Origin of the sequence: Paenibacillus silvae, assembly GCF_014639235.1 — a bacterium.
In the GTDB taxonomy this organism is placed as follows: Bacteria; Bacillota; Bacilli; order Paenibacillales; family Paenibacillaceae; genus Paenibacillus; species Paenibacillus silvae.
Window position 1 is genome coordinate 1 of sequence record NZ_BMFU01000001.1, and the last position, 57,671, is coordinate 57,671.

A 57,671-nucleotide genomic window follows, 5' to 3' on the forward strand; every position below is an offset into this window, starting at 1 on the left:
TTTTTGACGACGCGGCAGGATTCACTTCATGTTACAGCCTGGCTTGTTGCTCGCCCTGTCTCTGACAGGTACTTTCGTCGATACGCTTTTACGTACAGATTTCGTCATACGCAAGTATCCTAGCTACGCAGGGGCTTGGCCCCTCCTGCGACCGGACTTTCACCGGCTAGAAGATGCGTGCTTAGCTGGGCACGCCAAAACTAAAAAAAGCCCCAGTTTAAGCAACTGGGGCTTTGTACAACACTTCCTATTCACTTCATCTGTTTTAATTGACGCAATGTAACACTCTTCAAGACTTCAGAAGAAGCACTAAGCATCAAATTAGCAATCCAGCGCTCCTTTGTTGTTTTACTTAAAAGCTGTTTAAGATACCGCTCCTTTGCCGACATCACATCATCCCCAGTTGCTTCAGGGATACAAATCCTTCAACACCAACGATAATATGATCCAGTACATTGATATCAACAATTTCACCAGCATCGAATAACCGTTTAGTGACCTTGATATCTTCTTGACTCGGAGTTGGATCACCTGAAGGATGGTTATGCACACAGATAATAGAAGCAGCATTCTTTAAAATTGCTCTTCTAAATAATTCTCTAGGGTGCACTATAGCTCCATTCAATGTCCCAATCCCTATCGTTTCCTTGGAAATAACACGATTCTTAACATTCAGCATGATTGCAACAAAATGCTCATTAGGAAGGGATGACATCTCAGCAGCTACTAGCTGATACACATCTTCAGGCCTTCTAATCTCACTAGGAACATCTTCTTGCAATACTCGTTCAATCAGTTTTAATAACTTTTCAGCGTGTTCACGTCTTCGACGAGGCAAAGAAGCCAATTGAGTTTCATTTACCGAGAAGTTTTTCATTATTCCCCTTTCCGTTTATCCCGACCCCGCAATGGCGGTGTCGGAATTAAACACCGCCATTTAGTGCCGGGCGAAAGGCTATTTTGAATTAGTTTGTCGTGTCACAACTACACTTTGCGAGAAGCAAAACGTTTAGTCTCTTTTAGCGTACCGTACCCGGACAAGGAGATGTCTTCCCAACCAAGCTTTTTCAGCGCGGTTGAAGACAAACTCAGGTAATCCCATGCATTTTTTCCTTCCGCTGTGATCGCCACCGCAAGTTCACGCAATCCATCAGGTTTAAAAGACCAGCTTCTGGTATTACTGTACTCCCAAATTTTATCCGCAACTTGAAGCGCTCCATGTTCATCGACATAAGTCTTCAAACGTTCTTTCATCTGTTTCAATGCAGCCTCGGTTCGTTCGATTTCTAACGCGATCTGGATGGCTTCCTCTATTGTTAATTTTTCATGTATTGTATTTTTCATATATAACACTCCTCAAGTTTTTGTTCTTTTTGTAATGCAGAAGACGAATATTTTCCAAGGGTATAATTCGTCATTTTACGCACCTATAACTTTTTATAGATGTAGCCGTTGGTGGAAAGGTGAATTCCACAGGTTGTTATTGCAATCCCATTACAGCCCGTGTCGAAGTTCCGAACAACTTCAAACCCTTTACTTTCCAAATATCTTCTGGCTTCTGTCCCGTTGAGATCAGCAAAACATTGATATTTATGATCTACAATGAATTCACCTGACTCAGCAGCATTAATGATTTCGTCTTTCGTCATCTCTTTCATCCCTCCAAAATACATTTTATTTTCTCAACGCTTTATACATTCCAAAACAAACGGGCAATGTTTACAGTGACTCCCCGGTGTAGGCTGAAAAAGCGAAGAAGCCATATCCGGGAATGATTCCAAACATGACTTCTTCATTTCAATTTGCTCCGCAAGCTGAATAGCCCATTCTCTAGCTTCGTTTCCATCAGATTCGTTGTAAATAAACGATTCTGCTTTCCGAAACCTAAGAAAAAACAATGTGCCTTTGACTTGACGAAGACCTCTCATTTTCATAATGGGCCCAAGCGTACAAAGCAAGCTGCCTTGTATCATGGACTCGGTAAGGTTTCCAATTCGACTTCCAATCCCAGAAATGAACATCTTGAAGCAAATCAATATACCCCTGGAGCTGGATTCCTGATGAAGAGTCCAACGGAAGGTTAAAATGAATTTCCGTCCGACCCTTTACATCAGGAGCTTGCTGAAGCAACTTTAAAACTTCTTCATAAGTCACTTCGGGATGAAAATCCGCTTCAATTATAGCTGCCAGGATCGCTTCATTTTCAGACATACCATTGATTTTTAGCTCAATCGCCTTATGCACTGCTTTGCCGAGAGCGAGCGGTTTTGTAACCGGCTCTGGCCTACCCAAGATATACTTCATATAGAAGCGAAATGGGCAAGTTTCATATAGGGATAGTCGTGAGTATGAGAAGATCATGAAATTCCCAATGTTGTTTGGCATAGCTTTTTAGCAGCATCCAACTTTTTAGCTCCAACATCACTTTGAACAGCAATATCTTGCTTTAAATGGTGCTTAGCAATGAGTAAGAAAGCAATGACGGCCTGATCATATGGATATCCGCTTGTTCTGCAAAACTGAAAATATTGATCATTCTCATCTGGCTCATCCCATAGACGTAGTACCCGTGGGAATACAAAGTCCTCATACCTTTCTGCATCCACACCATTAAATAGCAAATTGTCATCATTTATAACTGGACCTCCTTTCCCTCCTGATCCAGCAAGCCGCACTCCTTCTTCTGTAAGTACAGGTAACAGACGTTTAAAATCAGTTAGAATTTTAAAATACACATCGAGTTCGATCTCCCTTACTCGATACCAGTAATGTGTATATCCCATGTTCATTCACTCCTCTTCAAATGAGTGTTTGTCGTTTTTAGAATGGTAAATCATCGTCAGATATTCCCCATGCATCGCCTGCCGTATTCGTTCCACGACCGTTTCCATTATTTCGATTCTGTTGATTTCCTGTCCCCAGTCTTGAATCGTTTGAATTAGAACCACCAGACTGAGGAGTGAGGAATCTAACGTTGTCGGCAATGATTTCAGTTACGTATACACGTTTACCTTCATTATTTTCATAGTTTCGTACTTGAATTCGACCTTCGACTGCAGCCATATGCCCTTTTTTCAAATGGTTTGCACAAGCCTCAGCAAGTTGTCTCCAAGTAACAATAGGAATGAAATCCGCTTCTCGTTCGCCACCTTGGCTTGTAAAAGGTCTATCTACTGCCAAAGTAAATTGTGTCACGGCTACTCCTGCGGGTGTATATCGTAACTCAGGATCACGAGTCAGACGACCAATCAAAATTACACGATTCAGCATTTTTATCCTCCGTCCCTGCCTGCCTTTTTAGGTTCAGGACTTACAGGTTTCGTTTTAAACTGGTCCACAAATCGCTCAGCAACCTCTGTCCACTTCGGACGTGAAGCACAAGAGTAGATTTGCAGTACACTTTCAAGGAGAGGCGACTCAATCTCTCGCTCTCGTTGTCTGATTTTTTCAATGTAGTTCTGATACGTACAGGTTTTGATCCCCACAATTAATTGAAAATAGGCATCTCGCTGCTCCTTCATCAGAAACTCTTTCCATGAGTCCCAAAACAAATCAAGGGAACGCATATAATATGAGAAATCTCGTTCCCTCATCTGCTTCCAGTATGGTTCTCTTACGCCTGTATGTTCTCTCAGTAACCTTCGTTGATTTTGGCTGAGGCGTTCGGCAGGATGAACAATTCTCCGTTTTCGGAATCGTTGCTTTACGTTCTCCTCCGGGATATTTTCCAAAAGAGAAATAAAGCGAAAAACACCACCACTCTCTTTACAAAACCAACATTTGAACACTTGGTCTTTGCTATTGAGAGAAAGATAGTATCTTCGCTTTTTCCCTGGCTTTGAATCCTCATGACAGAAAGGACACTTACACGCCACTTCTTCCCTTGATCTGGAGTGTGGATTGATCTGCAGACCATGTTGTTCAGCAATGGCCACAATATCAGGAAGCATGATCAATCACAGCTCGTATCCTTTCCTCCGGGCTAGGTGGAAGCTGAATCTGCTCCCAATCCGGGGCAAGAACAATTTTGCGTGTAACGGTATGAATCGTTTTATCTGGTTCCCACCATTGCCAACGGCGATATAGCTCGGCCGCCATCTGAACATGTTTACATTCCTTTTGTCCATAGTGACAAGCAGGGCAATCGTGAGTGATGATAAGATCATTGAAATGAGGTTCAGCTTTGACCAAATAAACACCATTGTTCCGACTAGAAGGGAATGCACAGATGAGTGCGTTCCCGTCTGTAAATGTAGCGTTCACTTTCGTCATGCCGCTTCACCTACAATCGCAATTGATTTCACCATCTTGAATCCATTGTTCATTTCAAATTCAATTTTGAATTGTGAATTATTTGATAGTGCATTAATTTGTTCAATCGTCTCTGGCGTATTGGCAAGCACCACAGATTCTTCGCCCGTTGCAACATTAACCAATCTTAATTTTGCGAAGGTAACGCCTCCTGGAGAAATTCCTGTTCCCATATCCAGCATTCTATACAAGTCTCCTGAACTTGGCGTAGCAGGCTTGGTCGAAGTCGCATTCTTCTGTCCTTTTTTCTCTGAAGAACCAGATTGCTTACTTGAATTGCTGCCCGAAGAAGGTTTGCCTTTATTGGGCTGAGTGGATTGAACCGGTTCCCCTACTTCAATTCGCTCCGCATCTTCAACGGTTTCAATCTCGCTTTCATCCATCATGCCGAGACCCGATAGAGATAACGTTACTCTTCGTTTTGCCTTCGTTTCGGCCTTCATGATGGCGTTGGCAAGTTCATCTGCGGTTAATGGAAGAATTCGTCCTGTAGGTACTTTTCGATTCCTCATCTCGTCCCATAACTTCTCTTCTTTGGTCAGCGACACAGCACCAATGGATTCATCGGTCCGGCCATCTTGCGTTGTTCCGCGAGCGGTCACACAGTAAACGTCACCCACCTTTTCACGGCTTGTGATCGTAATACTGATATTTTGTATTTTACGAAGCTGATCAGTAGCATCACGCTTGGCATACAGTACAAGCTTCCCGTCCAGTTTCAAATAATCGAATGGTTTTGTCAGGGGATTCAGTCCTACACTCTCACAAACCTTGGTGTAATACACAAACCGCTCTTCTGGTTTGAGTGAAGATAAATCACCTTGAATTACGACCTTTTCCATAATCGACAAATCCATAACTTCAGCCATCGTTGCTCAGCTCCTTATTTTAATTTGGGATCTACAAACGTCTTTTGAACAATCTTATCCAAATTGCTCCAGATCGCTGTTACCTCATGTTTTAACGATTCAGGTGCTTCCGCGATCACATCATCCAAGAGCGAAAGTGCTTCCTCCAAAGTGGCTTGAACATTTAACGCAACATTAGTATCAGGTTTCAACATAAGATTCATCGTCCTTTCAAAGGTTTTATAAAATGCAAAAAACCGAGCTTCACATGAAATGACTCATGCAAAAATCGGTTTTTAAATCAACATTATTCTATTTTGAACTAACCCAGCATTGAGGTTGCAGCTTGCTCATCAATAATCGGCTGCACTCCAATAATTTTCAAGGCTTTAAAGATTTTAGACAATGAATCAGGCTGTATGTCACATCCGAAATTCGAATGTACAAGTCCAGCTTGAATCACTTTAATGTCTTCTAGTGGAACATCTGCAAGATCTGCGAGTTGTTGCTGCGTGTAACCCATTTCCAGTTGTCTTGCTAGTATCATCTGTCCGACAGCAACTTCAGGACCATCCAGATACGCTGCTGCCCCTGGAAGTTCTCTAACCTCAGCTTTTAGCTGTTCAAAATCCTTTTTTAAATGACTGTATTTATTCATCCATTTCATCCCCTTGTGAAAAAATGTGTTTCTCTGGAGATTTCATAAACGCAATATACTGTTCTTCTGACTTTTTTATGAATTGTTCAAATTCTTCAGAGTAGGTTCTGGTTTTTAGCGTAGCTTGAGTAAACACCAGCATTTGAACATCTTCTAACGAATATTCAAAACATATCGCTCGAAACGCTCCAGCACCTCTCCAGTTCACACGAAACTCAAGTAGTGGTGGATGATCTCTTAGCTCTTTGATGACTCGGATACTGTATAACGAGTTACCTTCAAGGGGAGTTGTAAAAAATTCAGTCATGGAATGAATCATTCCCCTTTTTTCCACAAACTCAAGGGCCTGAAAAATAAGCTCAACCAGTTGAGTGAAAAGTGGATCAGCCTTTGCTCTTTGAATCAATTCCTGCAAGCAAAGCTTAACCTGAGCCTTCCCTTCTTCATCCTTCAAAAACCAAATGACTGTCTCCATTATACCATCCTCTCAATTTTAATTAAAACGCAAAAAAGCCGATCTCCGCACGGACGAATCCATGCAAAAATCGGCTTTTAAAACTCAGTAACATTGCTTTTCCAAGAGCCTTTCGGTACTCTTCATTCCTTGTCTCCAGCAAAAGGGAGCTGAGGAACTTCATTGGCCTTTGCCTTTTGTCCTACATTTTTCCTCTCTTCGTAGCTGTCTTCAGCACGAAGGTGTAGGTCGAGGTAATCTACTAAACTTGTTCTTTCGATACAAGTTACCCTGCTGTTATCAACTCTGAGAAGTGCAGAATCTTAGCGTAGGGTATGACCCTTGTCTCCAGCAAAGTGGGAGTTTAGGAATAGAAAAATTAACAATTTCATTCTAGCACATGTATAGGAGTAGTACAAGCAGTCGGCTATTTTAAGATCGCTGCCATTCCCCTGCTCGCTGACGCATAAATTTATAATCCTCTCTTAAATCCTGATCCAGCAACAGATGGGCTGCTGTCAGTACATGATTGTATGGGAACACGTTCTCAAGATTGTCCGAAAGGACAATGATAGGTTGAGAGCAATGTCGCAACTCTCTTTCAAGCGCAGCAACATCCTCTGTTCCTCGCAGTACAAGTACGTATCGTATGTGCTCTCCCATTTGCACCTTCCCAGTAAAAGGCCATGCTGCAGGAAGTATTTGAAAACCCTTTTGTTTTTCTTGTAACGCACAACAAAATTGAAAAAATACTAGTTTAGACAATACCGATTCAATGCTCCATTGCCGCCAGCTATTCACAGGCTGATCCATTTTAAAAAGATCAACACCACGTGGACCGAGTGTAAAAATGGGAATGGTGTTCTTATTCTTTTTCAACCGATGTTGAACGAGCTTTTGTTCAGCCAACATTCGCCGGATCTGATGCCGTTTCCAGTGAAACAGACGTGCCAGTTGCACGCTGCCAATACAACCAATATGTCCAATGGCTTGCAAGCCCAATCCCTCTGTTGGTAGCCTGACAGGAGCATAGCCTGCAACTATGGGTTCCTCTAGAACAGTGGGTACAAATGTCCAATTAAAAGACAGAGAAAAAGGAGAACGAGCCAAAGCCCGATCCCCTGCCATGTTATCCATGTGGTTTCCTCCTCTTATCGCTTCCGCGTAATTCTCGCCATGATTTGTTGTTTATTCAGATCCACTCTAATGACTTTAATAAACACCTTATCTCCACGTTTGACTTTATCAAAAGGCATATGACGTACTAATGCATCTACACCCCGTTCCAAATTAACAAAAACTCCGTACTCCACAACGCCGGAGACGGTTCCAATGTACTCTCCACGAGTGTTGTAACGCTTGCTGCAATCCGGCCACGGACTCTTATCCAATGCCTTTTTACTGATTACCACTTTCTTCAGTTCTTTGTCCAACTCGACTACCTTGACCTTAAAATGATCACCAATTTGAACTACGTCTCGCAAATCATCGGTCCATCCATGGGCAAACTCTTGAACCGGCATTTCGACTTCAATACCACCAATATCTACTGTCATGGCTTTCGTATGAACAGCACGTACCACGGCCGTTATTGCCGCCCCTAGTTCGAGCCATTTCCACGTCATCCCTTCCATTTGCTCAATCGCTGCTTGACGGGAAGCGATAAATGTATCTCCGTCCCGATCATATGTTACGATTTTGAAAGCGACTGGCTCACCAAGCAAACGCCGAAAAGCATGAGCATCCGTTGTACCCGAAAATTCTTGCGGAATGAATCCTCGGACATCACCGACTTGAACTACGCCGCATAACTTGTTCAATTTCACTTCCACACCAACCATGTCTGCTTGTAAAATCAAGTCATTTTGTTTCGCACTATAAATCTGCGCCCATCCTTCGTCATAACTGTTTCGCTCCAGTTTCTCTTCGTTGTAGCCTTCAATCAATACTCTCTTCAACTCTTCACTCATGTGTATAACCTCCATAGCATTCATTTTGGCAATATAAATAACCTCACTGACATTCAGTGAGGGTGCTACTCAAACGGATCAAGATCATCTTCATGTTCATGCATTGATTCATCCTGAGAAGAACCGCCTTCTGGCTTCGCTTCTTCTAGATGTGGATTAGGAGGGTCGGGGATCATTTCGTCAGCCAAGTCCGCAGGAACAAACTTCAGTTTCGAAGAAATGTTGTCTTCCACCCCAGACTGCTCTGGATTTGAATCTGAAACTTTAGGCTTGCGTTTAAAATCAAATTTAAACGCCCACAACTTCTTTCGTACCTCCCATTCCCGGCGTTCCTTCCAATCACGGGGAACAAATGACCCTTTTCCAATCTTCGGCGGCAACGGTGTTCCATCATCCAGTAGCTTTGCTACGTAATGAAATTTGGGTAAGCCATCCATCATCTGTGTGTAAAAAATCCGATCTTCCTCTTTTTCCGTATCTCTATAATTTTCAGGTAGCAAATTCGGTAGTAATATCTGCTGTTTAAACGTGCTTTGTCTGCTGATAATCTGCTTTTTACCAAACTCACGGCTAAATTCGAGTGCATCCTGATAAGCAAGGCCACCAAAAGCAATTTTGTTTCGGCAGCTTGTTAAGATGGACTGTTTCATCGCTTTGGCATTGATTTTGCCCGCTTCAACCTCCAGTTGGCCCAAGGACTGCGTGGCAAATATTCCGGCTGTCCGATATTCTGCTGCAATGGATAAGAATAACTCCACATCTGGATTAATGTACCTGGAGTATTCATCCACAATCATCACATGGGGCACGCGGGTGCGCTCGGTTCCCGGTCTGCGAAACGTCCCGCTCTGCAAGTGCATGACCACAAACTGCCCAAAGGCATCACCCGCTTTACGTAATTTCCCCATCGCTGTATTTACAGCCAGCACACCGCCCATTTCAAAATGTCTGTCCATATCAAAATCAGATTGTCCCATAAGGATCGGCTCCAAATGACGATTAGATGTCAGGTTCTCCAACTGTGCACGAAGGCCAATGACAAATTGTTGGTACTTTTCCTTCTGTGCTCCAAGCAGCTCCGATTGAAAAAATTGGACCAGATCGGATTCACCTTCTTTGAAGCGCAGCTCTTGCACCTTGTCTTCCAGAATACGTTGATCCCGCATCGTTCGAAGAACATCCCCCAGGTTTACATCGTCTAGGTATAAGCGTTTCAACAATTTCGTGATGTTACGACCAGCCAATTCTTGAACTGTGGCAAAAAAGGCTTCCTGCTTGCCAAACATAGATTTCAGCACCGTTACCGTTGCTTCAGCTACATCATCCTCGTCCCCCTTCATGACAGGGAAACGAGCGCTGTGATCAGATGTAGGATCAACGTGTACGCAAGACATGTCCATTTCACCGCACATCTCATTGACCATCTCTGCGACATCACCCTTTGGCTCAACAACAGATAGTCCTAAGGGGATGCCCTTCTTTTTCATCAGGAGCAGTTGATAAATCATCGGCTTGAGAAGAGTCGCTGTTTTCCCGCAGCGAGTCGGACCTACAGCCAGCATATGGGTGAACATATCACTCCCACCCCATTTGATCATTCAATCACCTCAATCCTTCATTGGAATTTCTTCGCCTAGATTTAATACAATCTCCTCGTTTTGAACAAACAGACGTTTAAATTTGAGATAGTAATCTTTGGCTGTCGGACGGACATGAACGAGTTGCTGTTTACTGACGTTCCCCCTTCGATTTAACAAACTCTGTGCGAGTCTATAATTGCTGAATGTGAGGAAAGTTGCGATAAACATCGTACCGATCAAAGCTGTATGAACCATCCCGCTCATTGAAAATGGAAAATCCTTTGAAGCAAGAACATATTCTCCAAGCTGTAGGCTCAGACCATTCCCCGTCCACAATAATCCTCCAAAGAAATACATGAGCTTGTTATTTCGTTCTAGCATCCAGCCATAGATGTACATAACAAAGTTGATAGAAGCCGGAAAATACATCCACAATGCTAACCACTCCGGCGTGCGCCAATACAAATAAGCCCACCCACTGAGGGTAAGCAAGAACCATATGAAGCGAATCATAGTTTAAAACTCCTTTTAAATGCTTCTTATCTAAACCCAGAATTACGTTATAGCATCACGCCCTTCAAAAGAACTTTCCAAGACCATCTTCGGAACGCCTATAACATCCACATAGGTCACACTCAATAGTTCGTCTCTATACCGCTGCACCTCATCTTCATAGCAAAAAAGAAGGACTCTTCGCCCCTCCCTCTGATATGCATCTACGTTGTAATTTCGTAAACAGCGTTTCAAAATCATGATGTCGCCTGTGATCATTTCAACAACATATGGTGTTAGCAGCCCATCTTCTCTTCGCATTCCATATAGGAATCCGTGCTTATTACTGCCTTCTTTAACTCTGGTCAGCGTGCCGTAAGAAGACAACAGCTCTTGCAAGTTTGAAAACGCGTTTGTTGATAAAATATAATGCCGTGTTATCTCAATCCCCTTGCTATCAAACGGGAGCATGTACAACGGAATGCCTCCAGTTACTAATGCCTGCTCATAACAGAGTGCTTCAAAAGCTCGTTTAACGGATGGACTCTTGTAATATACGAGATATCCGCTAATGTACTTCTTTGCCTTGATTTCCATCAGAATTTTTTGCAATGTCGTTTCCTTGGCATCTGCATTCAGGATGAAAATCATATAATCCCCATGCTCATTACTGAAACCACCGACTGTTAGATTACCTCGGTTCAGTTTGTATTTTCGTTTGATCACACGCGAGTCCATATAAACCACTTCCGGTAGGCGTATATGAAGTTCATTTGCATCAATGATGTACTGCCGCTGCTGAGCCGTAAGTTCCAAATCCCGCGCACGGTACTTAGTCTCTTCTACGACTCCCTTCTTCCGAAGCAATTCCAGTCCGCGTGCTGTCAAACGATAGTACGCAGTTCGAACTCGCTTTCCCCCTTGTCCATTTCCTCCATGAATTTCGGATGTAACCAGTCCTTCCCCTCGTAACACATAAAGTCTCTTACTCCCATAGCGTTCGTTTCCCTCAAAGTACGACTGCAAAATCTGCTGTTTTGTCATCTCCCTCACTTTGTACAATTCGTACAATATATCTACATCCCGCTTTGTCCACTCACGCTGCCTCGGCATGTGACAACCTCCTTTCTGCTGGAAATTACTTTTGGGGTATTGGCTCTGTTTAGCAAGGCTTGGTTTGGATTCAGACTGCGTGCTGTGGGACGGTCATTCCGAGTCTACCTTTCAACTGCGTTGTGCGGTAGCCTCTCCATGACTTTTCCCATTTTGGCCCGGCTTTAGATCAAGAAAAACTCAATAACAGCAAGGTTTCTTTCCTTGTTCAACAACTTCTTTTTCGGGTGGTTTTACTCCACCTCGTCTATCGGGTTGTATACCACCTAATTTTCAGGGTTGTTTCTCATCTTATCCCTCACATATTCAACCAAATTCATTGCGTTCTCGCGGCTTGTTATGAACAGTTCAATATGATTCCGTTTCTGAGGATCGAGATAACCCGAATCCATTATTTCTATGAATTCCCATCTATCATCTTCGATAATTTGTGCAGCTCGTATTGCATTAATCAGATGTCTTCGATTGCGATTATCCAAGTCTCTGATTTGTAAATTACTAAAGAAATGACATACATAAATAAATGCCTGGTCAAATTTCAATAAACTTCGTCCCTCAAGAGCTTCTATCATTGCTCCCTGGTAGTAAGCCCTAATTTTGTCTTCATACGGCTTGTTTTTCATGTAGAGTGGCAGTGTTCCCTCATAGTAAAATTGATAGACTAAATTCCCTTCGATACTCAACTCCTGAAAATGACATGGAGGATATATCACTGGATCGACATTGTTCCCTTCCCGATCAGGCAATAAATGACGACGCTGTGATAGTTCCCATCCCAATGCATGAGACATCATCACCGCTTGGCGGTACAAATCTTCTATGGTTTCAATGTTTAGGTACTGTCTGTACATCTCATCAACCGAAGACTTTACATTCTCGTCTGGAATATGACGCATCTGCTTCACTCCATTCTCCTTCATACTTTTTATGTGCATCACTTGTTTATGGACATTTATAAACTTCCATTTGTAAACACCCTGTATCTGCCGCACATGTCTTTTGTTGAAGCGTATCACTTCAAATTGTCTAAAAAACTGAACGGGTCCTTTGGAGTATCCGTGTCAGGGGCTGAGGAAGGAGCTTCATCCGACAGCAAAGCTTCCAAGTCAACTTGTTCTTTCTTCCCTTGTGACTTAAATCCAGCCAAAGCTACCGCAATCTCATCTGTCTGCTGGCTACGCTCTTGTGCCTTTCGTTCCAGCTCTGCCAGCTCCTCTGTCAGCTCCGTTACGCTGTTCGGGAAATTAAGTCCGGCAAATACGGTATAGATCGTCACCTGACCTGGCTTATCCCCGACATAGGTTGCTACAGGATTCTCGTTCAGAATCGGTGTACATTCATGAAGGAAGGATTGAATTTGTTCCACAAAAGAGTGCGTAAACAGTTTCTTTGCTGCTGAACTATCAGCTACGATACTCACTGCGCTGCTAGTCGCTCCTTGCAGATCATACCCGGTCGAGAGTTCTCCATGAAGCACACTCTGCTTTAACACATCCATATAAGTCACAGGAGATGCCAAATCAACCGATTGGGCAGATAATGTACATTTCCCGATATGCAAACACCCTCCTGTCTTGAGCATGTTCAACCACTCTGAGGCATCGAAGTGGTAGCTGCCATATGGCTTGTAGCTGGCAGTCACCGTATTCAGATCATGAAGCAATCTAGCCACATGGCGATTACTAGACTTCATGAAATCCTCCACACTTTGATTCTTATTCAAACCAGTTTGAAATAGCTTTTCATTATCCACGACGACAATAGCTCCAAGTCCCTGCATTGCTCTTTTAATGACTTGCAGACGTTGCAACGCATTGTCTAATACTTTCCGGCCCTCATTTCTGCGTGGCAAGGTAAGTAGCAAGCCAAATCGTCCAGCAAAACCAGTTGTGTGCAATAATCGAATCGCTTCAATAATTGCTCCTGTTCCTGTTCCACCACCGAGGCCACAAGAGATAAAAATATAGTCACGATCACTAAAGTAGCTCTGCACCGTCTCCGATATGACGACTTTGTGAGTGTTAAAGGCTTCTTGTCCGAGCTGAATATCTCGACCTACACCACGCTCATATCCCAGCAAAATCATCTTCTTGGTGTTCGGATAATCTGGCAGCTTCAGGAGATCCATCTCATTACTATTAACGAGTAAAGCCGTATACGGACGTTGTGCATTTTTAGCAGATAGTTTAATACCTGCACAGGCATGTGCAATGGATGTCCCTCCCATTCCCAGTCCCCAGAATCCATACTTCAAGCTAATGTTCATTGTTTAACTTCCTTCCCCTTTAAATTTCGCTCATGCCTGTAATTCAGCACTTCTTGTCCAAGTAGCGACAGTGTATATCGCTTAGATTTTGCTACTTCAGCGACATGAACGAGTGCTGCCCCTTCCAACATAGCCGCTGCTTCATCCAGTAGATGCCGTGATCGAATAGGTAGCTCCTCCTCTTCTGGATGAACCTTTCTATACAGCTCATTGGTAACGTCACGCAATTGCTCTTTTTGGACGGGGCGATCTGCCATTTTTAGAGCTGCAAGCATCCACATCATATTTTCATTCACAATGGTTGCTTTTAAGAGCTCTTCTAAAATAGCTTCTCTAGTCATTAAGGCCATTAATTTTCCCTCCCCTCACTTCTTTGTATAAAAAAAAGCCCTCATCAATTTGATGAGAGCTTGATTCATTTCTATCTAAGTAGTCCTGATTGATTAAAAACATCGCACATCTATCACTTTATTATTTTTATCAACTCCAAGCTGAACCGTTTGACTCAAAGTACATAAGAATCTAAAAGCTATTCTATCCTTTAATGTGTCGTTAAAGGACCAATCATTAACTTGAACAGCAAAACTATCACCATTTACCAAATGTGTTTTCTGTAGAAATACAGAAAAATCCAGTAGGTTTTCGTCCATATTGAGCCGGTTTATCTTTTGTAAGTCAACTGTATACCAATCAAGATTAAACATCTCTTTGGGGAGATCGCTATTGTTATACTTATCTCCAAACATATCATACGCTACTGGATTTACGTTGTTGTTCGCAATTAGTATATTTATCATGTTTACAGTGCTTTCTTTAATAGACATTAAATTCACTTCAGTAATTTCATTGGAATATTTTACGATTCTCACATCACTAAAATGCGGAACAATTTGTCCCACTACAGTTTCATAGCATTCGGTATCATGTATCGGAATCTGAAGGAATGCATTTTTCCCCATTGACAGAGATTTCAAACAGTAGTATTGCGAAATATATGAAATTTCATCTAATGTACTTGTAGAATGAACGCGATCAATTGATAACTCTTCATTATCCCTCAACTCCACAAAGGTATGCTTTTGAATATCCTTAGTACACCAGTTCACTACATGTCCTCCTTTAACAAGATCTAGCGATAGTGCCTAAAGAGGCACTATCGCTACAAAACTAACTAATATCTACATAACCTGTTGCAAATACTTGTGTGATTGTCGCCCATCCATCATGAGTCAGGATTCTTCCCGACAAGTAAGGTCTATATGAACCAGGTGCAAAATACGTATTCACTTCTTGACCATTAAATGATTTCACACCGCCTAACTGATACGTAGTTCTGTGTGTTCCCCCACCAATGGTTTCATGACCGGGAAAAGTAATAGATATATCTGCGTATGACATATAACCGCTGAATGCTCTTACAGAATAGTCGCATTTTACATCCCTTTGTCTATCATTACTGCAGGTTACAACCACTGTCCCAAATGAAGAACTCATTGGAGATATAATACTATCCGAAGTCTTGCTACTGTGATTGGATGCTTCCAATTCTCTATCAAGTACAATCTCATACTCGGCATAACTATAATTTTCTGTAGGAACTACAATAGGTACTGTACTTTTAGTTTCTGTGACTGTGATGTGCTTATAACTTGAATCAGCAAAAGAAGATGCAGGTAGTACAGTGACTACAAACATTAATAGAACAATACTCAAAAAACTAAGTTTTTTTAACATCATCCAATCTCCTTTGAATTCATTGACGAGGCCCCATCTATGTTATATATTACCATCCGATATAATCTCATGATCGCTATTTTGTACAGAGTTTTGTAAAATTTTGAAATCAACAGTAGTTATAGCACATTTATAAATTGACTTTGAAGTGATATATGAGCAGAAATGCTGTCAGGAAGAATGGGGCCAGCGGTATCTGTCTCTTATTATCTCTACTAATTAGCAGCCCAATTATAGCAAATAACCCGGCTATGCCTAACAATAAGCAAAGGAAAATTAGGCTCTCATGCCACCCCAAAGCGGCCCCGACAACGGCCAGCAACTTGATATCCCCGCCGCCAAAGGAACCCGGTCGAATTAATGCACAGATATATAAGATGCCTGCTCCTGCAATCACACCCAGCAAGTAATGAAAATAAGGTTGATCAGCATACCCTATCCGTATTACAAGGAAGTAGCAAAATCCGCTAAAAACCAATCTATCAGGAATTATCCGGCTCTTTATATCGGTATACGTTGCCCATATCAAAATCACGAATAGCGGTAAGTCAATCCACAACAGTTCCAATGCTTCTCTCCTTCCTCTTCGTTAAAATTGTTTCTACTTTATGCATAAAAAAAGCAGCCTCCTAAGAGACTGCTCATAAATGATTATGATATAATTGGAAATGCAACAGAATGGCATAAGGGCGGTCGGCTAGTCTCCCTGAAGGGAGGTGATGCCTGTGGAGATGAAAGATGTATTGACGTTAATGATTAGTTTTGCGGGGTTTACAGTAACCCTGATTGGACTGATCGTAACCATCGTCATTGCATTGAATAATCAAAACAAAAAGAAATAGACCGCCCCTGGTAAGGTAAGTCTATACCTACTTACAGCCACCGCCCTTAGAAGCGGCTGTTGCAAGGGACGGGTGCAACCGTCCCTTTCTTATATTCTTATTATACAAACGAAAAATCATACATGCAATATTATTTTAGTGTTATAGCCCCCTGTAAAAACTTTAGACTGCTTGTATCAATACCACGCTGATGTATCCCGTTTGGTTTGCCAATCATCGTACATACTACCGAATATCGTGATCTTCTTCGTGAAGCATGAAGAAAGATCATGCTGCCCTGCGTGCATCGCAACGATTTTGAATGTATATTTTCCATCAGGAGCTTTCACATCTGTATAGAATTTACGCTCATAGATATCAAGGAACTTCGATTTAAAACGCTCCCTCGGCAGTTCCCATGTTGCTGTTTTATCATTTCCACTGGTTTTCACCAGACCGATACTTGTCACATACTTCCCTCGGCTATCCCAAATATATGCTCTCACTTCTGTTGGGCCCTTGAGTTCTCCACCAATCGGCTTTGCGGTTCCTTCCAAACCTTTGGGCACTTTCCTTTCCCAGTCCGTGGTATACGTTGTTTGAACTTTGATTTCAACACCATAGCCGGCACGAGTAACCTCATTAGGATTCAGCTTTTTCTCCTTTGCCCAAGGGATGATCTCCCAGCTTCCCCGACTCTCCCGATCTTCATCCTTCGGATTTTTAGGGTCTGTAGCAATTCCTTGCTTCGTATCCAATTCTGCCTTAACAGTCAATTTCTCGTTATACGTCACCTTCCGATTCTCCCAAATCGGATCGCTGTAATCGACATAACTTTCGCTACTTGTTCTTGTATTTCCCTTTGAGTCCGTCCAGCTCACGGTTCGTGTCTTGGTTGGATATCCCGTAATAAGCGGGTACGTAACGTCCCAACTTGCTGTAGGCTTGGTCGTATCACAATAAGCATCGCCACCATTCTTACTCACTGAGCAACCTGTTATTGCAACATTGTTTGTACGGTCTTTATCAGGTTTCTCTTTATCGGGGTCAACCACAACAGTTAAACTGTGTATTCCAACATCTCCTGTCCATTTAAAACCACCTACAGTAATCGGTGTATTGGCTGGCATGGTCTTACGTGTCTCATAAATCGTCTTCTGGCCATCTTCAATAAATCGAATCAAGACATTGGAAACGTCCGTACCTCCAACATTTTTCACCTTAGCCGTTACGGTGGAAGATTGTCCTAATGTTAGTGCAGACGGGCTGGCGGTAATAGATTGGGCAATGAGATCATTTTCTGCTCCCTTTCGTTCGATGAGCCATTCCCCATGAATACCGTTGTTATCATACGCTTTGGAAGGCGCTTCTAACGCGCGATCCTGATGATTAGGATTGTTGATCGTTGCATCCACTTTAATGTAATACTTGCCTGGAGCATCACTGATTTCTATTTTACCAAGTAAATAGCTCAGTTCTTGTCCATCTTGCAGGCTCTTCGGAATGCTTTGGTTCATCGAGGGCAACGAAAATTCAGCAGTTGCAGCTCCTCCTATCTTCACCTTGGCTGTCATCGGCATTCCGCGCTCACTCATATAGTCCGATGGAATAATCTCCTCTCCATTGTATCTATACTTGATCCAGAGCTGCCCTCCATCGGTAAGTGTCAATTTGGTCGGCACATAGTCAATGTTTTGATCTTCTTTTGGTAAGGTCACTGACTTGATCGCTGTTCGACCATAGCCGTCTTCGAGAATGATATCCACTTCTGTACCCAGCACTTTAACAATGTCCTTAGCGTTGAATTTAATCGTATCAGTATAGGTTGGATCACTGGCCCGAAGTAGTTTCCCATCCGTAAGACTTACCACTTTACTCATTTCGGGAAAATCCCCCTTTTTCACAGCTACCAGCCGGACATTACGTTCCGTGTATCCATAGGCAGACAGATTCATGACGAGTTGTTTCCCTTGTGTTACTGTAAGTTCCGGCCATGGGGAAACATCGAAGTATGCACGATACGAGTTGTCATTAACCTTTTCGGTTTTGTCAAACTTAATGCCCATACGTTGCACGATTCCGGCTGTGCGGAGAAACTCATTCCTATACTGCACTCGGTAATAATATTCATGACCCTCTATAAAAATTGGATCATTCGCATTCGATGAAAATTTCGTTTTAAAATATTCACGTTGCTTGGATGAAATAGATTGTCCAGACCACACTGCATTAAAGAAATCCCCAAGTGCAGACTCACTTTTGAAGATCAAACCAAAACCATTTTCCTTTGAGAAATTTTTGTCTTCAGGGGTTCTCTTGACGTTGAAAACATCATAGTTCGGGACAATTCTTGTCTTACCATCCGAGAAAGTAAACATCCCCGCCCATTGATCCAATTGCCAAGGATTACTACTGACCTGTTTATCTAGGGCAGGAACATAGCCTGTAAATCCGTTTATTTCCTCCTTTCCATACTCCCATTTCACATGATCATACAACATTGGAATTGCTGCCGCTGAAACCGATAGAACTGATAGCATCAAAGTAAAACTGGCGGCAAAAAACAATAATCCTTTCTTGATGATTCGTTTACTCAAATAAATGCTCCTTTCTCTCAAGATGGTTGTGTTCATCTTTAGACAAAAAAAGCCCACCCCTTTATAAATCCAGGACAGGCTTTAACTCTTCTGATTATTTTAATTGCTTTGCATCATTAATTACTTCAGACAATGGAGACACCCCTTGCCCAACTCCTGCAACAACAACCCCTTCCTTAACAGTCCCGAATATTGCCTTGATGTCATCAACATAGTTTGCATCTAGGAATATATAATACCCTTCCCACTGATCACCTTTCGATTCAGGCTTTGATATGGATAAAAAACCAGCTCCTTTCCCAATATCAAAAGTATATGTTTTGCCAGGAATGAGCTTCACCGAAGTTCCATCGTCTGTATATTTGCTGCCTCCTTCTGCATTTTTAGGCAAAGTAAACGTCAATTTTCCGTTCTTCACTTGTACATTTTTTACAAATAACGTTTTTCCCAATTCTTGCTCACGAGGCCACTCAAATCCGGCTTTGTACATCCCCGTGCTAGGAGTCTTCGTCTCTTCCTCTGGCTCAGTAACCCCAGATCCCGTGCTAATACTCACTAGCTTCTGAGCCTGATTCCATTTAACCTGTGTTCCTAGCGCTTCAGATACAAACCGTAATGGAACGTATACACGTTCTTCCTGTAAACGAGCCGGCACATCCAGGGTAATGATTTGTTCACCAACCAGCACCTTCGAACTGTTCACCGTCATATAGATCACCTTGTCACCCAGCTTAATCGTCACAACACGATTAACCTTGTTACCTGAAGAATTTTTGCCATAAGATACCTTCGCACCAAGAGACTCGCTCACAAATCGTACTGGAATCATGACTCTGCTGCTCTCAAAATAAGGTTGAGCATCAGGGAAAGAAACCCGCTTACTATCGACCTTTACACTCACATTTTGTTGAGCTGCCGATGCTGAGACAGCAGTTCCAAACAACATCATTACTGACAAAAACGCAATAGACACTTTCTTTTTCCACATATTCTTCACCTCATCCATGTATTTTAAGAATGAATGCTTTAACCAGTGTTCCTCTACTTGCATGCCAAACAAAGCAAATTCAAAATATCCCTATAAACTAAAAATAGCCCCTGTTAAGGGGTTATTGAACTAGAATATATGAAATTGGTTGAATTTACTTTATGGGCTAACTCCATTATACTTCCAGAATCAAGAAGATTCAAGAACTTTTGTTCGTTTTTTAATGATTATTTCTCATCTCTTTTTCTTCATTGACATTTTGTAAAATATAATATTTAATGGAAATGTATTCCTTAAAATATAATGTATTGGAGGAAATGTGTTTATGAAAATCAAGTCTTTGATAGCTGCTGCTCTGCTAGGATCTTCTATGGTATTTGGAAGTGCTAGTGCTAATGCTGCACCTGTTGACACCAATTTGGTATCTCCTTTTGCTGCCCAAAAATTAGTTTTGCAAGTCGGTGACGTTCATTATTTTTACGGTGCAATCTCCGACGTTGATAATTTACAGAATGTGATAAAGGTTTCATACACATCAGGATTAATTGAAGCGATTAAGCCTGGAGAAGCTAATCTTAGAGTCTTTCGCAATGGAGTATATACCGTTTACAATATTGTCGTCATAAGAAAATAAGAATGACTTTTAAAAAGCTTCTGTCTCTTAGCTAATTTTAGCGAAATGAACTACGCATTTCGCCTAACAAGGAACATAAAGCTATTTATTAGAGCAATACCAAACATGATTGTTTATTTACAGTATGGAAAGCCGTCCCTCAAAAGGACGGCTCCTTAAGAAAAAATGACTATTTATAGAATATGCTAAGTGCTCGGTAAATCAATACGGAACACTCTGCACGAGTCAAATCACGCTTAGGTTTAAATGTCTCGTCAGGATAGCCAGTGATGACTTTTTCAACAGCGAGCGCCGCCACCTCGGGTTTAGCCCAAGGTGCGATTAAATTTCTGTCTTTGAAGTTCACTTCAGCAGTAGGTACTTGATCATACGCTGCATTAGAAATCATTTTAGCGGCTTGCTCACGAGTAACCATATCGAACGGTCTGAACTCCTTATCACTGAAACCATGAACTACACCATTCAATACTGCTGCTGATAGCTCAGGAGCATACCACGCTGTCCGTTGCACATCCTCAAAAGTAAGTTTGGTATCAGACGACTCTTGCAGTTCCAATGCCCGGACTAGCATAGATGCAAATTCAACACGAGTGACTTGTCTTTCTGGTTCAAATCTCTTATCTGACACACCTTTCACGATACCTTTCTCGAAAAGCGCAAGAATCGCCTCTTTCGCAAAGGACCGATCAATATCCTCAAACTTAGGTGTATTCTTTACCGGGAGCTGAGTCTCGTTAGAAAGTTCTTGCTTTGGCTCTAGTGGTTCCTCTTTCTTAACTGGTACAGTCTCATTTCCACCATAATAAGGAGTTAAGGTTCTAAACGAAGGAATAGGTGCAGAAACTCCCTCGCCAGCATCGTTGAGTGGGATTAACACCCAACCTGAATAATCTGTACTATTATTCAGTCCAGACACCGTATAGGATGTTGCAGGAGTCGCGACGTGCCCCAGTGAGTTACCTTTGGCATCTACAATTTTATACTGCTCCGCACCCAAGGCTGCTTTCCAACTCACTACAGCTGAGTCCAAAGTGACTCCAGATATGCTCACCACTTGGTTCAGCTCACCGTCTGTGCTTCCCCATCCACCAGGTAACATTTGTTGCGTTACCTTAATCTTTTCCCCTTCTCCACTCTCATTGACAACTGAAACATAAAAAGTATACGTTTGCCCCGCTTCAAGCTTAGCCCAGGTGAAACTCAATTTCTCTGTTTCAGCTATACTCTTCTCATTTTCATCATAAATCTTATACTTCGTAGCATTGGGCTTCTTGCTCCACTTTACGGTCATAGTATTAGATGTTACTTTATCGACCTTCAATTCGAGAGCTGACGGTAGGGTAACAAATTTAAACTCGGTGGCCTCCCCATAGCCTGACTCATTCCCAGCTTGAATCGTTGCTGAATATTCCTGATCTCCAACCAACCCTTCTAACTCAAGTTCGGGTTTCGAAATTTCATACACCTGATCACCGAGCTTTAACTTATACTTATCCGCTCCAGTCATGGTATCCCAATGCAGCACAGCAGATGTTTCCTTTACTTCTTTAACTGCGATATGAGTAGGTGAGGCAGGTAAAGTTTTGACATGCAAAACGTCAGGTGTACTTTGACCGCTCTCATTTTGCGCCACTACAAATAATTCGTAGTTAGTGCCTGCTTCTAAACCCCGAACTGTAGCATGAATTAAATCTGATGCAATCTCAAGTATGGGATCTCCTTTTAACATAACGACGTACGTATCAGCGCCGTGAACAGATTTCCAACTAAGCTCAACGGACGAATCCGTTACTTTTTCTATCGTGACAGCTACCTTGCTAGGCAATGTGAGTACATCCAAATCTGCAATGTCTCCAAAACCACTGTCATTTTTCGCAGCTAATTGATAGTTATATACTGTTGCTGACTTCAAATCCTCATCAGTGTAATTTAGATCGGTTCCTTCGTATACTTCTTGTAGCGAACGTAGCAAGTGATAACGTGTTGCTGTCTCAGAGGGTAGCCAGCCCAAATCAACCTTGGCATCTGTGACTTGAACAATCTTGAACTCTCCCGGCGCAGAAGGCAATGAGATAAACCCGTTGCTAACCACTTCACTGTAACCCGATTCATTTTTCGCAACCAATGAAGTGAAGTATTGAGTCCCTGCTTTCAAATTACCAATAACGTGTGTCCCTGCCTCCTGCCAAGTCTGCTCAGATACTTTTACTTGTCCATTTTTGGAAGACTCATACAAGACAAAAATATACTCCGTAGCTGAAGGAACGGGATCAAATGAAACCGTCGCTTTACCACTCTGATGATCTTCAAAACCGATCTTGATCCCATCTACCTTATTAGGAAGAGTTACTACTTTAAAGGAGTCTCCTACCATCTCGCCAACATGATTTTTCACTTTGATTACGTAGTTATATTCCGTGCCCGCTTCTAAATTCTTATCTGTTAACTGATCTGCTGGATAATCTACTGTCCAAGCTTTTTTCGTTGTTTGATTGATGATTTCATATTGAATACCATCTGTAATCGTTGTAGAAGGTAATGTCCAGCCAAGATCAACAGAATTGGTTGTTACTTGATTTACCTTTAACTTAGGTTTTTCAAGTTGAAATTGAACTTGATATGGTCCACCAACGGATGTAGTCACTTTACCCGCCAAATCTTGTGCCTTAGCGTGGATATACCATTGCCCTTCACGATTTAAAGTAACATGTTGAATGTCGGAACCCACGGTATCCCATGAAGAAGGAGACTCTTCGGATGAAGTTACTTTATACCATGTACTAGCTATGCCGCTATCGTCATAATAGGTAAGAGTTATATCCATGGGCTCACTTGTCCAGTTCAACTTAGAAGGGCTGAATGAAATCGTCGGTGCTGTTAAATCCTCCGTGACTGTGACATTTCTTTGGAACGTGTCTGACCACAGGTTGCTATCATTTAACACTTTAAGAGATACTGTATAGTTCCCTGATCCGAAATTCCGAAAATCGTTAATCATCGTGGAACCCGTGTACATTTCTTTGCCATCTTTCGTTATGCTCCAGATTTTCTGAGTAATTACTCTACCGCCTGGATCGTAGGACTGCTCTTCGACATTTATAGGTTTAAACGTTGTCACCTGAGTAGGTAATTTAAAATCTGCAATAGGCTTTAGTGCAGTAGAACCTGTAGAGACATAACGTGCTACAGGCTGACTCCAAGCCCCTTGTTCATCTAAAACCCGAACAAGTAATCTTTCCCTACGGGAAGATTGGAAGGGATTAATCCGTCATTCCATGTAGTTGCCGTTGTTTCCCTCCACTTCCATTCCATTTGTGAAATACCCTTGTTCGATGAAAATTCTTTATCTGGATCATAGGATTGGTCCTTAACATCAATGGAGTAATTAGCAGAGCCTTTGGTGACCTTCAAAGTAAAGTCTGCCACTGGCCTACGGTGAACATATAAAAATTGTGGATTAGGATGCTCGCTGCCAAACCACAATTCATATCGGCCGGGCTTGTCAAACGTTAAAGGTAAATCCTTCTGCCACTTACCGCTCCATTGAACTTGACCTGAACCGTTCTCAAAATACGTACTATCATGTTCTATTTTCCAGCGTCCTTCAGGATGATCCGCAGTTTGAGTGTTCTGTTGTAAGGAGGAAGGATTGACTTCAAGATGGTTGTCTTCATCCAAAATCATGTATTGCTCATTTCCAACTCTTCTAACCTTAGAAGCAATGTAGTCTGCCAGTTGATCCATAGCCGAGCTATATACGCTGTTATCGATGAATATTCCATTGCTGTTGTTACGCGCTACTAATCGTTCAACTTGTGTTTGATTTGTAGTTGTTCCCAGCCCAACATAACTAACCTCATTGCTGATCATACGGGTCAAGATTTCTGCTGAAGCTTGAGCGTCATCCAAGTCTGAAACCACATTGTTTTCTAAATTCACGAGAAAGCGATTTGAGCCTTCTCTCCAGATCGGTTGACGAATGACCTCGGTGAATTTTTTGGTGGATTCTGATTCCACGGATATATTTGAAAAATATGCTCCATATTGATCCCAAACATAGAATCCGTGACCACCTTTAGTATACGTACCGTCATCTACCGATAGTCTAAGCGATCCATTTCGGTACACTTTTATTGAACTACCCTCAGCAACAATTTTAATATCTTCTTTTTGCCCGGCGTAATACTGAGGAAAACTCGTGGAAGCTAACACTTCAAATGTGCCGTTTTTAACTCTAACAATGGCTTCTCCACCATCCAGGAATATATTTCCACAAGCTGAATGATTATCAACCAAGTAAGCATAATAATTATTTTCATCCTGCATTCGGAACAAAAAACCTGCCTCGCCATGATCAAAAGCCCCATAACTTGTCGCGTCAATACCCCATGTAAATGAATAGGTAGCGTTGGTAGTTTCGAAAGACTTTGGATCATAATATCCAGATGCTGGGCGTGTTGCCCCCGAATTACTACGAATTAGTCTATCTCCTGAAATAAAATAATCACTTGTCGTCCACGCTGGAGCATTATACCCTCCACTAAGAATGGAGAAGTTCTTCCATGATTGAAATATCAGACTTGCATTGGAGGCATCCGCGACCACTGATTTAGTTTCAACGGATTGAACATTAACACTAGATGATGAAATACCTTTTAGGGTTAGTTGACTCTTTAAATCATTCGTAAAATTTTTAAGATTCCATGAGCTGTTACCAACGGCAAGAGCAACATCAATTTTTGGATCAGCTTTGATGCTGATCTGCACGTTTTCATCCGCTAAAACTGGTGTAATTGTTCCGAATAACCCGGTTAAAGCCAATGTCAACGACAATAACAGACTAATCCATTTTCTAAACATTCACTTTCCTCCTATCAAAATGTCATGAAAAAAGCTCTGTCATTCGACAGAACCTTTATCATCCGTTTTATTTATCATGTTGCTATCCAGCGCTACTCCAGTCGGTGTAAAATACACTTTCCCTTCTTCCTGATAACGAATAAGGGCTGCTGCAACTTTAGAGTCGGTAGTTTCTACTACAGCAATGGATGGAATTGGATTTTGGTTTCCTGTTCCTTCTCTTTGTGGCTCGTAACCATTTTGATTTTGTCGTTCTTTAATGAGAAGCCCCTTCAGAAGAGGATCATCTGCTGGAGTAATTAGACGTGCAGGCTCCCGATCTGCACCTTCGATGTAAACATAAGCATCCGCTACCGTTCCTGGCTTGATCATGTCACCCGCACTCTTTACTTGGTCGGTCTGAACCCCCACAAACATCGCTCCATCCTTCAATTCCAGACTTTCACCATATTTGCTATCCTTGGCTGGGACGAGAAGGGATTTCGATACCGGCACTCCAGCCGGGATACCAACATCTGCCGTTACCCATGCCTCTCCTTTCAATTCTGTCAGATCTCGAATCGCATCATCTGGAATCTCGCTTTGCACTACCTTACGCTGAATAAACATCCCTTCAATCAAGCTATAGGGAAGCAAGTTCTCTTTTGCCACATAAATAAGCTCCGTTGTTGTTTGACGTTTGACAATATTGCTTTGAATAACTACGGCTGTTCCGGCCAATATCAAAGCAACGGCCACTATAAAAATTCGGCGTGTTGCCTTATTCCACAGTTTTTTCAATGACTCCCACTCTCCTATTTAAATTCACCTAAATATGGCGTATGACGTGTAATCGTCAATGGAAACGAGTCTAGTCCAAAAATCTTCCCTGCAATTAGTTGTACCTTGGTATCAAATTGAGCTTCGATTCTTGGGATTACTCCTAAGTACGTCACAGTGGCCTTTAATACACTATCCGAAAAATGCTTATTCATCAGATTTGCATTCAGCCTCAAATTGTCTTTGAGAATATTGTGTACCGCTCCAACTGCTACATTTTCGTTCAGTTCTAAACGTCCCCGCTGATTCTCGATTTCCTGTGTGCTGGCTATGATTGCTCCGTCCAGTGCTTGTTCCACTGCCTTTTCAATCTTTAAATGAGCGTTGTACACCACAAGAAAATCAGTCAGAAAAAATAAAGCAAAGGCGCCGAATAAAATCAGCGCCAAATTGCGGAACATAGGCCATCCCTTCCTTCATCGGAAAAATGTATGGGCCAAGCCATTCGCTTGCACACGTATAGGAAGCTTTACCGTCTTCCCTAATGGCTTCAACCCGATACACTCATACACCATACTTGCTTCCACAGTAACCGGGTCCCCCCGATCTACACGCTTAGGTGTAGCTGTTAAGGTTACTTTAGCTGGATCAATTCCGGTCTTCTGGAGCAAACGATCAAATTGTTCACGATTCACAGTATCAAATCCATTTTCAGCTTTGATGACCTCAAGTAATTCATTGCTGGCAATGGTCAGCTTTTGTTGCTGTGAGATATAACCATATACATCAATACCAAGATAGAGAAAGACAGAGGCCACCATCACGAAAAACATGAGTGGAATGGAACTAACAGCTCCTCGTGTATTTCGAAGCGGTGCTAACCATATCTTGAATTTCAAACTCTCCCCTCCTTCTATAGCTTCGCGTATGAAGTATTAAGACAGGTTATCTAATTTGCCTGTGATGGATTGGAAGAACGTAGGCAACCAGCCCTTGATAAGACCCCACACAAGCACAATGGCAAGCACACACAGTAACGCATAGCCTAAAATTTCAACGATAGAAGCCCCTTGCTGATTTTGCAACGGACGCAGCAAACGAAGCCCAATAACCTCGATCCGATAAGCTACCTTTGATTCCATACCATGTCTCCAAACAGCTACTTTTTTCACCATATTGTTCATGAACTTTTTCATTGTCTTGACCTCCGAATAGTTATAAATTTTGGATTTCTGAAAAGATATCAATAAATGCGATAATAACTGCAGCAAATGCATGAACCGCTACGAGAACGTACAACAACTTAATCTTTTGAGGCTGGCTACGTGTAACTTCTTTCAGTGCTGCCAACCGTAATTTTCGAAGATCACCTTTGATGCTGTCAAAATACTTCTTCGCATCACCGTATCCATTGTTTACTCCGATCTTGACGGCAGCTGCGAAGTCCCTCATCACGGGTACATCCGTTTCAGCCGCAAATAAGTCGATGGCATCTGTAAGCTTCATAATGCGAATATTTGCATTCAAACGAGAGAGGATCTTCTTCATCCGAGGGCCGCTTGTATCTTCTAAACGATGGATTGTTGTCATAAACGATTTTCCTGTTTCCAGAGCGATCATCATTTTGCCTATAAGCTGGGGTAAGTCCCTTGTGATCTCCTCTTGTCTTCGCTTGTAAGCTTTAGTGATTTCACCCAGTTGAGTCACGAAAAACACAAGCGTTGCTAACGGGATCGCTAAAAATAATGCAGGCATTTGAAGTAAAAAAGGCAGCACTAAAAAAGGAAGACTTCCGGCAAGTGATTTCATCACTTTGTCAGCAAGCTCTTCCTCAAAGGTGTTTTCCTTTCCTAGTAAGTTGTACATACGCCGAAGTTTCCCGTTAAACACTGGAAGTCGTGCATTCATAAGTCTTGGCATTAATCGGTTTGCAAAAAACTGAGTCACCGGGTCCATCTTCAATTGACGCAATTCTTTGTTGTTCTTCTGTAACACCGCTGCCTGGTTTGCATAGCGCTTCTCCAGATCAAAGCCAGGCAACCAGCTCTTCATCATAAACCCAGTCAAAAGTAACACAGATATAAACAACAACATACTGGATACAATCAAAGAGCATCCCTCCTTTAAATTTTATCGAGATTGAGTGACAGATAATCGTCACCCTTCCCTATCGCATAAAGCGTAGCTGCCGCGAAAGAAACAATGTAAATTTGACCATGCAAAGTATTTAGAAATACGTTGGCGTTTCCGTTGTTCATCATACTCATCATCACGGGCATCATCCACGACATGCCTATAACCATAAAGAGCTGTCTCCGTTTGCTTTTCGCTTCAAGCTCCAGTTCTTGAATCTGTGTGATATCCTCCCCGATCTCTTCGACCGTTTCTTTCAGGCTATCCAGCGACTGAGCATGAAATCCTTCCATTTGGGCCAATTTCAACTTGTCTAAAAAGTCCTCCATTTTTCGGATTCGGAACTCACCAACCATTTCATTAAAAACCCGATCAACAGGTAGCCCGACACGAAGTTGATTAGATGCTTTTTCAAACACGGGCTTCGTCACCCCATCCATTTCAAGCACTGCATTCTCCAATGCCTTCTGCACATTTGGGAAGTCGGTGAGTTTGCTGATAAAAAGGCGCAAATTAGAAGGAAGATCGAACAAAACGTTTTGTCTGATCTTCCGTTTCACCTTGAGTACAATGGTTCTCGGTACTGTAAAACACAAAACTGTGCCTAAAGCGATGAAGAAGTAATTGCCTGTAAATAGGGCAACTACCCCAATCAAAGCGATAGAGATTAGCACCAGAAAACTGAACTCCCGAAAGGTAAGAGACCACCCCACGGTTTCGGCCTCTTTCCGTATGCGCTCGTAACCGAGTACCTTGGATAGTGAAAAACTCTTACTTTGGTTTGTTTTGGGAATAACTAGGACCAAAGTAATCAAAGCAAGGACAAAAAAGTAAACAAAGCTCATCCATAGTGGCATTCTCTCACTCCTCCCCGCACCAGCGAGATATGACATCCATAGGAGCACCTTCAGCAATGAGTTTTCGTCTGAGCTTCGTAAGCTTACCCGATTGACTAAAACGACGATGAACAGGATCATATTGGAAAATCGGGTGAATCACGGGCTTCTCTCCTTCAAAGCGGATTAATTCGCCAATTTCAAATACAACCCGTTTACCTGTCTCTGCTTCATACTTCTGATAAACAATCAAATCGAACGACATTACGATCTGAGATGCAGTCATTGGATTGTTACCAGAAAGTTGTAAGAACCGTACCGCAGCTTCCTCCGTTCCATTCGCGTGAATGGTGAGATGTACAATATGCCCAGTATTGGCTGCTACCAGTGCTTGGCTGGCTGCATGTTCATCCCGAACTTCCCCGATCAAAATGACATCTGGATTCTGGCGTAAGCTTGTCTTCACCAGCTTTGGGATCAGATAAGCCTTTCGTTCGTCCTCATGCTCTTTAACAATGACACTCGCAATGTTGGGATAGTCCTGATAGGTCGTTTTCGATTTCAGCAACATTTCCTCCGAATCTTCAATACAAAAAAATCGGGTCAGTCGATCATAATATTGCGGTAGTCGAATAAGCTGGGTTGTTTTACCGCTATTCGTTCCTCCTGCAATGATAACTTTGGCTCCATACGGCAAAATATCTTCAAGGAATTGTGCCATCATATCCGACATGTTTCCATAGGCAATGCAATCCGCATCTGAAAAAACGTCTGGAGGAAATTTACGAATGGAGATAATCGGGCTATGGGTACTTACGCCACCCCGGGTTACATCCATAATGACGTTAATCCGAAAGCCACGATAATTCGCATCAATGACTGGCTCATTCGCAGTGAGTGTTTTACCAATCGGCATGAGCATTTTATCAATAGTCTGATAAATATGGTCATTATCCCGGAAACGAATTTCTGTCATATGAACAGGAAAACCGTTTTGTTCAACAATGACCTCCGCGGGTCCGTTAATCTCAATACTACTAATGGCTGGATCATCCAGCGCGGGTTGTAGCACACCCATTTCCGTAATTTCTGTACGAATGTAGTCAATAACGTCTCCAATATCCATCGTAAACTTTAAATCCCGTTGATCTCGGATGTAGTCTGAGATCTGATATCTAACCCGATTTCTCGCCTGTTCATCAATAATTGCTCGTACAAATTCATCGTTGTAATTGGTGATAAGGTATTGTTGAGTTCGTTCCAACAACGTTTTCAGGGTTTCATCATCACCTTTACTACGAGCGCTTGATGCTTTGATTTCAGGTCGTTGGTACTGCACGTACTCTGCCGGATTGATTACTCCGATTACCATGATCTTCCTCCCTCCATGCTAACAGCAGTTGTTCAGGTCGATGAAGAATGGTTTCCTCGTTAAAGTCACTGTTCTTCGACTCACTGAACAATTGAATGCTCTGCACCGCATAATCTTGACGTAATGCTTTAAACGCAGCATATGCCCGAATCAATTCAACAGGCTCATTCATGTTTAATACCACATGATTCGCTTCTCGTAATGCAAAGAAGCTCATCGGATGAATTAACTGTCCCTGCAACACAACAAAGATATAGTGATACCCTGACAAATGAACTTTCAAATATGCTGGCAATTCGCTCAACGTCTTGTCCTGCTGAAGCTTAATCAAGGTAGGACTATCCACTTTGCTTTTCGGCTGAACCAGTAATCCATCAAACCCCTCAAAATGTTGTAGGTAATCATGAACCCCTGCTAACATTCCCCGATCATAGTCGATTAAGAGCTGGTCCACTGTCTGTCCGTGTTTCAATTCCGAAATGCCCAAGCGATACGCCACTCGTGGTAAACCAAGACATGGAAGCTCCACGACAACAGCAGTCTCATCCTGTTTATTCACCAGACTCAGAAGACGCTGGAGCAGCAAGGTCGGATCACTTCCTGCCGGATTCCACAGCGCAACCATTATGCCTTTAGCCGGATTCGCCAATCCTTTCTCTTTCTTCTTTCCAAATAACACCGATATCTCTCCTTTCTGTATCATGATCAAAGAGGCACACAACTTCCCCCTCAATCTTTAGACAAAAAAAGCCCCTGCTCAGGAAAGAGCAGAGGCTTCGGTTAATGAACAAACCAACGTTTTCTTTTTTCCTTCGGACGTTCCAACCAGTGGGCCAATCCACCTGCAGAGGTAAAAGGATTGGCTTGTAACGGATTTAAGATAGAAGTCACCGCTGGGAACATTTCTCTAAACTCCTTAATCATATTCTCGTCCGCAAAGTTAATTACCAATGATGCTTTCCGCATGAGCATCGTAAGTTGACTTGAGTTTCGGACAATAAAATGCAAATCCCACGGTGCTGCCGAGAGGGTCATATACTGGAAAGGAGCGCGTAGAAACTCTTGCGCTGCCGAGTTTAGTTCAAGTCTGTTTTCCAATTCATCAACCATTACCCCTAAATCAAGTACAATGGCTTCGTACTCTAGCGTATAGATTTCGGCTACATCCATTGGGCTTCGATTCGGGAAAAAGTCGATACCCTGATGATGAAATTGTAAGCCATCAAAGTCGGTTGCAAAACAAACGATATCCGAGGTTTTCGGTTTACTACGATATTCAATAAATGCCGTTTTGATTCCTTGACTGGCGATTTCGTAAGCGATTTGAATTGCTGTATGTGTGTTGCCACTCCGACTTGCCAAACCACCTACAGCGACGATATAGGGCTGAGGAATATGTAGCGCAGGGGTTTGTTCGGGTTGATGCTCAGTTCGTTCAAGCATTGCTCCCTGAACCTCCAACGTTCCAGATGATGCTTCCAATTCCTCTTTTCCCTGTTCTTCGGCTAGTCGTTCTTCCTCTGATGTTGGAGTCGTTTCAACTGTGGACCCAGACCTTCGATCAGCACGTTTAAATCCTTTCGTCCAATCTGCCAAAATGGTCTGTATCTTTCCTTTATTTTTTTCTAACGAGAAACCCACTTTATATTCTGCCTTTTTTCCAGCAATGGTTGCGTGAAACTGCGGGACATCTGCTAATGTCTTCTTTGTCTGTATCCAATACTGCACGTCTTCCAAACGAAATTGTTCCGCTAGGTATACATCATATATTCCATACATCCCCAAACTTCGCTGCCAATCGAGATCCGTCTCTGGTAAAACCACAATCACTCGCATGTCGGGTATGCGCATACGCACTTCTTTGAGCCAACCGACACTTTCTTGTTTGCGTAGTACTCCAAGACTTCCATCCACAATAGCCACATCTGCTTCAATCTGTTTAGCATTTGCCGCAATAGCAAACTGCTCCAGTGTCACATCAGTTCCTGAAACCGAGTAACCTTGAGTATGCAGAGCCTGTACAAGAGGCGTTAAGATGGAAGGCTCAAACACCAGATGTAGCTTCACCCTTAGCTCCCCCTTCAAAGAACCATGAAATGATTGCTAAAACAACATCTATGATTTGAGGCCAATAATTTAAAATGAGGAAACCTAGGATAGCAACGAATAGAAAAATAAAGGCCCAAGTTAACAACTTCTTGAAAATCATGCCTCCGAATAAAAGAAGGAAAAATACAACCAGTGCTACCGAAATGTATAGCTTGCTCCCTGAACGAACCATTCCGAATAACTCGGTCCCTTTTTGCTCCATGCGGCTGCCTACTTCATCAGGGCTAAATGTTTGGGAACCTTTCTTTATTTCTTGAGTCACCGAGGATGTCTCACTTGATCCAGCATACATGATATGTTGTGGAATCATCACCAAACCTAATATAAGAATGAAAAACAAAATCTGTATTTTTGTTTGCATTGCTGACCTCCTCTGCTTTCAGGCAAAACAAAAACAACCCTCCATGAGAGAGTTGTTTTTGTTGGTGTTTATTTACATATTTTATCGCAAAGCTTCGCCATTTGTTCGAGCTATTTGAAATTGATATTACCGGGATAGTCCTTATTTGTCAATCTCTTAATTCCGATAACATCTGATAAAAGTTAGATACATTCCCAACCCAATCGCCACCTTCAGCATATACACCACTTGGATTCACCGGGTCACTTAACCAGGCAATTGAGTTCACTGTAGCCGGTTTGCCTTTAGATAATTTCACAATCGTTTTGGCTGCAATTTCAGCGGCTTCTTTCGTTGTAAGTGTGGACCCTTTGCCCTCTTTCCAACTCCCGAATACATTCCATGGATTTTTAACAATTTGATTGGCATACTTGTTCGTTTTTGGTACAAATCCCTGCTCCGCGCCAGTAATAGCAATAAGCAGATAGGGATCAACTCCCTGTGCTTTAGCCGCATCATCAATCATGGTTAAAATCTCTTTTGTAGCCAACATTGAATTTCGTTTGCTTAACCATTCCAACATGACAGAAATATTAAGCGGACGATAGGTTAAAATATCTGCTGTTACGGTGTAACCAAAATAAAGAAGCGGATTCACCGTGTTCCCGTTCACACGTACTTCAAAATGGAGATGTGGTCCTGTGGAACCACCCGTATTCCCTGACTCCGCAATTTCTTCACCAGCTTGCACCTCTTGTCCGGCTTCGACTTTAATTTTGCTCAAGTGGTAGTATCTCGTTTCCATATCCTCATGTTGAATCATAATGGCATTCCCTGCTTTGCCCATATAATCTGCAAAAATAACTTTACCTGCTTTTGCAGCATAAACAGGCGTGCCGATAGGCACACCCACATCTACACCCGCATGGAGTGTCTTCTTCCCCGTAATCGGGTGAATTCGATAACCAAATGACGATGTGATCCGATCACCCTTGGTGGGCCAAATTAAATCTCCTGAAAGGGGTGTCCACCCTTCGTTCAAACCGCTGCCCTCACCATCATAATCTGAGAGATAGGATAGCCAGTATTCTAAAAGAAAATCCTGATCTTCGAACCGTTTAGCACCATGGGCGATTAAAATCTCTCGTAAAGGCTCCCAATCCTCCTTGTGCATTGGCTTGATCTGCTGTAACTTGTCCTGCGTCACCTTCGTTGTCAGCGTACCGCAGGGGGAAGATACTGTCTCCGTCAATGTCTCCGAAGTATACGTATAGTTGTACTCATTTTGAATCGTTCTTGCCTGCTGCAACAAGCGTACAGGCTGCCACTCCGTCACTGTTGACTTCGCATATTCAACCTCACCCTCCTTCCCTTCTTTCTGCACACAGACTTCTTTAACAGTAATGATCTCAGCGTCATTCCATTTAAACTTGGGGCGCACTTCTTCAAAGGTTTCTTCGGGTTTCAATACGACTTCTTTCGCATAATCGTCCAAAATGGTGTTCAAAAAAGAAGGATCGTTCAATGAACGATCCACTTGCGCCAGCCACTCCCAATTGAAGGTATAGGGCTCCACTTGAAATTCTTCTTCGGCGGTTAAACCTTCACGCCAGCGTTCAGCCAGACGCTGATACGTTTCAAAAATCTGTTGATCTTCTTCTTCCTTCGTTCCATAAAAGAATCCAGCCACCTGATCTTTGGCATGTTCATATGTCTCCATAATCGCTTGTTTCGGCATTTCAAATATAATGAAATATCCTAACATCAGAACCAAAACAAAACCAACGATGGTCAGGACATATGGCGCAAGCACCTTTAACAATGCAAGGCCAGCTTTTCTTCCTGCTCGTTTGAGCGCCTGCTTCATCCATTGATCCATGTGTTTCTCCCCTCCGCATCACACATGATAGTTGTAATGCCTTCCACCCGGTTTAGGAGAGTGTGGCTGCTGATTAGGGTTTGATGCGGATGAAGGAACTTGGCTGTTACTGGCTGAAGAATGTTCTCCCTTTGAAGCAACTCTATGACCATTCGTTGTTTCTCCTGTAATCGCAACGTTACCATCTGAAGATGTAACATTTCCTTTGATAGTCCCTCCGCTAATCTTGATCCCTTGATTCACATGGTTAGCTGAACTTTTGGTAGAAGAGAATCTGCTTTGAGGTTCATTATTTATTGAAGTGACACCCCCTTGAATATTGCCTCCGTTAATCTGAATCCCGCGATTAACAACACTTGTATTCATTGAATTTCGATTGGAACTAGCCTGCATACTTTCTTCTGTGCGAGAATCTTGTGATTTTTCCATATAAGGTCTGGTGTACATCACATTACTTGCAGTAACAGGCGATTTTCCAACTGAAGCTGTCTGGCTGTCTTCTGAGAATGTAGATTTAAAAGGTTGCTCCGTCTGTTTTGGAATCGTTCTTTTCATCGTGGGTTGTTCCTGATAAATCCCTACGCCTGCGCTAGAACTTGAACCCCCTTCCCCGGAGGACGGCGACATCCGATTTGTTTCTTCCAATACCTCCTGATCTCCCGTTCGTTCAGGGTATAAGCGCTCTTGAATCCCAGCATAGACTTCTCTTCCGAGATGAACCGCACCCCTGCCTACTCGTTTGGCTCCAACTCCTGCATAAGCCATCCCTTTACCAGCTACCCCACCAATAAAGCCACCTGCGAGTGCACCTTCAACGGGTCTGCCCGCCATCAATCCTACCGATGTTCCTAAAGCCATTCCAACCCCCTTTGTGCCTTGATTCAATGCAAAGCCAGCTACACTTTTCCCAGCTTTAGACGCTTTATTTTTCCAGTTCGGCACAGGAGAAATTGCCTTAGAAGAAGATGCACTCGCTGCCGACCCTACCGAACCAAGAGATACATTGTCACCTTCTACTGTATCCGTTAACCCAGCTCCGTTTCCTGTCCCTCCCTCCTGACGATCTTTCATCTTGCTTCCTTTCCCATAGCCAGTACTTTTGCCAGAGAGCATCCGACTCATCGCAAATATCGTACCTAGACCAAGCGCCCTCCCCATTCTGGAATCTGGCTGCTCCACGCCCATTACACGTTGGACTAAATTCTGGATGGAAGAAAAGCCAAATAAATAGGCGACAATGACCCAATTCGAAACACCATCACTACTAAAATAAAGCAGCAAAAAAAATAGCCCTAACGCAAGAGCGTGGGCACAAGGTAAGATCATATTATTGACAAATTGATCCCACCATGTTTGTAAGGCGTTACGGTATTTCGGGAAAATGGTTAGTACACAGCAAATCACGAAGGTTGATATCAACACCATTAAGTTAATCAATCGCATGGTGTAGTCATAGTTTAATTTTGCAGTCATGAGTGCTGCCAAGAGTACGAGTATGGCAACCACAAATCCACGGTAACTGACCATATTTTCATATCCTGCTGAGCCTGTGCCCCACACCGTATTCAAAAACAACCCTGGATTTAATCCTGCATCTACCATAGTCGCCCATATCAAATCCGTAACGAATTGCACAATATCCGCAACGAATTTCCAAATATAGAAACCAAATCGGAAAGATAATAAACCAACTATAAATGCTGTCGCATAATCCTTTCCTTTGGATCTTCCCTCACTACTAAAAGCCCCATGCCATAGTAACAAAAAAGCAATTAGTATCAGAGCCAACATAACAGGATAAGGCATGAAATGCTCAAAAACAGTATACAGTGCATTAATTGCATTCATCATGCCTTCTGTAAATACACCCAAGTATAACCCTGACCGCGTATCCGTGTTTGTGTTTCCTCCTTGCAGAAACCCATCGTCCGTCGGGGCCGGATTTTTTCCGAACACAAGTAATGTTACGTCTTGCATATCGAAGGATTTAATTAAAAAATTTGCAAAACTGATGATACCATCTGATACGGTTCTTTCAAGCAAACCGGGTTTATTATCTTCGTCTTCATAATACGTATTCACTTGTTTACCAATGATACCTGTATCTACTGGCTTCTCGTCCTGTTTTGCTTTTTCAGCATACACAGGAGCGGCAAAAGCTTGCACAAAAAAAAGAACTAAAAAAAATAAGACAGCAATTCGGCGCATATTAGCTCACCTCATTATTGACTAGCTCTTTAATATATCGTTTCCGCTCAGCGTACAGTGGATCATTCGGATCAGTGGTAAATAACATTTCTTCAAACGGAGAAGCGTCAACATGCACAATCGCTGACTGATTATCCACTTTCACCAACATATCTCCTTTACGGGCTTGGTAAACCAGAAAATCAGCTTCCCCTTCCGTTAAGGCCAGCTTATCCCGTACTGCCTCAATATCGAGTGCCTCCTGAATGCCGATGATTTTGATCGGGCTATTCTTAATCGCTGCCATGCCTGCCTGAGAACGCGTAAACACTTCCAGCCCTTGTGTAACAGGTACGATTCCTGTATTGGTAGCACGTCCTTCACGAAAGACACTTTCTGCCCATACCGCGCCAAAGTCCTCATCCAGAAAAATGTTCTGACATTCTTCGATGACCAACAACTTCTGAATGTCTGGAAGCTTTTTGGCCCAACATTCCATCATCCAGCGTTCTGCCACAAATAGCCCAATGGGACGCATGATCTCAGGATCAAGTCGATTTATCCCAAAACCAAAGATAGGTGCATTCTTCAGTTCAATCGTAGACTGTCCATCAAAAATTGCATACGAACTCATCTCACCTTCACGGGTAAAGGGCTGTAGCAATTCACTAGCTTTCCGAATGGCCTCGCTTTTATGCGTACTCATTTTCTGATATAGTCCAACCAACACAGGCATTACCTTTTTGACTTTACCTGTTTTAAACACGCCTTCTTGCGCCACGGGATTGATGTATAGACTTTCAGGAGAGGTCGTAATACCACATTCCGAATACTGCTGTCGAATTGCACGTCCAATATAGACTTTTACCTCTCCAGTAAGCGCAGCACGATCATAAACAGAAATCATTTTAAATGCTAATGCCTGTACCGCATTTGCCGCTTCTTCGATATCCACGTACCGTGTTCCGTCTGCCAGTTTTGTCATATCCACATCATAGGGATTGATCCGATGTTTGGAGTGTTCATGAAATTCAATATATGGGCATCCCATTGCGCGAAGAAAGTCTCCATGTTCACCCTTCCAATCAATAATGCCAATTTGTCTGCCGATATGAGCAGAACGATGAATAATTAACATCGTGACAAACGTCTTCCCTGCACCTGAACGACCAATAACGCACATGTTATAATTTGCGAGTTCGGGATGCCAGTTGTCTAACCATAGAGGGCGACCTCTTCTGTTCTTACCCAAAATAATGCCTGATCGGTGATTTAAACTGCCACCGCCAAAAGGAAAGAGATCGGCCAAATTTGAACTTTCAAGAGACAAAACATGTTCTTTGGAAATCGTATCTTCAGATGCTGTAGGAATCAGTGATTTCAACGCTGAGAGCTGTTGTCCATCAGAAGCACGGAGATAAATGGACTTCCCTGCAAAACGCTGTACAAGCGAACGACACAATTTCATCAGCTCTTTCCATTCAGGAGCGCTCACAGTGACTTGCACGCATACACGGAAGCTTCTCTCCACATTTAAACGGATACGCTTTTGTTGTTCTTTTAAGTCCGCAATTTCATCACGCATCGCATCAATTTTGCGGACATCTTTTTCATCCGATAAATCCGATAGTAAGCCCGCAATCCGTCTTCCGATTTCATTAAGTTCCTGATCATTTGAAGTGGGCTGAACATGAATGGCCAAGTCCACATCTCCTTGCCCATAATCCCCACGGATCAAGGAATCCAACATGCCCGACCAAGTATTCCCCGAAGAAATTTCAGCATAAAAACTACGGAAGTATCTTGCTGGCGTAATCGTTGTTCCGATCTCTACAGCATAATCGTCGATCTTAACCTGATTTGCAGTGATATCCCCCGGAACGGTTTCACGAACAAAAGAAGGTGCTGCGAAGTCAGTCCCACTTGCTTTCCCCGAATCAAGTAGAGGTTGCTCACGTTTAGCTCCTCCCTTCCCGTGTCTTTTCTTCCATATCGTTTTAAACTTCACAATTTCACCTTCTACCCTATACTAAATTGCTCTCTGACTGGATTTCATTCACAGTCAGCGAATGCTTCATACGATTAAAGCTATCCATCTGTAACGCATCAATCATACGCGCTTGTGGAGCCAGCTCACGTTGTAAGGTTTGATAGGTGTAATTCCACACTCCAGCCTTATCCAACCGCTGATACCTCATGCCCACCTGCTCACAGAACCCGTACAACATGCCTTCCGCTTCTTCAAGCATCTGCAAGGCTAAATCGGATCGTTCTTCCGCTGATAAGCGCTCTTTTCGGGGCGCAGCCTTGTCCAATAATCCATTTAGTTTACTTGAACCAACCTGAACACTTGCGCCTGATGTCATTGAATTGTATTCAAAAATAATGTAACCATGATGATTTCGAATGGATTGCTGATTCAGACTATCCATTAAATAATCGCTAACCATCTCACCTGATTTTTTTAATAACGAATACTCTTCAGGGAGTTCCTGAATAGATTGCTGATAGTCATCCATATAGTCTTTCATTTCGAATAACTGAGATTGAGTAATCAATTTATAAGGCAGTGAAATCGTATTGATCAGACTAAGAAAATTGATCCACACCGTTTTATTCTCTTCCACAGAAGCATGATCCAAATTAATCGGCTCCACTTCAACCACAAGGCGATATTGGTTTTGACTTTGGGCAAGCCCTTCCCATTCCACATTGGATGCTGCTCCAATCATCTCTTGCACAGTCAGCGGACGATTAAATGTCCTTTTGCTTCGAATCCAGAACCAGTAGATTGCCACTAGCGCCAGCACAACGACAAATAGACCTGCCATTTTACGAGCCACCTTTCTTGTATAAAAATGTTCTTTGTCGCAGATGCAACCGTATCGAGAAAAAATAATATTTCCATACCGGGAGATTCGTCCCGGTATGTTTAGCATAGCAAAGGTACATGCAGATCAAGAAGGGGATAGCGTAGTGTATCCTGGAATACAACCAATCGGTTCCAATGCGGGGAATGACTTTGGACATCTGCACCGATAAGTACCCACCTACGCTCCACCAAACTGCTTGGCTAAAACTTAGCCCTATGCCAAACAGCGTAATAAACTTTTCTTTGATTCTGCTTTTATACGGTATCGGATGGTATTGCCCCCACACGTTCTCACCTCATTACATTTTGCTGAGATCAATCCCAAGGAATTTAAAGATCATGCCGAGAATGGATTCTGTCCAAAATGACAAAATCAAAAACAGAACGAAAAACATAATCCTCCCCTTGGTTTCCCGTAAGGTTTCTGGTGAAAAACCGGCTCTCAAGTAACAAATAGCCAGCCATAAACCAAAAACGATTGTGATTGTCACAAAAATACGTCGAGCCATATCGACCCCGGCTGTTGTTGAATCATCAACCTTCTTTTCCAGCTCCGTTGTAGCAGTACCGCCACTTCCCTGACTTGCCTTAATCTTTTCCTTAATGGTCTGGGCATGAGCAACATCCCCAGTTTGCGTTACACTGAGCAGCCCCAACACGCAAACCATAATCATCACAATAACCTTCCACGTTTTGAGCAATGTGGGTCCTCCTCATTTCAAAAATCCAGTTCTTTTGTCTTTCCTAAAAATACTTACTGACCATGCAATTCGATGTTTTTCACTTATCCATCCTGCAAACATTTCTACATCCCTCCTTTCTTTTGTTCCTCATAAAAATGAAAAAAGCCCCTACCTATTCCGGCAGAGGCAATATACATTCAAAAAAGATTCAGAAAATACGTATAACCGTCTAGCACCATCCAGACGCCCCAAAGAGCGATGGCGGCCGTTTCAACAAACACAGGTGGAATACCAAATAAGGGTACACCTACTTTCCATGGGATCGGCCAGAGGAAAGCGATGTATCCTGTAAATAGATCAAGGATTAAATGTGAAACGTAACCAATAAGGAATGCTATCGTCAGTTCGGGGAAAGTTCCTTCAAGTAGTAGCCATAACCCGAATCCCATAATAAGCGAATGAGTCACAGTCCTCTTTCCAGGTATTTTTTCTAAAAGACTTGGCAGCACAGGAACAAACCTTCCTAATAGACTATTAGGGCGGTCTATATCTGGCAGTAAGGCAGAAAAGGCAACCATAGCAAGCTGAGATGGAGAATGGACACCAAATATGACGGCAGCACTCAACCCTCCTATAAGATGTGAAACGCCATTCATACCAAAGCACCTTCTTGTATCATTTGCAAGAACACTTCGGTCAGGTAAGGATCAAAAGCCTTCCCCTTTTGATTGTTGATGTATGCCAAGGCCTCATCTATGGGCCATGCTGACTTGTATGACCTTTTCGAAGTGAGCGCATCGTAGGTATCGCATATGCTCACGATCCGGCCATAGAGTGGAATTTCCTCACCTTTCAAACGGTTCGGATAACCAGTTCCATCCCAGCGTTCATGATGAGTTCCTACAATAACCTTAGCAGCATCCATTTCTTCACTGGTTTGAACTGAAAGAATAGAAAGGCCATATTCGACATGCCGCTTCATGATTTCAAATTCGTGTTCAGTGAGCTGAATTCCCGACTCCAAAATGGATGCTGGTATCGAAATCTTCCCAATATCATGATAATGTGCACCGTAACCGATCCGTTCAACATCTTGCTCACTGAGATTCAAACTACGTGCGAGATCCATCGAAAGCAAGCTCACACGTTTAGCATGTTCCGGGTCTAACATATCCAGTACGTTCTTCAAAATCACATGCCCACCTCCTTCAAAATCCGTTTTAATTCATCCTGAATCCACTTGGCGGTCTCACCGCCGGAATCCAAAACTTTTTGTAACGATAACAAAACTCGCTCTGCCTTTTTCCGTTCCTCCTGCTCTTCCTGTTGGACAAGTTGTTTGGCTCCTTCCTGCTCCAAAATGAGCTTCCTCAGTTCTCGTGTACTCATGGCCTCATCACTAGCTTTAATCAATATTTCAGACGGTGAGCTTGAATGACTGGCTACACGGTGGTGATACCAGCTTAGAGAAGGAATACGTGACGTTGCCGTAGGAAACGTGCGATACACATGAACCAGTTCCCTGATCTGAGCAGGACTCACACCGATTTGTGACGATAGGAACTTTTGTTTGGCTCCTGCAGTCAGCATAGCATCCAAAAGCTGACCTTTAATAAACCGTGTTTCCTGTTCTTGCTCATCCACCTGAATATACGCTTGCAATAATTCCTCAATCTTCGGCTCAGTGACCTCTGACATGGGAATAACCTAACCGACAGATTCCACAATCAACTTCATTGCAGTACGTTCCTGTCCATCAATCAAAATATCGAAAAAGCTTGGTGCACAAATCAAGCTCTGCCCGTTCGGAGCAACTAAACCTCGCGCTACGGCTATAGCTTTCACAGCTTGATTAACAGCCCCTGCTCCTATTACATGCATTTCAACCGTGCGGTCTTTAGTATTCACACTGGAAGCAATGGCCCCTGCCAAAAAACTAACTTTTGATTTTGCAGACACCTTCAAAATTTTGCTCTCGGAAATTACTTTCTTTCCTTGAGATACATGGACAATAGACATATACGTTCCTCCTCAATATCAAATAGTTTGGACTATGAGACTGCAACGAGATTTTCCCCGCGGTTCCTAAAGCCCTCACTATTTAAAAGAGAAAAGCCCCTGCCTAGAATAAAATATCCAGGCAGAGGCTTCGAAAAAATATATGAAATTTGAAACATGAGAATACTCTAAAAAATAAAAATAACCCCATTTCAGGAGTCAGTGCAGTTCATCTGTGCTTGTTTCAATTATATACCATAAATCAATATATGACAAGAACATTTGTTCTTTATTTGGATTTAAATATTAACATATAGGTTATTTGTCACATGTATACGGAGTCTAAATTACTATAACTTTTGCTGTATACCAATTCATAATGTTGACATTCATCAATGTCATTGGTACCAGCATATCTGCTTCTATAGCGATATTGTAGTGCAGAAACGTCTGCAACCTCACATCAGCTAACTCGTATTTCTCACCTGTGAGTTTACTGTATTCTTTAGTCGCAGTGGTAACAAACTCTTCTTCACTGTTAAACTCATCGTATCTCCCATAAACGTTCTCATATTCATCAGACCACAAAAAGCTTTTTTCAATCTATTTCACTCCCTTGAATTGATTTCTGTCCACAGTTTGTGTTTTTCTATTTACTGACCTACTTTACTCGAACAAGCAACCCTTGTAACCTAAGTTCAGGGTAATTGACAATATAATAATCATTACCATTATGTTCAAAACGACTAGATACCCAACGTGGAAACTCACACTGATCGTTCAAAAACTCGATTCCCGATCCAGACGAAAACTCAATTCCTCCTAATGAATAACGCCCATTATTTCCTTTCAAAAGTCGTCCTACGATTATAGGCTCTTTAAATACTTTTTTGAGCAACCTTCCGGCATCATCAAGTAAATTAGCAATCTGATAGAACATATGACGAACATACTGATCATCCGGGTCGTTCTGGTTATAATCTGCTGTCCCGTTCTCCTCAGACTCTTGAACCATGCTTACGACTTGCTGGATACAAGGAAGCAGTGCTTTAAGTTCCTTTTCAATGTGCTCCTTCTTGTACTTCGCTCCTTTCCCTTATTTCAATCACCATCATTCTAAGTTCATCATCCGTATATTGGGCTGAGAGATGAGGAGATAGCGTACTACTTTCACACAAAGCTATGTTACTGCCTTGCCATGACTGTATACTCTTTGATGTCATATCAATCTCAGTTGCTCTTGCTGATCCGAATACTGCACCTTTGAACTTTTTCGTCGTAACTGAATCGCCTGTACCGCTACTTCATAAAGTTCCTCATCCCACACATCAATTGCATGAGAAAGATCAAACCTACGCCAAGTCCACAGACTTAGTGCTAGATCAATCAACGCTACCATGGGCTCATTTAAGGAATAAATACTGCCTATAGTCTTCCCTTGATCACACCGTTTCTGAAATGTTTCAGGATCATCCAGATATTTGTAATACCAATCAAAAGGACTTTCCTGCTGTATTTCCAGCTTGAAGCACTTAAATATCTCAGGGTGAGCAGCAATATAGCACATAGCCTGATAATCAGGACTACTCTTTGCCAAATTAAATTTTTGTACAAGTTTTTGAAAGTTTGTTTGATGCTCAGTATCTACAAAATGCATTTCAACGCTCCCCCTTCATTTATTTTTCATTCCTCATACTATAGAAAGCCAAAGCCCCTACCTGATTTATCAAGGCAGAGGCTTTCGGAACTCAAGTATTTATCGTTCTTACATTCCCTATATCTTAACCCTTTCAAGCACATCCACAGGCAATTCAAATGAACGTTAGATTCTGACTTACGCCGAGCAAAGGGGCTGACGGAATAGGGGATTGGCAGCTTCATGTTGAGATGATGCCCTAGTCTCCGTTCCGCTCCAGTCTCTGACCTTTCTCCCCAATTCCTTCAGCCCCATTCACCAATAGTAACAACATCCACTTCCGGCGTTTCCTAACTGATTAGCTTGCGCACGCGCATACCCTAAAAGCATATTCTTACTCTTCCTCTTGGACTTCTTCCCAATGATAGCTCACATTCTGCTGAACCCAGTTCTGTATAGCTGTATCTAATGGCAATGCAGATTGCCCAGCTGCAGTTTCATTCCAAGAAATCTGTAAATCAACTTCGTGAATATCCTCATCATCCATATCCGGTTCACCAAATCTGAAATAGATGCGTACATTTTTGGTCATCTCCATGTTTGATCCCCTCTGTTTCTACTCAGTATTCGAAGCAGACAAACGATTAAGCACACCAACGTCTTCGTAATTTATATAGATTAAGAAGAACGACCACCGAGCAAAACACCATAAACCCTTGACCCATAACGTTTTTTAGCCGTTTTTGGGTGTCACCTTTTCGTGACACAGGTGTCCCTTTTTGGTGACACCCCCTGCTCACACAACACCTAGGAATTCTCAAACCGTTTTATTTTTTATTCCACTTCTTTTGCAATTCCAAGTACGTCTTTCGCCTAACCAATTTCCCATACTTATTATGAGGTTCAACAACTGCTTTGATTGGCAGCTTGATCCCGGCCCTCTCCAAAATATTGAAGTGAATCATAAGCTGGGTGATCCCGCTCTCTAACTTATTTTTGTCTCCACAACAAAGGATTTCCGGGTTCAAGAAAAAAGGCCGCCGGGTAACATGGCGACCGTGGATTTTCAGTTCATGCGTGTTCGCAAACTCGTAGATAATCCCTTTTTCAATTAATGCAGAGATCATCTCACTTGTCTTTTGCCGACTACGTTTCAAGAATGTGGCGATTTCGGATACCGAGCAATATTGCCCCGTTTGAGGGTCTACAATTGCATTTACACCTATCTTCAGCATAGGAGCAAGTGTGAAGATAAAACTAAACTCAGCGCTGGTCAGATACTGTGCCTGACACAAATACGATATATTCATATCAATGGTTTGAGAAAACCTAGTCTGGTTTGAAGGCTTTTGTTTTTTTCGGACAATCATAAATCCTTGTTCGTTGGCCTTGGCTTCTTCCATATTTACAGTACTTAGGTCAATTTCTAACCGTCTCTTGGCCTCTAATTCAGCCTTTTGAATAGTCTGCTTTAATTTCATAACTTTCTCCATAGTTTAACCTCGCTCTGATCCCTAAAGCATATTGTAATGATGAACGGATTCGGTATGTCCATTTGCTTCTGGATTGTAAAAGAAGGTCTTATACCTCGCTTCAAGCTTATTCGCAATTGAACTCGCTAAGCTGTACTCAGCAAAAATCATAGCATCACGTTTCGAACGTGATATATTCAGTTGCGTGTCAACGAGGTAATACACCGTTTGAGTCCGTTGGATTTTTAGCACTACAACGTAAAAAGACACCTCCTGTCTCATAGGTGTTCGCTGCGTAGGAAGAAACGGCGGTCTAGGATAAGTTAACATGTTTCTTCACTCCTTGATCAGGCTGATAGATGCGTAAGCTATGCTCAATTCGTTCCTTTAGTCCCGTATTTCGCTGTACCAGCTTATTATTATTTATGGCCATATGTAGTGCCTTTCGGGTTCCAATCATGGCACATACCCTCTCTGCTCTCGTCAGTCCTGTATAAATCAAATTCCGAGCCAGCATCACGTAATGACTGCTTGAAACAGGCATAATGACCACAGGAGCTTGTCCACCTTGAGCCTTGTGAATTGTTATGGCATAAGCCAAAAGCAGGTCTTTGAGTTCAAGCCGGCTATAGACAATGGTTTTGCCTTGAAACTGGCAAGCGAGTCCGATTTCATCCGTTTCCTCACCCTCTTCATCTTCCACAAATGCAGTGCCCACGACCACACCAATATCCCCATTTAACACCTTCTTCTTATAATCATTGCGAATCTGAATGACCTTATCTCCTTGGCGATAAACGCGTCCCACGGCTGTCAATTCGGCTTTGTCCTCTGCTGGAGGATTTACGGCTGCTTGTAGCGCATTGTTTAACTCTTCTGTGCCTATAATGCCTTTTTTCATGGGAGAAAGCACAAGAATGTCCTCCAGCTTGTACCCCTTATCTACAAAACGAAGTACACTAAGCACGACGAGGTGGGCAATCCGTTTCGGATCAGATTGTTCAATGAAGAAAAAATCATCTTTACTCCTATCCATAACGATCTGCTCACCACGATTAATTCGGTGGGCATTCATAATAATTTGGCTTTCACGCGCCTGACGGAATATTTCAGTTAGCCGAACATGCGGAATGCCAGCAGAAATCAGATCATGAAGTACATTTCCCGGCCCTACAGACGGAAGCTGATCGCTATCTCCAATGAGTACCACTTTCGTGTTTGGTCCGATGGCCTGAAACAAGTGATACGCAAGCTGCAGATCCTTCATAGACACTTCATCCGTAAAAATTAAATCAAATGGCAATGGCATCTCATCACCGTACTCAGGCTCAGCCCCAGGACGGAATCCAAGCATCATATGAATGGTTGAAGAATCCATACCTGTCAATTCCCCCAGCTTGCGAGCTGCACGTCCTGTAGGCGCACATAACCCAATTGCTGAGTCAGGGTAGTGCCTGCGGTAGATATCTATCATTGCCTTAACGACAGTCGTTTTCCCAGTGCCTGGATTGCCTGTTATAATGACAAGTTGTTGTTTAAAAAGTTCTCTGATGGCTTCACGTTGCTTCTCAGCAAGGACAATTCCATGTTGAAGTTGATATTCTCGAATCATCTGATCCAAAAAAGGCATAGCTCCGCCGCCCCGGTTTGCCATGCAAGCCAGTTTATAAGCAAGTTTCTTTTCATAGACAAACAGATGCTTCGGATACACTTTGTCTTCTTCCCAAATAATTTGTTCGTGAGCAGACATCAGTTGTAGTTCAGTCAGAATATCCTGCTCTGGAACACCGTTCAAAAGCTCTCTTGTGCGATTCATCAACTCATCTTTACGTACAAAACAATGCCCTCCACCATAGCACATATCGTTAAGAACATATTGTAACGCCGCATTCAGACGATATGGCGAATCTGCACTGACGCCAATTGCCATAGCAATCTCGTCTGCTTTGAGAAACCCAATCAAACGGAACTCGGTGAGTTTATACGGATTACGACGTACAATATCTACACACTCAGCCCCCCATTGTTTATACATTTTGGTGACCGTATCGGCAGAAATGCCATAGGGGAGCAGGGCCATCATGATTTGCTGAATTTCAAAATTTCCCTTAATACTATCTGCAATCTTAACCGCATTTTTAGGGCCAATTCCTTTGATCCCCGTCAAACAGGTAACACCCTCATTCATTATCCGTTCCAATGTCTGCTCACCAAGCTTCTGTACAATCAGCTCAGCCTTTTTCTTCCCGCAGCCTTTCACAAATTTAGAACTGAGGAACGATACAATTTGATCTTTTGTTTCAGGTAATGGCCGTTCCCAATGGCTGACTAAAAATTGCTTACCATGTTTGGAGTGTGTCTCCCACGTACCATGTACTCTGATTCGCTCATTTTTGTGCATACCAAATAGTGAACCTTTTATAGTAAAAGCCCCATTACTGTCTTCTGGCAACCACTGAGCAATACCAAAATCATTTTCCTCCGTCAGATTTCCATCACGTGGATAGCGATAATACACGATATGCCCTGTACTTGACTCTAAAGCATGATTCTCCATTAGCTTATGCCTATCTTCTGACGTACATATTTCACGAGTAATTTAATTACGTTGTTAGGAGATGATTTGCATTCGGAAATGTTACAAGATATAATTTTTTCCAATAGTGTTTTGGGAAAACATATCCTTTCTTTGCCGTTTTTCATCATTACCTTTATTGATGCGATGATTCCTTTTTCAGATGATCCCTTAGCTGATTTTTGAATTTGTCTCAATGCTATAGCTGTTGCACCCACAGGCTCTTCGTATGATTTTCCAATCATGCCTTCCAGCTCTTTCTCGGCTGACTCCAGAACTTTGTCTGCTTCTACTCGTTCTTCGACGGTCTTCGCTGTATTCACCTGATGTAGCGCATTTTGCACTACGCCTTCTACTTCACTGACCTGAGTAGCTTCCGTTTCTACAACAGATGATTCATCAGTAGAATCGATAACTTCAACTTGCTCTTCTGGTTCCAGCCCAAGCATTTGTTGAAACTCATCGGCACTGATAACTTGCCCTGAATTTGTGAATTGCTTTAATACTCCGGGAATACTCTTGATGAGATGCCATACATCTGCTGGAATGGCTGCTGACTGGTTATGTTGATCCACATCATAATTCATTTCCAAAAAGATGTATCCAGGCATGATTGCACGTTCTCTTACTTTCCCAAGTCCACCTTTACTTAAAACACGAACCGTAGACTCAGTGACATTATGTATGGCTTTGACCCATTTCTGTGCATTTTCACACTTAGAGAAAGCCCACTCCATCAGCTTTTTAACATTGTTTTCTTTGCCAGTCATAACTTGAATTGCAAATGCAGCTCCCATAAGAGTACCTCCCTAAATTTATTCAAAATGTTTTATTGCTCTTTTAGCCATTGCTCAAGAAAACTACGAGTTTCCTTGGCAGGAAACAACCATTTACCACCTACTTTGTGTTTAGGAAATCTTGAGTCAAAAAAGAACAACGCTTGAATGCTGTTCCAACTTAGGCAAGTACGACGCATTAGTTGTTTTGAATCCCAAAATATTAATTCGTTATCAACTTCTTTTATTAAATCAGCAATCTTTTCATGGCATATTTTTTTTACTTCATCTTCATCAAGGTTGATGGATATAAGATTACTCATTTTCCACCTCTTTACTTTTTCTAGGCATTAGTTTGATTTCTATGTTTAATGCCCTGCAAGTTTTGGATAAAGTTGTTTCATTCCATCGACGGATTCCTTTGAGCAAATTATGCATATATTGAGGAGAACACCCGACTAAACTAGCTAATTCTGATGGATTTATTCCCTTCTCATTAATGAGTGGTTTAATCTGTTCGGAAATATTCATTTGTCTCACCTCTGACATAAAGATTAATCTATTTGATTAATTTTATCAAACTAAAAATTAACCAAATAGATTCAAAACCACTTAAATTATCAAATTAATCATATAGATTAATTGTTTTACTCTTTATTTCGCTCATTTGCTCGTAATTAATCCATTTGATGTTTGATGCTTAATCTATTTGTTGATATGATTAATTAATCAATTAGTTTAAAGGAGCGTTTATTCATTATGTCGAGTTATCCTAATAGGATAAGAGAGATCAGAAAATCTCAACATAAGAGCGGAGTTGAAGTAGCTCAGTATTTGAGAATTTCTCCTCAATTTTTTTATAATCTTGAAACTGGAAAACGTACATTGACCTCTGATGTCGCTTCTAAACTAGCTGGCTACTTCAATGTGAGTGTAGATTATTTGTTAGGTCGTCAAAATGATGATAAGAACAATAACATGCGAAATAAATCTTTCCCTGAATGGGCAACTAAAGAAGATATAGCTGATTTCAGAAAAATGCTTGAGGATGAGCAGCCTGTTTTATTTGATGGGATTCCTATAGAGGGTGAGAAACGCCAACGTGTTATAGATATACTGTCGGGTTTGTTTTGGGAAGAGAAATTAAAAAAAGATGGGAAAAAGAAAGATTAGCGAGGTTTTAAACCAGTGTAAAAAAACTTCCTTCTCTCAAAGACTTCATTAGGGGGATTGAATAATTAGCATGGTGGGTAAATTTGTATGTAAACATTGAGGTATGTTAATCTAATGGTTATGTGTCGAGAGATCAAAGCATATACACATTAAGGTTGCTATTTTAGCGGCTTTTTTATTGGTACAAATTCTTGTCCCTAATTTAGGTTAAGAACTTATTTGTCCTGATTGCCAGAATGGACAAGAACATAATTTGTAAAAAGGATCTCTGACAAATTAAGAGATCCTTTATTCTTGAATTTTAGAATCTATTCAATTAAAGTTACTACTGTGGACATTTTGTCTAGCAAAAAAATATCTTCCTTCATTTGATTACTAGTTTGGATTGCAGAATTTTTGAGACATTGCTCGATCTGGGCGAATTTTTTGTCTTCTTGTAGACTTTTTAAAGTGCTTGTTTTATCATGAACTAACCCAATTGTAGCTAAAGCAAATGTTAGATAGTAGTTCAAAGGTAAAAATGCTGCCCCGCTTAACATCATTTTAACAAACCCACCTTCAGACTGCCCCGATGTTTGTGAAACTTCGAAAAGAAGGTCATTATACTCATTTAGTGTTTGCCTACGGGTTGTGCTATCCATCTGCTCCAAACGATTGAGTAGATTACGGAAAGCATTAGGAGTATCGTATTCATCTGCTAAAGAAGCAACCTTTGTTACGTTCAAGTATCGGTTAGTATCAAAAAATTTTAAATAACTCTGTTCAGAATGATTCCAATCATTTATTTGTTTTATTTGTTCAAGACTCGCTGGATCATACCAGTACATCTTTAATAGATCGCCCATAAAATTAGAAACGGTTTGATCGCTATATACCTTACCTGAGGTTTGATGCTTGAAAGGGAAATATGTTGATTGCAATGCTGCCGCAAGATGTGTACTGTCTGCATTAATCTTTAGTTCAAAAGATAGTTTTTCATGTAAGTCTGAAGCTTGAAAATTTCCGCCGGCAATGAGATTAATGCCGAAATTAGAAATTGACATCGGACTGTTTTGATGTAAAAAACGAAAACTAGATGCCGCCGCAGTTATGGGCCAAGCTAACATTTGAGCAATTCTTTGCAAAAGATTATCATTTTCTCTCTTTGCCTGTAGAAAAAGTTCACAGGAAGCTTGATAAATGTTTGGAAAGCGTTTTTCATACTGGATTTTTGTCTCAACTAAGTGTGAAGCTAATATCGTATTTAGACCTCGTCTACTTATAACTGATAAAGGACTGCACTGATACGCCTCAAGAAGTAGGTTTTGATTGTACCTTGTTTCTTGGTTGGTTAATACAATTACTACTTTACCTATATCAATCAATTCAATTAAATCAGAAACCTTCATATTCTGGTATTCCAAAAATGTATCAAGATGATTCTCAATCGGTAACCCCAAGTATACTGTGTCATATAGGAGCAAAACGTTACGTAAATTAACAGTTTCAAATACGGAAGCATTTAGAAAACATTTTTGCGAGTTTTGACGAAAGAAAGGAATATCATTTCTTCTTATCTTTCCTGTGTAAATATCCTCAGCATGTTCAAACCAATAATCAGCTTCATTTACAGTGAATGGAAATTGCTTATATAACCTTAAGTTCATAACTTCAAAAGTTCTCAACACATCAGCAATCCTACTATTGCTTTCTTGATCCTTCTTGTTGTTACTAGTTTGAACTGATAAATCAACATGTCTAATAATTATCTTATCAGTGCCTAAATCTGCATCAATTAGGAAACATTTCATTTGATCCATGATATGAAGCGATGTTTCTTCTGAAACCGTAATTACGATTTGAAATCCAACGACTTGATGTAATACTTCTAATGCTATTACGTCAACATTATGAAATTTACTTTCTACAAAATTGAAAAGATCGCTTTCTGTAACACATGTAGCTTTGAATCCGTCTACAACATTTGAAAAAGAAATCCCTTCAATTTTTTGTTTGTATGATTGTGGAAAGGATTCGACTAACTCGACATTTGTACCTATGTGTCTTATTGAAGAGTTAAAATAATCTCTAATTTCTTTAAAATTCCCATTATGATGTTCACAATAAATAACGAATTCAAAACTATTAATTTGAATAATTTGGGTATCCAAACCTAGATATTTAAGTCGCAATTCTAGGTCCATTCGCTTCACTTTACCTTCGTTTTTAATAATTTCAAACCCCTCCTTATCACAACAAATCATATTTTTTTGAAAATTGAATGACCTTGTTGAACTAACAGCACTATTTATAGAAGAGCTGGTTCCATAAACATGCAAACTTTAACTACTCTCGATATACTGGACGTGTTTCTCCAGGCTTAGCAATTGACTGAATTGATTTATCCTCCTTCATCTGAAACACTGATGAAATATAGTTGAATAAGCTGGACAAAGCAGAGGTTGAACCTTTAATAAACGAATTCATAATATTTTTCAGCCAAAGTATATATCAACAAATAGCTTCTGCTTAAATCTTGTCTTTTTGTACCTATGTTACTTTAACAGAATTATGGTATTTACAGCCCCTATTATAGGAATATGTCCTCTCCCTCTACAACTCATATTTCTTCAAATATGCTGAACAAATCTCGCGCCTCATGAAGTGCTCTTATGTCCTTTTGAAACTCGAGAGCCTCTTCATACGTCTTAAAGTATCTCATCGATCGAAAACTATTCTGACTGGACTTATTTTCAATTATACATTCAAATTTACCTTGCTCTTTTTTACTAGAAATTATATCTGAAATGCGCAAATTATATACACCCATCACTGCAAACAATTCCAGATCTACTCCGAGTAAAGTGATATTCTCAGGCTGTAAAAATGTAAAACCTGCGGCTTGACTTATTAACCGATTTCTATCAAAATTCTCAGGAGGATCGAATGTAATCGAAGTATACTTAATATTTTCTCTGAATGGTTCTTCCTTAACAAAGGATGAGTATAGTTTCATTAACCAAATATCTTCATCATCATTAAGTGGCAAATCTAATGGGAATTGTATACCCAACTTATTCTCAACACTACTCATCCTTTTCCAGAACAATAATAAATCATTCAATGTTTCTCTCTCTACCTCGTTAATTGGAGCTGGAGGTAATTTCAATCCAATAACCTGTCCGTTCCCTTGAATAAATGCCTGATATACGAATAAAACACTTAATAATTCATTGATAGAATTAACTTTTTGTAGATTGAAATTAAAGGAAAATCGAAGTGTCTCTGTATCCTCATTTATTGTCATGGATACCTGTAGACCATCATTGTCTATATTCTTAATAAAAGTTTTATTAAGATCAGCAAGCGGCTGCCTTTGCATAGTTAATGTCCTAATATACCCATTTCCAGAAAAATCAAGAACATAAGGTGGAGGGAATGGCCTTGGTTGTAGAAAAAACTCAACATTTTCACTTGTAATTAGGGGAGCTAATGCCGCTTCATCTAAAGCTATCTCAGTCCCATTTATTTTCACTGGCACATTCTTATCAATCTTAAGTCCAGTTTGAGTTCTGTAGAGAATTTCAAAGAGTTGATCCGGTTTATAAATCCTCAAATTTTCAGGGAGTTTTATATTCGCAGACAGCCGCATCTCCTTGCCATCGCTTGGAACTGCAAAAACGTGGTCTTTAGCTACACGCTTATAAATTAAACCATCAGGCAATCTTTTATTGAGTGATTCAACAATCTCTTTAGGGATAATATAACCATCGTTTTTTTTAAATGATTCTTTAAAGTTTGAAAACATGCTTCACCAATCCTTCTCTAATTGAGTGAACACCATAATTTTAGAGATTAGAATATATTTTGTGGCATTATCAGTAAATAATTCATCCATAATGTAATTAATTAGAATATCTCGTTCTTCAACTGTATCAACAATAAGATATTCAATTTTGTCATACTCGAATTTCAACCACAGTTCTTCCTTTTGTTCGATACCGTCTGAGTACGCATTACATACAACATTATTCACATTATTCACCAGAACCGATTGTGGAATTGTTAAGCTCAACTCTGTATCAACATCACTAAATTTGGGAACAAATCTCCATTCCCTCTCATCATGAAAATTCTTAGATATGTGTTCAAACGAAGCTTCTCTCTGCTTGGCCATTTCTCCGTTTAAAGGTTTAATAAAAAGAAGTTGTGTTGCTAATTGATTATGAAGGATTTCATCCCCGATACCATCACTCATTTGTTCCAAAGCATGTTTGAATGCTAATTTGAAGTCAGACATTAAAGCTGATGAACTATTCATATAACTTATCGGTTGAACACCTTCTTGTATGCCCCACACCTTATTCATTCCGATTCCATATCGCCCATATCCATCAGAGCTATCAATACCTCCCATATGGTACGTTAATTTATTTAAATGAATATCACAGAAGCAAACCATAGGAAATGCCACTTTATCCATATCGGGCAAATTCAAATAAGCTATATTTTCTTCATAAAATCTCGGAATCATTGCTTTTTTGCTTAATTTACTTTTCAAATATTCAAGTTTAGGCATGAAATTAAAAAGGACGTTTGCACTTTGTCTATAAGTGTAGTTATCCTGAGTCACCTGTGGAGCTGAGTCTAATAAAATATTACTATAATTTTCAATTGCCATAAGAGTCTCCTAAAGATTTTCGTCTTATATTGCTAACTGGAAAAATAATTCACAATAAAATTATACCTTATGGATCACGTCGTATAGATCATTGTCATCAAGCAATGTAGCCACACCGCCATCTTTCTCTGTAAATCTAAATTGCTACCAAAACATCCTTAGTTACAGCTTCTACCACTTCTTGAGCAATCTTTTCAACATCTAGCAGGTAAACGATATTAAGTCTAGGGTTGTAAATTCCTAGACGACGTACCTTCTGAAACTCGTTATGGATAGAGCGGAGGCCCAAAATATAGTACATCAAAAGCTGTAAGGTGTGCTTATTGGTTGGTCCATTTTTAGATACTTTGAAGTCCCACAAAGTGTCCTCTGTCAGATAATCTCCATCACCAGTACTCACCACTTCAGTGTACCCGAATTCGAACGTAAAACTATCTTTAACAATTGGTCCAAACTCTTCCCAAAAAGCAAGACTTCTACTTACCATTGTACGAATATTATTCACCGTTTCGTCGTCAGCATAAATATCTTCCACAGGTTTATACATGGCGGTTCCAACACGAACGCATACATCGTACCCTACGAGTTTACAGGCATTGCGTATAGACTGGTCATCTAAACCTTTAACCTCTTGTACAAGAGATCTTGCCAAAGCATCTTCTCCTACCAGAAACGAACCGCTCAAAGATATATTGAAAGCTTCCTCTGCAGAAGACCCGGACAAGTATCTGGTCAAATAATCGACAGCCATACCCACTAAACTTGCGTGAAGGTTTTCTTCTGGGTGCAGCTCAATCCCATCACTCAACACTATCTCTTCAAAGTCTCTGGGCGGTATGTAGCCTCCTCTAGGCTGTTTAACTTTGCTTACTCTTTGCGTAACTGAAGCCATAGAAATCTAACTCCTATATATTATTTTTGTTGAGTCCCGCTGATCGACTCCACCGCAACCTCCAGATCCTATCAGCTAGGCGTTTTTTAGATCATGGGCATTTGATTTAGCTAACCAGTTTGTGTGAAATGTAACATTAACATGGCCATCTTTTGGGAATTTGATTTCCAAAAGCAATCATGGCAGAGTTTGTGCCGTAAGGTATGGCAACTTTATAATTCAGGTGCTCAATGTCTATTTAATATCTTGATTCAATGAGAATGGAGAGCAATTGCTCTCCACGGTGTAGTTTAAATTGTAATATTTAATGTGTTATTGCTTGAATCAAATTCCATAGATGCTCCTAGGCCTTTGATAGCCTGTACTGGAATGTATGTAATGCCATTTATGACTTTTGGAGCTACGCTTAGCGTACTGCTACTACCATTATAGAATACCTTTTTGCTCCCTAAGGTCAATGTAACTTTTCGTTTATCTTTTGTGATGCTGATTGTCCCACTTTCAGGATAGTAAGCAAACGTTGCTTTCAATGCTTCAGTAATATCACGTAGAGGAACTAGATTATTCTCCTCATACTGTAGAGGTTTATTCGTAAAATCGAATTTTTTATCATTGATAAGAACTTTTAGATTAGATTGCGTATACTTTGGTTTTGAATCTTTAGGTTTTGTGGATTTTGATGTAGATGATTTAGAGCTTTTTGACGAAGAGCCCTTAGAAGATTTAGTAGAACTGGAACTTGATGACGACTTCCCTCCATTATGATAGTGATATTCCCCGTATTCCAGTCCCCATTTGGCACAATTTGTCCAACAGGTATGACCACCATTTGAATCGGTTCTGCCTGGATGAGCTAACACACTTGATGTACTTGATAAAAGCAAAATAGATACTAGAGAACTAACCAGCAACTTTTTTTTCACGATTCACACCCTCCAACTGGTACTATTTTCCTGTGTATCATATCATACAATATTTGATAATTAAATATAAGATTAACAATTTCTATAGTAACTTTTCATTCAATTTGATATGAAGACTCACCAACATATTATCTGATAGTAGTTTCAATGAATGCTGTATAACCTTGATCAATGCTCAAACAGTGTAAAGCCCCGAAACCGCCATAAGTTCGTTTAAACATGAAGCAACGAAAACAAAAATGAGCTATCAGAAGCTATTTTAGCTGGCGTTTTTTTGTTTCGCGTGTTTCATCCACTCCACTTTTAATGCTATAACATATATGGATCTTCGCATAAAAATATCTCGTTTTGTGATTTTCAGCTAATTATCGTAATTGCATTGCTCTATTCATAAAAATCTCATCTGCTTGACTCACTGTCATTCCAAAATGTCTACTAGCTTTTTCAAGTATAATTGGATCGTGTATTTCAGGAACGTAATTATTCCCGTAATCCGTCAAGACATCGAACTCTTTCATTATATACTTGTAAACTGTGTCAGCATCACTGTTTTTAGTGTCACCTATTTGTTCACTTTTAGTTAAATAATAAGCGAAGGAGGTGGGGGTGATTCGATTATTTCTGTATAGTGCTACATAGTCATTAAAACTAAAAGGAGATTCATCCTTATAAAAATCATTTAAATATTTGTAATAATTAATCAAATCCTCATTTCTGCCCTTGTAGTCCCTAGGTATACTATATAAGGATTCTAATGCTTTTCTGTCATTTCCAGCTTGTCCATAGATATGATATTTTGAAAAGTGATACATCATCTGGATATCCTGATCTGGCGTTTGGATCTTATCAATAAACTCCATTATGAGTGCGTATTGTCCTGTGGATAAATAGCCGTTTAACTCTTCCCAAACCTTCTCGTTCTCGTTCGCAGAGGTCTGAGAATCACTCTTGCTAAAAGAATATGTATATCCGATCATATTTCCAAGAATCTCTTGGGACAAAACTAATTCACCCTTAAGATTCTCACCTTGTTTACCAATTATGTTTTGAACTGAAATAGGTTGTCTGAT

63 protein-coding genes (1 of these 63 running past the window's edge) are annotated in these 57,671 nt (G+C 41.2%); 3 read left to right on the forward strand and 60 right to left on the reverse strand.

Features of this window, described 5'->3' with window-relative positions; genetic code table 11:
* Window positions 1–388: 388 nt before the first annotated feature.
* The 23 genes from IEW26_RS00005 to IEW26_RS00115 form a co-directional block, all read right to left on the reverse strand.
* Complete coding sequence (locus tag IEW26_RS00005; protein ID WP_188590879.1) at window positions 389–877, reverse strand: JAB domain-containing protein; 489 nt, start codon at window positions 875–877, stop codon at window positions 389–391.
* Between the two features lie 107 nt (window positions 878–984).
* The gene (locus IEW26_RS00010) at window positions 985–1,344 is read right to left on the reverse strand and encodes a hypothetical protein (protein ID WP_188590880.1); all 360 of its coding nucleotides are present in this window, start codon (window positions 1,342–1,344) and stop codon (window positions 985–987) included.
* A gap of 83 nt (window positions 1,345–1,427) precedes the next feature.
* On the reverse strand, window positions 1,428–1,649 hold the full coding sequence (locus IEW26_RS00015) for a hypothetical protein (protein ID WP_188590881.1): 222 nt from the start codon (window positions 1,647–1,649) through the stop codon (window positions 1,428–1,430).
* 235 nt (window positions 1,650–1,884) lie between these two features.
* Complete coding sequence (locus IEW26_RS30140; protein WP_308423434.1) at window positions 1,885–2,385, reverse strand: PD-(D/E)XK nuclease family protein; 501 nt, start codon at window positions 2,383–2,385, stop codon at window positions 1,885–1,887.
* Window positions 2,358–2,783 carry a hypothetical protein gene (locus tag IEW26_RS00025; RefSeq protein WP_188590882.1) on the reverse strand — a complete coding sequence of 142 codons (426 nt, stop codon included), beginning with the start codon at window positions 2,781–2,783 and terminating at the stop codon, window positions 2,358–2,360. Before IEW26_RS00025 ends, IEW26_RS30140 begins: the two co-directional genes overlap by 28 nt.
* 37 nt (window positions 2,784–2,820) lie before the next feature.
* Window positions 2,821–3,270 carry a single-stranded DNA-binding protein gene (ssb, locus tag IEW26_RS00030; RefSeq protein ID WP_110896810.1) on the reverse strand — a complete coding sequence of 150 codons (450 nt, stop codon included), beginning with the start codon at window positions 3,268–3,270 and terminating at the stop codon, window positions 2,821–2,823.
* A 2-nt stretch (window positions 3,271–3,272) separates the two neighbouring features.
* Entirely contained in the window at window positions 3,273–3,521 is a 249-nt protein-coding gene (locus tag IEW26_RS30145; RefSeq protein ID WP_229729585.1) for a hypothetical protein, read from the reverse strand.
* A gap of 418 nt (window positions 3,522–3,939) precedes the next feature.
* Window positions 3,940–4,272, reverse strand: a complete 333-nt coding sequence (locus IEW26_RS00040; RefSeq protein ID WP_229729586.1) for a hypothetical protein — start codon at window positions 4,270–4,272, stop codon at window positions 3,940–3,942.
* Window positions 4,269–5,180: a hypothetical protein gene (locus IEW26_RS00045; protein WP_188590884.1), complete on the reverse strand. Its 912-nt coding sequence runs from the start codon at window positions 5,178–5,180 to the stop codon at window positions 4,269–4,271. The genes IEW26_RS00040 and IEW26_RS00045 overlap by 4 nt, the downstream gene beginning before the upstream one ends.
* Before the next feature lie 14 nt (window positions 5,181–5,194).
* Complete coding sequence (locus IEW26_RS00050; protein WP_188590885.1) at window positions 5,195–5,374, reverse strand: hypothetical protein; 180 nt, start codon at window positions 5,372–5,374, stop codon at window positions 5,195–5,197.
* A 107-nt stretch (window positions 5,375–5,481) separates the two neighbouring features.
* Window positions 5,482–5,817: a helix-turn-helix domain-containing protein gene (locus IEW26_RS00055; protein WP_188590886.1), complete on the reverse strand. Its 336-nt coding sequence runs from the start codon at window positions 5,815–5,817 to the stop codon at window positions 5,482–5,484.
* Window positions 5,810–6,292 (reverse strand): hypothetical protein, encoded by a 483-nt coding sequence (locus tag IEW26_RS00060; protein WP_188590887.1) that lies wholly within the window; start codon window positions 6,290–6,292, stop codon window positions 5,810–5,812. The genes IEW26_RS00055 and IEW26_RS00060 overlap by 8 nt, the downstream gene beginning before the upstream one ends.
* Window positions 6,293–6,703: 411 nt before the next feature.
* Window positions 6,704–7,408: a hypothetical protein gene (locus IEW26_RS00065; RefSeq protein WP_188590888.1), complete on the reverse strand. Its 705-nt coding sequence runs from the start codon at window positions 7,406–7,408 to the stop codon at window positions 6,704–6,706.
* Window positions 7,409–7,422: 14 nt separating this feature from the next.
* Window positions 7,423–8,241, reverse strand: coding sequence for a S1 RNA-binding domain-containing protein (locus IEW26_RS00070; RefSeq protein ID WP_229729587.1), 819 nt, complete (start codon window positions 8,239–8,241; stop codon window positions 7,423–7,425).
* Window positions 8,242–8,306: 65 nt separating this feature from the next.
* Window positions 8,307–9,839 carry a type IV secretory system conjugative DNA transfer family protein gene (locus IEW26_RS00075; RefSeq protein ID WP_188590889.1) on the reverse strand — a complete coding sequence of 511 codons (1,533 nt, stop codon included), beginning with the start codon at window positions 9,837–9,839 and terminating at the stop codon, window positions 8,307–8,309.
* Window positions 9,840–9,848: 9 nt separating this feature from the next.
* Window positions 9,849–10,334: a hypothetical protein gene (locus tag IEW26_RS00080; RefSeq protein WP_188590890.1), complete on the reverse strand. Its 486-nt coding sequence runs from the start codon at window positions 10,332–10,334 to the stop codon at window positions 9,849–9,851.
* Window positions 10,335–10,376: 42 nt separating this feature from the next.
* Window positions 10,377–11,426 (reverse strand): replication-relaxation family protein, encoded by a 1,050-nt coding sequence (locus IEW26_RS00085; protein ID WP_188590891.1) that lies wholly within the window; start codon window positions 11,424–11,426, stop codon window positions 10,377–10,379.
* A 266-nt stretch (window positions 11,427–11,692) separates the two neighbouring features.
* On the reverse strand, window positions 11,693–12,331 hold the full coding sequence (locus IEW26_RS00090) for a hypothetical protein (RefSeq protein ID WP_188590892.1): 639 nt from the start codon (window positions 12,329–12,331) through the stop codon (window positions 11,693–11,695).
* A 107-nt stretch (window positions 12,332–12,438) separates the two neighbouring features.
* The gene (locus IEW26_RS00095; RefSeq protein ID WP_188590893.1) at window positions 12,439–13,692 is read right to left on the reverse strand and encodes an FtsZ/tubulin family protein; all 1,254 of its coding nucleotides are present in this window, start codon (window positions 13,690–13,692) and stop codon (window positions 12,439–12,441) included.
* A complete protein-coding gene (locus IEW26_RS00100; protein WP_188590894.1) occupies window positions 13,689–14,042 on the reverse strand; it encodes a hypothetical protein in 354 nt (117 codons plus the stop codon). Before IEW26_RS00100 ends, IEW26_RS00095 begins: the two co-directional genes overlap by 4 nt.
* Before the next feature lie 93 nt (window positions 14,043–14,135).
* Entirely contained in the window at window positions 14,136–14,798 is a 663-nt protein-coding gene (locus IEW26_RS00105) for a hypothetical protein (RefSeq protein ID WP_188590895.1), read from the reverse strand.
* 61 nt (window positions 14,799–14,859) lie between these two features.
* Entirely contained in the window at window positions 14,860–15,426 is a 567-nt protein-coding gene (locus IEW26_RS00110; RefSeq protein WP_110896824.1) for a hypothetical protein, read from the reverse strand.
* Between the two features lie 130 nt (window positions 15,427–15,556).
* A complete protein-coding gene (locus tag IEW26_RS00115; protein WP_188590896.1) occupies window positions 15,557–15,994 on the reverse strand; it encodes a prepilin peptidase in 438 nt (145 codons plus the stop codon).
* A gap of 157 nt (window positions 15,995–16,151) precedes the next feature.
* On the opposite strand from IEW26_RS00115, the gene IEW26_RS30150 reads away from it, so the two are divergent.
* A complete protein-coding gene (locus IEW26_RS30150) occupies window positions 16,152–16,268 on the forward strand; it encodes a putative holin-like toxin (protein WP_229729588.1) in 117 nt (38 codons plus the stop codon).
* Between the two features lie 176 nt (window positions 16,269–16,444).
* Here IEW26_RS30150 and IEW26_RS00120 read toward each other — a convergent pair whose 3' ends face one another.
* Both IEW26_RS00120 and IEW26_RS00125 read right to left on the reverse strand, forming a co-directional pair.
* Window positions 16,445–18,844: a CARDB domain-containing protein gene (locus tag IEW26_RS00120; RefSeq protein WP_229729589.1), complete on the reverse strand. Its 2,400-nt coding sequence runs from the start codon at window positions 18,842–18,844 to the stop codon at window positions 16,445–16,447.
* Between the two features lie 94 nt (window positions 18,845–18,938).
* Window positions 18,939–19,832, reverse strand: coding sequence for a copper amine oxidase N-terminal domain-containing protein (locus IEW26_RS00125; protein ID WP_188591623.1), 894 nt, complete (start codon window positions 19,830–19,832; stop codon window positions 18,939–18,941).
* 325 nt (window positions 19,833–20,157) lie between these two features.
* Here IEW26_RS00125 and IEW26_RS00130 point away from each other — a divergent pair, with 325 nt between their 5' ends.
* A complete protein-coding gene (locus tag IEW26_RS00130; protein WP_188590897.1) occupies window positions 20,158–20,466 on the forward strand; it encodes a hypothetical protein in 309 nt (102 codons plus the stop codon).
* A 169-nt stretch (window positions 20,467–20,635) separates the two neighbouring features.
* On the opposite strand, the gene IEW26_RS00135 is transcribed toward IEW26_RS00130, so the two are convergent.
* From IEW26_RS00135 to IEW26_RS00275, 29 genes are all read right to left on the reverse strand, one after another.
* The gene (locus IEW26_RS00135) at window positions 20,636–23,464 is read right to left on the reverse strand and encodes a fibronectin type III domain-containing protein (protein WP_188590898.1); all 2,829 of its coding nucleotides are present in this window, start codon (window positions 23,462–23,464) and stop codon (window positions 20,636–20,638) included.
* A 215-nt stretch (window positions 23,465–23,679) separates the two neighbouring features.
* Entirely contained in the window at window positions 23,680–25,326 is a 1,647-nt protein-coding gene (locus IEW26_RS00140; RefSeq protein ID WP_188590899.1) for a hypothetical protein, read from the reverse strand.
* Between the two features lie 39 nt (window positions 25,327–25,365).
* Window positions 25,366–26,106 carry a CpaB family protein gene (locus IEW26_RS00145; RefSeq protein ID WP_188590900.1) on the reverse strand — a complete coding sequence of 247 codons (741 nt, stop codon included), beginning with the start codon at window positions 26,104–26,106 and terminating at the stop codon, window positions 25,366–25,368.
* Window positions 26,107–26,120: 14 nt separating this feature from the next.
* Entirely contained in the window at window positions 26,121–26,546 is a 426-nt protein-coding gene (locus tag IEW26_RS00150) for a hypothetical protein (protein WP_188590901.1), read from the reverse strand.
* Window positions 26,547–26,561: 15 nt separating this feature from the next.
* Window positions 26,562–26,984: a DUF4320 family protein gene (locus IEW26_RS00155; RefSeq protein ID WP_188590902.1), complete on the reverse strand. Its 423-nt coding sequence runs from the start codon at window positions 26,982–26,984 to the stop codon at window positions 26,562–26,564.
* Window positions 26,985–27,020: 36 nt separating this feature from the next.
* Complete coding sequence (locus IEW26_RS00160) at window positions 27,021–27,281, reverse strand: hypothetical protein (RefSeq protein WP_188590903.1); 261 nt, start codon at window positions 27,279–27,281, stop codon at window positions 27,021–27,023.
* A 19-nt stretch (window positions 27,282–27,300) separates the two neighbouring features.
* Window positions 27,301–28,194 (reverse strand): type II secretion system F family protein, encoded by an 894-nt coding sequence (locus tag IEW26_RS00165; RefSeq protein ID WP_188590904.1) that lies wholly within the window; start codon window positions 28,192–28,194, stop codon window positions 27,301–27,303.
* A gap of 14 nt (window positions 28,195–28,208) precedes the next feature.
* Window positions 28,209–29,075: a type II secretion system F family protein gene (locus IEW26_RS00170; RefSeq protein WP_188590905.1), complete on the reverse strand. Its 867-nt coding sequence runs from the start codon at window positions 29,073–29,075 to the stop codon at window positions 28,209–28,211.
* A gap of 4 nt (window positions 29,076–29,079) precedes the next feature.
* Window positions 29,080–30,426, reverse strand: a complete 1,347-nt coding sequence (locus IEW26_RS00175) for an ATPase, T2SS/T4P/T4SS family (RefSeq protein ID WP_188590906.1) — start codon at window positions 30,424–30,426, stop codon at window positions 29,080–29,082.
* Window positions 30,374–31,105: a hypothetical protein gene (locus tag IEW26_RS00180; RefSeq protein ID WP_188590907.1), complete on the reverse strand. Its 732-nt coding sequence runs from the start codon at window positions 31,103–31,105 to the stop codon at window positions 30,374–30,376. The genes IEW26_RS00175 and IEW26_RS00180 overlap by 53 nt, the downstream gene beginning before the upstream one ends.
* 101 nt (window positions 31,106–31,206) lie before the next feature.
* Window positions 31,207–32,493 (reverse strand): hypothetical protein, encoded by a 1,287-nt coding sequence (locus tag IEW26_RS00185; RefSeq protein ID WP_188590908.1) that lies wholly within the window; start codon window positions 32,491–32,493, stop codon window positions 31,207–31,209.
* On the reverse strand, window positions 32,471–32,896 hold the full coding sequence (locus tag IEW26_RS00190) for a hypothetical protein (protein ID WP_188590909.1): 426 nt from the start codon (window positions 32,894–32,896) through the stop codon (window positions 32,471–32,473). The genes IEW26_RS00185 and IEW26_RS00190 overlap by 23 nt, the downstream gene beginning before the upstream one ends.
* 148 nt (window positions 32,897–33,044) lie before the next feature.
* A complete protein-coding gene (locus IEW26_RS30155; protein WP_229729590.1) occupies window positions 33,045–34,754 on the reverse strand; it encodes a M23 family metallopeptidase in 1,710 nt (569 codons plus the stop codon).
* Between the two features lie 18 nt (window positions 34,755–34,772).
* Window positions 34,773–36,962 (reverse strand): hypothetical protein, encoded by a 2,190-nt coding sequence (locus IEW26_RS00200; RefSeq protein ID WP_188590910.1) that lies wholly within the window; start codon window positions 36,960–36,962, stop codon window positions 34,773–34,775.
* Window position 36,963: 1 nt separating this feature from the next.
* Window positions 36,964–38,949: a VirB4 family type IV secretion system protein gene (locus IEW26_RS00205; protein ID WP_229729591.1), complete on the reverse strand. Its 1,986-nt coding sequence runs from the start codon at window positions 38,947–38,949 to the stop codon at window positions 36,964–36,966.
* A 16-nt stretch (window positions 38,950–38,965) separates the two neighbouring features.
* Window positions 38,966–39,772, reverse strand: a complete 807-nt coding sequence (locus IEW26_RS00210) for a hypothetical protein (RefSeq protein ID WP_188590911.1) — start codon at window positions 39,770–39,772, stop codon at window positions 38,966–38,968.
* Window positions 39,773–40,112: 340 nt separating this feature from the next.
* Window positions 40,113–40,514 (reverse strand): hypothetical protein, encoded by a 402-nt coding sequence (locus tag IEW26_RS00215; protein ID WP_188590912.1) that lies wholly within the window; start codon window positions 40,512–40,514, stop codon window positions 40,113–40,115.
* 179 nt (window positions 40,515–40,693) lie between these two features.
* On the reverse strand, window positions 40,694–41,152 hold the full coding sequence (locus tag IEW26_RS00220) for a metal-dependent hydrolase (protein WP_188590913.1): 459 nt from the start codon (window positions 41,150–41,152) through the stop codon (window positions 40,694–40,696).
* Window positions 41,149–41,691 carry an HD-GYP domain-containing protein gene (locus IEW26_RS00225; RefSeq protein ID WP_188590914.1) on the reverse strand — a complete coding sequence of 181 codons (543 nt, stop codon included), beginning with the start codon at window positions 41,689–41,691 and terminating at the stop codon, window positions 41,149–41,151. Before IEW26_RS00225 ends, IEW26_RS00220 begins: the two co-directional genes overlap by 4 nt.
* Window positions 41,688–42,194, reverse strand: coding sequence for a hypothetical protein (locus IEW26_RS00230; RefSeq protein ID WP_188590915.1), 507 nt, complete (start codon window positions 42,192–42,194; stop codon window positions 41,688–41,690). The genes IEW26_RS00225 and IEW26_RS00230 overlap by 4 nt, the downstream gene beginning before the upstream one ends.
* Window positions 42,195–42,203: 9 nt before the next feature.
* On the reverse strand, window positions 42,204–42,515 hold the full coding sequence (locus IEW26_RS00235) for a stage V sporulation protein S (protein WP_188590916.1): 312 nt from the start codon (window positions 42,513–42,515) through the stop codon (window positions 42,204–42,206).
* 640 nt (window positions 42,516–43,155) lie between these two features.
* On the reverse strand, window positions 43,156–43,509 hold the full coding sequence (locus tag IEW26_RS00240) for a DUF5348 domain-containing protein (RefSeq protein ID WP_188590917.1): 354 nt from the start codon (window positions 43,507–43,509) through the stop codon (window positions 43,156–43,158).
* 204 nt (window positions 43,510–43,713) lie between these two features.
* On the reverse strand, window positions 43,714–44,151 hold the full coding sequence (locus IEW26_RS00245; protein WP_188590918.1) for a DUF2538 family protein: 438 nt from the start codon (window positions 44,149–44,151) through the stop codon (window positions 43,714–43,716).
* A gap of 373 nt (window positions 44,152–44,524) precedes the next feature.
* Entirely contained in the window at window positions 44,525–44,728 is a 204-nt protein-coding gene (locus tag IEW26_RS00250) for a hypothetical protein (protein WP_110896851.1), read from the reverse strand.
* A 229-nt stretch (window positions 44,729–44,957) separates the two neighbouring features.
* A complete protein-coding gene (locus IEW26_RS00255; RefSeq protein ID WP_229729592.1) occupies window positions 44,958–45,611 on the reverse strand; it encodes a hypothetical protein in 654 nt (217 codons plus the stop codon).
* Window positions 45,612–45,915: 304 nt separating this feature from the next.
* The gene (recD2, locus tag IEW26_RS00260; RefSeq protein WP_188590920.1) at window positions 45,916–48,159 is read right to left on the reverse strand and encodes an SF1B family DNA helicase RecD2; all 2,244 of its coding nucleotides are present in this window, start codon (window positions 48,157–48,159) and stop codon (window positions 45,916–45,918) included.
* Window positions 48,159–48,974: a transcription termination/antitermination NusG family protein gene (locus IEW26_RS00265; RefSeq protein ID WP_188590921.1), complete on the reverse strand. Its 816-nt coding sequence runs from the start codon at window positions 48,972–48,974 to the stop codon at window positions 48,159–48,161. The genes recD2 and IEW26_RS00265 overlap by 1 nt, the downstream gene beginning before the upstream one ends.
* Window positions 48,975–49,006: 32 nt before the next feature.
* The gene (locus tag IEW26_RS00270; RefSeq protein ID WP_188590922.1) at window positions 49,007–49,276 is read right to left on the reverse strand and encodes a group-specific protein; all 270 of its coding nucleotides are present in this window, start codon (window positions 49,274–49,276) and stop codon (window positions 49,007–49,009) included.
* Entirely contained in the window at window positions 49,269–49,484 is a 216-nt protein-coding gene (locus IEW26_RS00275) for a helix-turn-helix domain-containing protein (protein WP_188590923.1), read from the reverse strand. Before IEW26_RS00275 ends, IEW26_RS00270 begins: the two co-directional genes overlap by 8 nt.
* 228 nt (window positions 49,485–49,712) lie before the next feature.
* On the opposite strand from IEW26_RS00275, the gene IEW26_RS00280 reads away from it, so the two are divergent.
* On the forward strand, window positions 49,713–50,126 hold the full coding sequence (locus tag IEW26_RS00280) for a helix-turn-helix domain-containing protein (protein ID WP_188590924.1): 414 nt from the start codon (window positions 49,713–49,715) through the stop codon (window positions 50,124–50,126).
* Window positions 50,127–50,434: 308 nt separating this feature from the next.
* Here IEW26_RS00280 and IEW26_RS00285 read toward each other — a convergent pair whose 3' ends face one another.
* The 6 genes from IEW26_RS00285 to IEW26_RS00310 form a co-directional block, all read right to left on the reverse strand.
* A complete protein-coding gene (locus tag IEW26_RS00285; protein WP_188590925.1) occupies window positions 50,435–52,444 on the reverse strand; it encodes a hypothetical protein in 2,010 nt (669 codons plus the stop codon).
* Window positions 52,445–52,725: 281 nt separating this feature from the next.
* Window positions 52,726–53,913, reverse strand: coding sequence for an abortive infection system toxin AbiGii family protein (locus tag IEW26_RS00290; RefSeq protein ID WP_188590926.1), 1,188 nt, complete (start codon window positions 53,911–53,913; stop codon window positions 52,726–52,728).
* 3 nt (window positions 53,914–53,916) lie between these two features.
* Window positions 53,917–54,786 (reverse strand): abortive infection system antitoxin AbiGi family protein, encoded by an 870-nt coding sequence (locus tag IEW26_RS00295; protein WP_188590927.1) that lies wholly within the window; start codon window positions 54,784–54,786, stop codon window positions 53,917–53,919.
* Between the two features lie 136 nt (window positions 54,787–54,922).
* Window positions 54,923–55,678, reverse strand: a complete 756-nt coding sequence (locus tag IEW26_RS00300) for a hypothetical protein (protein ID WP_188590928.1) — start codon at window positions 55,676–55,678, stop codon at window positions 54,923–54,925.
* A gap of 290 nt (window positions 55,679–55,968) precedes the next feature.
* Entirely contained in the window at window positions 55,969–56,601 is a 633-nt protein-coding gene (locus IEW26_RS00305; RefSeq protein WP_188590929.1) for a copper amine oxidase N-terminal domain-containing protein, read from the reverse strand.
* Between the two features lie 365 nt (window positions 56,602–56,966).
* Window positions 56,967–57,671: the 3' portion of a hypothetical protein gene (locus IEW26_RS00310; RefSeq protein WP_188590930.1), read on the reverse strand. It continues 324 nt past the right edge of the window; the window shows 705 of its 1,029 coding nt (coding positions 325–1,029); the start codon falls outside the window, past its right edge — the gene reads right to left on this strand; its stop codon occupies window positions 56,967–56,969.

Bases quoted from the DNA above. Each gene is read 5' to 3' on its own strand.
- IEW26_RS00085 (WP_188590891.1), bottom strand. From the start codon at position 11,426: ATGCCGAGGCAGCGTGAGTGGACAAAGCGGGATGTAGATATATTGTAC.
- IEW26_RS00015 (WP_188590881.1), bottom strand. From the start codon at position 1,649: ATGACGAAAGACGAAATCATTAATGCTGCTGAGTCAGGTGAATTCATT.
- IEW26_RS00060 (WP_188590887.1), bottom strand. From the start codon at position 6,292: ATGGAGACAGTCATTTGGTTTTTGAAGGATGAAGAAGGGAAGGCTCAG.
- IEW26_RS00270 (WP_188590922.1), bottom strand. From the start codon at position 49,276: ATGAGTAATCTTATATCCATCAACCTTGATGAAGATGAAGTAAAAAAA.
- IEW26_RS00235 (WP_188590916.1), bottom strand. From the start codon at position 42,515: ATGTCTATTGTCCATGTATCTCAAGGAAAGAAAGTAATTTCCGAGAGC.
- IEW26_RS00220 (WP_188590913.1), bottom strand. From the start codon at position 41,152: ATGAATGGCGTTTCACATCTTATAGGAGGGTTGAGTGCTGCCGTCATA.
- IEW26_RS00275 (WP_188590923.1), bottom strand. From the start codon at position 49,484: ATGAATATTTCCGAACAGATTAAACCACTCATTAATGAGAAGGGAATA.
- IEW26_RS00140 (WP_188590899.1), bottom strand. From the start codon at position 25,326: ATGTTTAGAAAATGGATTAGTCTGTTATTGTCGTTGACATTGGCTTTA.
- IEW26_RS00280 (WP_188590924.1), top strand. From the start codon at position 49,713: ATGTCGAGTTATCCTAATAGGATAAGAGAGATCAGAAAATCTCAACAT.
- IEW26_RS00250 (WP_110896851.1), bottom strand. From the start codon at position 44,728: ATGGAGATGACCAAAAATGTACGCATCTATTTCAGATTTGGTGAACCG.
- IEW26_RS00080 (WP_188590890.1), bottom strand. From the start codon at position 10,334: ATGATTCGCTTCATATGGTTCTTGCTTACCCTCAGTGGGTGGGCTTAT.
- IEW26_RS00230 (WP_188590915.1), bottom strand. From the start codon at position 42,194: ATGTCAGAGGTCACTGAGCCGAAGATTGAGGAATTATTGCAAGCGTAT.
- IEW26_RS00055 (WP_188590886.1), bottom strand. From the start codon at position 5,817: ATGAATAAATACAGTCATTTAAAAAAGGATTTTGAACAGCTAAAAGCT.
- IEW26_RS00200 (WP_188590910.1), bottom strand. From the start codon at position 36,962: ATGCGCCGAATTGCTGTCTTATTTTTTTTAGTTCTTTTTTTTGTGCAA.
- recD2 (WP_188590920.1), bottom strand. From the start codon at position 48,159: ATGGAGAATCATGCTTTAGAGTCAAGTACAGGGCATATCGTGTATTAT.
- IEW26_RS30145 (WP_229729585.1), bottom strand. From the start codon at position 3,521: ATGAAGGAGCAGCGAGATGCCTATTTTCAATTAATTGTGGGGATCAAA.
- IEW26_RS00265 (WP_188590921.1), bottom strand. From the start codon at position 48,974: ATGGGAGCTGCATTTGCAATTCAAGTTATGACTGGCAAAGAAAACAAT.
- IEW26_RS00175 (WP_188590906.1), bottom strand. From the start codon at position 30,426: ATGGTAATCGGAGTAATCAATCCGGCAGAGTACGTGCAGTACCAACGA.
- IEW26_RS00295 (WP_188590927.1), bottom strand. From the start codon at position 54,786: ATGGCAATTGAAAATTATAGTAATATTTTATTAGACTCAGCTCCACAG.
- IEW26_RS00070 (WP_229729587.1), bottom strand. From the start codon at position 8,241: ATGAGTGAAGAGTTGAAGAGAGTATTGATTGAAGGCTACAACGAAGAG.
- IEW26_RS00125 (WP_188591623.1), bottom strand. From the start codon at position 19,832: ATGTGGAAAAAGAAAGTGTCTATTGCGTTTTTGTCAGTAATGATGTTG.
- IEW26_RS00245 (WP_188590918.1), bottom strand. From the start codon at position 44,151: ATGCATTTTGTAGATACTGAGCATCAAACAAACTTTCAAAAACTTGTA.
- IEW26_RS00040 (WP_229729586.1), bottom strand. From the start codon at position 4,272: ATGACGAAAGTGAACGCTACATTTACAGACGGGAACGCACTCATCTGT.
- IEW26_RS00300 (WP_188590928.1), bottom strand. From the start codon at position 55,678: ATGGCTTCAGTTACGCAAAGAGTAAGCAAAGTTAAACAGCCTAGAGGA.
- IEW26_RS00130 (WP_188590897.1), top strand. From the start codon at position 20,158: ATGAAAATCAAGTCTTTGATAGCTGCTGCTCTGCTAGGATCTTCTATG.
- IEW26_RS00100 (WP_188590894.1), bottom strand. From the start codon at position 14,042: ATGGCCTTAATGACTAGAGAAGCTATTTTAGAAGAGCTCTTAAAAGCA.
- IEW26_RS00010 (WP_188590880.1), bottom strand. From the start codon at position 1,344: ATGAAAAATACAATACATGAAAAATTAACAATAGAGGAAGCCATCCAG.
- IEW26_RS00160 (WP_188590903.1), bottom strand. From the start codon at position 27,281: ATGAAAAAGTTCATGAACAATATGGTGAAAAAAGTAGCTGTTTGGAGA.
- IEW26_RS00150 (WP_188590901.1), bottom strand. From the start codon at position 26,546: ATGTTCCGCAATTTGGCGCTGATTTTATTCGGCGCCTTTGCTTTATTT.
- IEW26_RS00065 (WP_188590888.1), bottom strand. From the start codon at position 7,408: ATGGATAACATGGCAGGGGATCGGGCTTTGGCTCGTTCTCCTTTTTCT.
- ssb (WP_110896810.1), bottom strand. From the start codon at position 3,270: ATGCTGAATCGTGTAATTTTGATTGGTCGTCTGACTCGTGATCCTGAG.
- IEW26_RS00210 (WP_188590911.1), bottom strand. From the start codon at position 39,772: ATGGCAGGTCTATTTGTCGTTGTGCTGGCGCTAGTGGCAATCTACTGG.
- IEW26_RS00170 (WP_188590905.1), bottom strand. From the start codon at position 29,075: ATGCCACTATGGATGAGCTTTGTTTACTTTTTTGTCCTTGCTTTGATT.
- IEW26_RS00005 (WP_188590879.1), bottom strand. From the start codon at position 877: ATGAAAAACTTCTCGGTAAATGAAACTCAATTGGCTTCTTTGCCTCGT.
- IEW26_RS30155 (WP_229729590.1), bottom strand. From the start codon at position 34,754: ATGGATCAATGGATGAAGCAGGCGCTCAAACGAGCAGGAAGAAAAGCT.
- IEW26_RS00075 (WP_188590889.1), bottom strand. From the start codon at position 9,839: ATGATCAAATGGGGTGGGAGTGATATGTTCACCCATATGCTGGCTGTA.
- IEW26_RS00240 (WP_188590917.1), bottom strand. From the start codon at position 43,509: ATGGTTCAAGAGTCTGAGGAGAACGGGACAGCAGATTATAACCAGAAC.
- IEW26_RS00050 (WP_188590885.1), bottom strand. From the start codon at position 5,374: ATGTTGAAACCTGATACTAATGTTGCGTTAAATGTTCAAGCCACTTTG.
- IEW26_RS30140 (WP_308423434.1), bottom strand. From the start codon at position 2,385: ATGCCAAACAACATTGGGAATTTCATGATCTTCTCATACTCACGACTA.
- IEW26_RS00095 (WP_188590893.1), bottom strand. From the start codon at position 13,692: ATGAACATTAGCTTGAAGTATGGATTCTGGGGACTGGGAATGGGAGGG.
- IEW26_RS00025 (WP_188590882.1), bottom strand. From the start codon at position 2,783: ATGGGATATACACATTACTGGTATCGAGTAAGGGAGATCGAACTCGAT.
- IEW26_RS00255 (WP_229729592.1), bottom strand. From the start codon at position 45,611: ATGAAATTAAAGCAGACTATTCAAAAGGCTGAATTAGAGGCCAAGAGA.
- IEW26_RS00135 (WP_188590898.1), bottom strand. From the start codon at position 23,464: ATGATTAACGATTTTCGGAATTTCGGATCAGGGAACTATACAGTATCT.
- IEW26_RS00290 (WP_188590926.1), bottom strand. From the start codon at position 53,913: ATGTTTTCAAACTTTAAAGAATCATTTAAAAAAAACGATGGTTATATT.
- IEW26_RS00190 (WP_188590909.1), bottom strand. From the start codon at position 32,896: ATGCAAACAAAAATACAGATTTTGTTTTTCATTCTTATATTAGGTTTG.
- IEW26_RS00110 (WP_110896824.1), bottom strand. From the start codon at position 15,426: ATGTTAAAAAAACTTAGTTTTTTGAGTATTGTTCTATTAATGTTTGTA.
- IEW26_RS00045 (WP_188590884.1), bottom strand. From the start codon at position 5,180: ATGGCTGAAGTTATGGATTTGTCGATTATGGAAAAGGTCGTAATTCAA.